Annotated in this window: 56 protein-coding genes, 1 tRNA gene and 1 pseudogene (1 of these 58 cut by a window edge); 31 read left to right on the top strand and 27 right to left on the bottom strand. The window is 64.0% G+C overall.

Annotated elements, in window-relative coordinates:
• The 3 genes and pseudogenes from NCS58_RS34325 to NCS58_RS05090 form a co-directional block, all read right to left on the bottom strand.
• Window positions 1–158: the 5' portion of a hypothetical protein gene (locus NCS58_RS34325; protein WP_250476483.1), read on the bottom strand. Its footprint begins 64 nt before the window's first position; the window shows 158 of its 222 coding nt (coding positions 1–158); its start codon is at window positions 156–158; the stop codon falls past the left edge of the window.
• 2 nt (window positions 159–160) lie between these two features.
• A pseudogene (locus NCS58_RS05095) lies at window positions 161–376 on the bottom strand (antimicrobial peptide resistance and lipid A acylation PagP); the annotation flags it as partial.
• Window positions 377–568: 192 nt separating this feature from the next.
• Window positions 569–1822 (bottom strand): lactonase family protein, encoded by a 1254-nt coding sequence (locus NCS58_RS05090; RefSeq protein WP_250538021.1) that lies wholly within the window; start codon window positions 1820–1822, stop codon window positions 569–571.
• A gap of 266 nt (window positions 1823–2088) precedes the next feature.
• Between NCS58_RS05090 and NCS58_RS05085 the strand changes: the two genes are divergently transcribed.
• Window positions 2089–2241 (top strand): DUF3096 domain-containing protein, encoded by a 153-nt coding sequence (locus tag NCS58_RS05085; RefSeq protein ID WP_074168899.1) that lies wholly within the window; start codon window positions 2089–2091, stop codon window positions 2239–2241.
• Window positions 2242–2384: 143 nt separating this feature from the next.
• On the opposite strand, the gene NCS58_RS05080 is transcribed toward NCS58_RS05085, so the two are convergent.
• Window positions 2385–2633 (bottom strand): hypothetical protein, encoded by a 249-nt coding sequence (locus NCS58_RS05080; protein WP_250538020.1) that lies wholly within the window; start codon window positions 2631–2633, stop codon window positions 2385–2387.
• A 478-nt stretch (window positions 2634–3111) separates the two neighbouring features.
• Here NCS58_RS05080 and NCS58_RS05075 point away from each other — a divergent pair, with 478 nt between their 5' ends.
• On the top strand, window positions 3112–4986 hold the full coding sequence (locus tag NCS58_RS05075; protein ID WP_250538019.1) for a glycoside hydrolase family 15 protein: 1875 nt from the start codon (window positions 3112–3114) through the stop codon (window positions 4984–4986).
• A gap of 383 nt (window positions 4987–5369) precedes the next feature.
• A complete protein-coding gene (locus tag NCS58_RS05070) occupies window positions 5370–6641 on the top strand; it encodes a polyhydroxyalkanoate depolymerase (protein WP_061121768.1) in 1272 nt (423 codons plus the stop codon).
• A gap of 89 nt (window positions 6642–6730) precedes the next feature.
• On the opposite strand, the gene NCS58_RS05065 is transcribed toward NCS58_RS05070, so the two are convergent.
• Window positions 6731–7363, bottom strand: coding sequence for a TetR/AcrR family transcriptional regulator (locus NCS58_RS05065; protein WP_061121769.1), 633 nt, complete (start codon window positions 7361–7363; stop codon window positions 6731–6733).
• Window positions 7364–7747: 384 nt separating this feature from the next.
• On the opposite strand from NCS58_RS05065, the gene rsxB reads away from it, so the two are divergent.
• The 3 genes from rsxB (at window position 7748) to NCS58_RS05050 (ending at window position 9784) form a co-directional block, all read left to right on the top strand.
• Window positions 7748–8617 carry an electron transport complex subunit RsxB gene (gene rsxB / locus NCS58_RS05060; protein ID WP_250538018.1) on the top strand — a complete coding sequence of 290 codons (870 nt, stop codon included), beginning with the start codon at window positions 7748–7750 and terminating at the stop codon, window positions 8615–8617.
• Between the two features lie 16 nt (window positions 8618–8633).
• Window positions 8634–9278 (top strand): endonuclease III, encoded by a 645-nt coding sequence (nth, locus tag NCS58_RS05055; protein WP_250538017.1) that lies wholly within the window; start codon window positions 8634–8636, stop codon window positions 9276–9278.
• 74 nt (window positions 9279–9352) lie between these two features.
• The gene (locus NCS58_RS05050; protein WP_250538016.1) at window positions 9353–9784 is read left to right on the top strand and encodes a DUF1841 family protein; all 432 of its coding nucleotides are present in this window, start codon (window positions 9353–9355) and stop codon (window positions 9782–9784) included.
• Between the two features lie 85 nt (window positions 9785–9869).
• Here NCS58_RS05050 and NCS58_RS05045 read toward each other — a convergent pair whose 3' ends face one another.
• Together NCS58_RS05045 and NCS58_RS05040 are read right to left on the bottom strand one after the other, a co-directional pair.
• Window positions 9870–10247 carry a c-type cytochrome gene (locus NCS58_RS05045; RefSeq protein WP_061121773.1) on the bottom strand — a complete coding sequence of 126 codons (378 nt, stop codon included), beginning with the start codon at window positions 10245–10247 and terminating at the stop codon, window positions 9870–9872.
• A 42-nt stretch (window positions 10248–10289) separates the two neighbouring features.
• Complete coding sequence (locus tag NCS58_RS05040) at window positions 10290–10655, bottom strand: c-type cytochrome (protein WP_061121774.1); 366 nt, start codon at window positions 10653–10655, stop codon at window positions 10290–10292.
• A 396-nt stretch (window positions 10656–11051) separates the two neighbouring features.
• Between NCS58_RS05040 and NCS58_RS05035 the strand changes: the two genes are divergently transcribed.
• The 7 genes from NCS58_RS05035 (at window position 11052) to NCS58_RS05005 (ending at window position 16981) form a co-directional block, all read left to right on the top strand.
• On the top strand, window positions 11052–11894 hold the full coding sequence (locus tag NCS58_RS05035) for a MoxR family ATPase (RefSeq protein ID WP_061121775.1): 843 nt from the start codon (window positions 11052–11054) through the stop codon (window positions 11892–11894).
• Between the two features lie 4 nt (window positions 11895–11898).
• Entirely contained in the window at window positions 11899–12489 is a 591-nt protein-coding gene (locus NCS58_RS05030; RefSeq protein ID WP_250538015.1) for a GNAT family N-acetyltransferase, read from the top strand.
• Between the two features lie 25 nt (window positions 12490–12514).
• Entirely contained in the window at window positions 12515–13690 is a 1176-nt protein-coding gene (locus tag NCS58_RS05025) for a VWA domain-containing protein (RefSeq protein WP_250476475.1), read from the top strand.
• Window positions 13691–13706: 16 nt separating this feature from the next.
• Window positions 13707–14903, top strand: coding sequence for a benzoate/H(+) symporter BenE family transporter (locus NCS58_RS05020; protein ID WP_250538014.1), 1197 nt, complete (start codon window positions 13707–13709; stop codon window positions 14901–14903).
• Between the two features lie 69 nt (window positions 14904–14972).
• Window positions 14973–15221 (top strand): hypothetical protein, encoded by a 249-nt coding sequence (locus NCS58_RS05015; RefSeq protein ID WP_061120568.1) that lies wholly within the window; start codon window positions 14973–14975, stop codon window positions 15219–15221.
• 203 nt (window positions 15222–15424) lie between these two features.
• Window positions 15425–16378, top strand: a complete 954-nt coding sequence (tal, locus tag NCS58_RS05010) for a transaldolase (protein ID WP_250538013.1) — start codon at window positions 15425–15427, stop codon at window positions 16376–16378.
• A gap of 174 nt (window positions 16379–16552) precedes the next feature.
• Window positions 16553–16981 (top strand): VOC family protein, encoded by a 429-nt coding sequence (locus NCS58_RS05005; RefSeq protein WP_061120570.1) that lies wholly within the window; start codon window positions 16553–16555, stop codon window positions 16979–16981.
• Window positions 16982–17009: 28 nt separating this feature from the next.
• Here the strand turns inward: NCS58_RS05005 and NCS58_RS05000 are convergent, their stop codons facing one another.
• The 6 genes from NCS58_RS05000 to NCS58_RS04975 all read right to left on the bottom strand — a co-directional run bounded on the left by NCS58_RS05000 (window position 17010) and on the right by NCS58_RS04975 (window position 22304).
• Complete coding sequence (locus tag NCS58_RS05000; RefSeq protein ID WP_250538012.1) at window positions 17010–18113, bottom strand: FUSC family protein; 1104 nt, start codon at window positions 18111–18113, stop codon at window positions 17010–17012.
• A gap of 148 nt (window positions 18114–18261) precedes the next feature.
• Complete coding sequence (gene mctP / locus NCS58_RS04995) at window positions 18262–19812, bottom strand: monocarboxylate uptake permease MctP (RefSeq protein WP_061120638.1); 1551 nt, start codon at window positions 19810–19812, stop codon at window positions 18262–18264.
• Window positions 19812–20060, bottom strand: a complete 249-nt coding sequence (locus NCS58_RS04990) for a DUF3311 domain-containing protein (protein WP_008350708.1) — start codon at window positions 20058–20060, stop codon at window positions 19812–19814. Before NCS58_RS04990 ends, mctP begins: the two co-directional genes overlap by 1 nt.
• A 224-nt stretch (window positions 20061–20284) precedes the next feature.
• Complete coding sequence (locus NCS58_RS04985; RefSeq protein ID WP_250538011.1) at window positions 20285–21187, bottom strand: spermidine synthase; 903 nt, start codon at window positions 21185–21187, stop codon at window positions 20285–20287.
• Window positions 21184–21666, bottom strand: coding sequence for a DNA-deoxyinosine glycosylase (locus NCS58_RS04980; protein ID WP_250538010.1), 483 nt, complete (start codon window positions 21664–21666; stop codon window positions 21184–21186). Before NCS58_RS04980 ends, NCS58_RS04985 begins: the two co-directional genes overlap by 4 nt.
• Window positions 21663–22304: a chorismate lyase gene (locus tag NCS58_RS04975; protein WP_250538009.1), complete on the bottom strand. Its 642-nt coding sequence runs from the start codon at window positions 22302–22304 to the stop codon at window positions 21663–21665. The genes NCS58_RS04980 and NCS58_RS04975 overlap by 4 nt, the downstream gene beginning before the upstream one ends.
• Here NCS58_RS04975 and NCS58_RS04970 point away from each other — a divergent pair.
• Complete coding sequence (locus NCS58_RS04970; protein WP_250538008.1) at window positions 22297–22710, top strand: hypothetical protein; 414 nt, start codon at window positions 22297–22299, stop codon at window positions 22708–22710. The genes NCS58_RS04975 and NCS58_RS04970 overlap by 8 nt on opposite strands.
• Before the next feature lie 54 nt (window positions 22711–22764).
• Here the strand turns inward: NCS58_RS04970 and htpG are convergent, their stop codons facing one another.
• Window positions 22765–24669 carry a molecular chaperone HtpG gene (gene htpG / locus NCS58_RS04965; RefSeq protein WP_250538007.1) on the bottom strand — a complete coding sequence of 635 codons (1905 nt, stop codon included), beginning with the start codon at window positions 24667–24669 and terminating at the stop codon, window positions 22765–22767.
• A gap of 220 nt (window positions 24670–24889) precedes the next feature.
• Between htpG and NCS58_RS04960 the strand changes: the two genes are divergently transcribed.
• Window positions 24890–25384, top strand: a complete 495-nt coding sequence (locus NCS58_RS04960; RefSeq protein ID WP_250476471.1) for a Rhs element Vgr protein — start codon at window positions 24890–24892, stop codon at window positions 25382–25384.
• Here the strand turns inward: NCS58_RS04960 and NCS58_RS04955 are convergent.
• Window positions 25381–26844 (bottom strand): PLP-dependent aminotransferase family protein, encoded by a 1464-nt coding sequence (locus tag NCS58_RS04955; protein WP_061120577.1) that lies wholly within the window; start codon window positions 26842–26844, stop codon window positions 25381–25383. The two genes, NCS58_RS04960 and NCS58_RS04955, sit on opposite strands and share 4 nt — an antisense overlap.
• 178 nt (window positions 26845–27022) lie before the next feature.
• Here NCS58_RS04955 and NCS58_RS04950 point away from each other — a divergent pair, with 178 nt between their 5' ends.
• The 6 genes from NCS58_RS04950 to NCS58_RS04925 all read left to right on the top strand — a co-directional run bounded on the left by NCS58_RS04950 (window position 27023) and on the right by NCS58_RS04925 (window position 34479).
• Window positions 27023–27826 (top strand): VOC family protein, encoded by an 804-nt coding sequence (locus NCS58_RS04950; protein ID WP_250538006.1) that lies wholly within the window; start codon window positions 27023–27025, stop codon window positions 27824–27826.
• Between the two features lie 33 nt (window positions 27827–27859).
• Entirely contained in the window at window positions 27860–28801 is a 942-nt protein-coding gene (locus NCS58_RS04945; RefSeq protein ID WP_061120579.1) for a DMT family transporter, read from the top strand.
• A gap of 103 nt (window positions 28802–28904) precedes the next feature.
• On the top strand, window positions 28905–30101 hold the full coding sequence (locus NCS58_RS04940; protein ID WP_250538005.1) for a PLP-dependent aminotransferase family protein: 1197 nt from the start codon (window positions 28905–28907) through the stop codon (window positions 30099–30101).
• 56 nt (window positions 30102–30157) lie between these two features.
• Window positions 30158–30619 (top strand): RidA family protein, encoded by a 462-nt coding sequence (locus NCS58_RS04935; protein WP_250476466.1) that lies wholly within the window; start codon window positions 30158–30160, stop codon window positions 30617–30619.
• Between the two features lie 84 nt (window positions 30620–30703).
• A complete protein-coding gene (locus NCS58_RS04930; RefSeq protein WP_250538004.1) occupies window positions 30704–31594 on the top strand; it encodes a PhzF family phenazine biosynthesis protein in 891 nt (296 codons plus the stop codon).
• Window positions 31595–32049: 455 nt separating this feature from the next.
• Entirely contained in the window at window positions 32050–34479 is a 2430-nt protein-coding gene (locus NCS58_RS04925) for an EAL domain-containing protein (protein ID WP_061120583.1), read from the top strand.
• A gap of 1 nt (window position 34480) precedes the next feature.
• On the opposite strand, the gene NCS58_RS04920 is transcribed toward NCS58_RS04925, so the two are convergent.
• The 5 genes from NCS58_RS04920 to NCS58_RS04900 form a co-directional block, all read right to left on the bottom strand.
• A complete protein-coding gene (locus tag NCS58_RS04920) occupies window positions 34481–34939 on the bottom strand; it encodes a CopD family protein (RefSeq protein ID WP_250538068.1) in 459 nt (152 codons plus the stop codon).
• A gap of 401 nt (window positions 34940–35340) precedes the next feature.
• Window positions 35341–37659, bottom strand: coding sequence for a DNA topoisomerase IV subunit A (gene parC, locus NCS58_RS04915; protein WP_250538003.1), 2319 nt, complete (start codon window positions 37657–37659; stop codon window positions 35341–35343).
• A 38-nt stretch (window positions 37660–37697) separates the two neighbouring features.
• Window positions 37698–39677, bottom strand: coding sequence for a DNA topoisomerase IV subunit B (locus NCS58_RS04910; protein ID WP_061120639.1), 1980 nt, complete (start codon window positions 39675–39677; stop codon window positions 37698–37700).
• A 280-nt stretch (window positions 39678–39957) separates the two neighbouring features.
• Window positions 39958–41892: a ribosomal protection-like ABC-F family protein gene (gene abc-f / locus NCS58_RS04905; protein ID WP_250538002.1), complete on the bottom strand. Its 1935-nt coding sequence runs from the start codon at window positions 41890–41892 to the stop codon at window positions 39958–39960.
• Window positions 41893–42093: 201 nt separating this feature from the next.
• Window positions 42094–42501, bottom strand: a complete 408-nt coding sequence (locus tag NCS58_RS04900; RefSeq protein WP_061120640.1) for a DUF4399 domain-containing protein — start codon at window positions 42499–42501, stop codon at window positions 42094–42096.
• A gap of 249 nt (window positions 42502–42750) precedes the next feature.
• Between NCS58_RS04900 and NCS58_RS04895 the strand changes: the two genes are divergently transcribed.
• Window positions 42751–42933 carry a rubredoxin gene (locus NCS58_RS04895; RefSeq protein WP_061120587.1) on the top strand — a complete coding sequence of 61 codons (183 nt, stop codon included), beginning with the start codon at window positions 42751–42753 and terminating at the stop codon, window positions 42931–42933.
• Between the two features lie 41 nt (window positions 42934–42974).
• Here the strand turns inward: NCS58_RS04895 and NCS58_RS04890 are convergent, their stop codons facing one another.
• The 3 genes from NCS58_RS04890 to NCS58_RS04880 all read right to left on the bottom strand — a co-directional run bounded on the left by NCS58_RS04890 (window position 42975) and on the right by NCS58_RS04880 (window position 44752).
• Window positions 42975–43712 carry a bifunctional 2-polyprenyl-6-hydroxyphenol methylase/3-demethylubiquinol 3-O-methyltransferase UbiG gene (locus tag NCS58_RS04890; RefSeq protein WP_250476461.1) on the bottom strand — a complete coding sequence of 246 codons (738 nt, stop codon included), beginning with the start codon at window positions 43710–43712 and terminating at the stop codon, window positions 42975–42977.
• Window positions 43712–44509, bottom strand: coding sequence for a hypothetical protein (locus tag NCS58_RS04885; protein ID WP_250538001.1), 798 nt, complete (start codon window positions 44507–44509; stop codon window positions 43712–43714). Before NCS58_RS04885 ends, NCS58_RS04890 begins: the two co-directional genes overlap by 1 nt.
• Before the next feature lie 168 nt (window positions 44510–44677).
• A tRNA-Arg gene (locus NCS58_RS04880) sits at window positions 44678–44752 on the bottom strand.
• Window positions 44753–44927: 175 nt separating this feature from the next.
• On the opposite strand from NCS58_RS04880, the gene NCS58_RS04875 reads away from it, so the two are divergent.
• Entirely contained in the window at window positions 44928–45257 is a 330-nt protein-coding gene (locus tag NCS58_RS04875; protein WP_061120603.1) for a hypothetical protein, read from the top strand.
• Between the two features lie 7 nt (window positions 45258–45264).
• Here the strand turns inward: NCS58_RS04875 and NCS58_RS04870 are convergent, their stop codons facing one another.
• Window positions 45265–45429 carry a hypothetical protein gene (locus tag NCS58_RS04870; protein WP_250476460.1) on the bottom strand — a complete coding sequence of 55 codons (165 nt, stop codon included), beginning with the start codon at window positions 45427–45429 and terminating at the stop codon, window positions 45265–45267.
• A 60-nt stretch (window positions 45430–45489) separates the two neighbouring features.
• Window positions 45490–47385, bottom strand: a complete 1896-nt coding sequence (locus NCS58_RS04865; protein ID WP_061120642.1) for a sugar phosphate isomerase/epimerase and 4-hydroxyphenylpyruvate domain-containing protein — start codon at window positions 47383–47385, stop codon at window positions 45490–45492.
• Window positions 47386–47636: 251 nt separating this feature from the next.
• Here NCS58_RS04865 and NCS58_RS04860 point away from each other — a divergent pair, with 251 nt between their 5' ends.
• A complete protein-coding gene (locus tag NCS58_RS04860; RefSeq protein WP_061120604.1) occupies window positions 47637–48494 on the top strand; it encodes a shikimate dehydrogenase in 858 nt (285 codons plus the stop codon).
• A 72-nt stretch (window positions 48495–48566) separates the two neighbouring features.
• Here NCS58_RS04860 and NCS58_RS04855 read toward each other — a convergent pair whose 3' ends face one another.
• Window positions 48567–49247 (bottom strand): TetR family transcriptional regulator, encoded by a 681-nt coding sequence (locus tag NCS58_RS04855; protein WP_250538000.1) that lies wholly within the window; start codon window positions 49245–49247, stop codon window positions 48567–48569.
• Window positions 49248–49378: 131 nt separating this feature from the next.
• Between NCS58_RS04855 and NCS58_RS04850 the strand changes: the two genes are divergently transcribed.
• Window positions 49379–49774 (top strand): hypothetical protein, encoded by a 396-nt coding sequence (locus NCS58_RS04850; protein ID WP_250537999.1) that lies wholly within the window; start codon window positions 49379–49381, stop codon window positions 49772–49774.
• Here NCS58_RS04850 and NCS58_RS04845 read toward each other — a convergent pair whose 3' ends face one another.
• Complete coding sequence (locus tag NCS58_RS04845; protein WP_250537998.1) at window positions 49775–51253, bottom strand: sensor domain-containing diguanylate cyclase; 1479 nt, start codon at window positions 51251–51253, stop codon at window positions 49775–49777.
• A gap of 317 nt (window positions 51254–51570) precedes the next feature.
• Between NCS58_RS04845 and NCS58_RS04840 the strand changes: the two genes are divergently transcribed.
• The 6 genes from NCS58_RS04840 to NCS58_RS04815 all read left to right on the top strand — a co-directional run bounded on the left by NCS58_RS04840 (window position 51571) and on the right by NCS58_RS04815 (window position 55787).
• Window positions 51571–52074 carry a YbhB/YbcL family Raf kinase inhibitor-like protein gene (locus tag NCS58_RS04840; protein WP_061120607.1) on the top strand — a complete coding sequence of 168 codons (504 nt, stop codon included), beginning with the start codon at window positions 51571–51573 and terminating at the stop codon, window positions 52072–52074.
• 96 nt (window positions 52075–52170) lie between these two features.
• Entirely contained in the window at window positions 52171–53538 is a 1368-nt protein-coding gene (locus NCS58_RS04835; RefSeq protein WP_061120608.1) for an MFS transporter, read from the top strand.
• 116 nt (window positions 53539–53654) lie between these two features.
• Entirely contained in the window at window positions 53655–54206 is a 552-nt protein-coding gene (locus NCS58_RS04830) for a type 1 glutamine amidotransferase domain-containing protein (RefSeq protein WP_061120609.1), read from the top strand.
• A 23-nt stretch (window positions 54207–54229) separates the two neighbouring features.
• Complete coding sequence (locus NCS58_RS04825; protein ID WP_250537997.1) at window positions 54230–54787, top strand: DUF4142 domain-containing protein; 558 nt, start codon at window positions 54230–54232, stop codon at window positions 54785–54787.
• A 71-nt stretch (window positions 54788–54858) separates the two neighbouring features.
• Window positions 54859–55146, top strand: a complete 288-nt coding sequence (locus NCS58_RS04820; protein WP_250476455.1) for a DUF1488 domain-containing protein — start codon at window positions 54859–54861, stop codon at window positions 55144–55146.
• Window positions 55147–55211: 65 nt separating this feature from the next.
• Entirely contained in the window at window positions 55212–55787 is a 576-nt protein-coding gene (locus NCS58_RS04815) for a glycine zipper domain-containing protein (protein ID WP_250476454.1), read from the top strand.
• Window positions 55788–55906 lie beyond the last annotated feature (119 nt).

Below are 55906 nucleotides of genomic sequence, written 5' to 3'. Positions count from 1 at the left end.
ATGATCGTCGCCATGACGGACGCGCGCCGGTAGCGTATCGAGCCGATCGGCAGCGCGAGCGGCAGCGGCAGGTAATGAGCGATGTCGCTGCGCGCCGTGCGCCGACGAAGAACCCGCCGCCCGCCTGCAATCCGCCGAGCACCGGTTTCGTGTACCACTGTCGTGCGTAGCCGCCGATCGGTTCGAAGTTGTGATGCGAATCCGAAAAAGCGAACGCGAAGAGGATGTCCTCGTTGCCGTTCGCATCGGTCCAGTGCTTGCCCGCGCCGCCGCCGTATGACCACGGGTTGAGTTCGCTGCGATTGTCGAAGCCATCGATATGCCAGCCGTAACCGGCTATGTAGAGATCCCATGTGCCGTCGTGCGCGACGCGCATCACGCGCTGACACGCCGACGACATCCAGTCCCGCTTGAAATCGCACTCCTTGTTGTCGTCCGCCCGCACCGCGAGCGGCGCGCACAACATCGAAACCATGACCGCCTTGAGCAGTTTCTTTTTCATCGTCGTCGGACAGCATGCCGCGGTGTGGGTCGCGGCTCGTTGGCCGCTCTCGTCGCTCCGACATCGTCACGACGGCGATACGAACTTGAAATCGACCGGCGAGCCAATCGACAGTTGCTTCGGGTCCGACGCGAGCTCACCCGTCTGCGGATCGCGGCGGAAGAAGTACGCGCTGTCGGTTTCCTGATTGCCGACGACGAGCCAGCGCCCGGTCGGATCGATCGCGAATTCGCGCGGCGTCTTGCCGAGCGTCGGATAGCGTTTGACGAACTTCAGACGGCCGTTCTTCGGGTCGACCGAGAACTGGACGAGCTCGTTGGCGTCGCCGCGATTGGTCGCGTACAGGAAGCGCCCGTCCGGCGACAGATGAATCGCCCCGCCGCCGATCTTCCCTCTGAAGCCGGGCGCGATCATCGACGCGATCTGGGCCTGCGTGAGATTGCCGTCGCGGTAATCGAACACGAGCACCGACGCGTTCAGCTCGGTCGTCAGATAGGCGTGCTTGCCGCTCGCGTCGAAGATCAGATGGCGGGGCCCCGAGCCCGCCTTGATCGGCGTGTAGCGCGCTTCGGTCGGACCGAAGAGGCCGCGGCTCGATGCGGACGGATCGGCCGTGTAACGGTAGGCAAACACCTTGTCGACGCCGAGATCCTGCGCAAAGAGATATTTGCCGTCGGGCGAGAACACGGTCGAGTGGACGTGCGAATTGTCCTGCCGTCCCTTCACCGGTCCGCGGCCTTCGTGATGCACGGTCAGCACCGAGCTGCCCACGTGGCCGTCCGAGCCAAGCGGAAAGACCGCAAAGCTGCCGCCCGGATTCGAAGCGACGGAGTAGTTGGCGGTCAGCAGATATTTGCCGTCGGGCGAGAGCGCGAGGTAGCACGGATCATTGCCGTCCGACGAAACGCGGTTGAGAAAGCTCAACTGCCCTGTCGCACGATCGAAGCGAAAGGCGCTCACGCCGCCGCGCTGCGTCGCCGGTCCGTTGTCGCCGGGCAATTCGTTCACTGCATACACGTAATTCCGGTCGCGGCTCACGACGAGATACGACGGATTGACCGTCTGCGCCGACGCGATGCGGGACAGCTCACCGCTGCTCGTGTCGAAACGATACACATAGATGCCTTCGCTCTTGCCGCCGCCCGTATAGGTGCCGATGAGCAGATCGTAGACCTCGCCCGGCGACCCGTTTATCGTGGCCGTGCCGCTCGCCGCACGAGGTGCGGGGGGCGTCGCAGCCGTTTGCGCGAAGGCTTGCGCGGCCGCGAGCGAGAGCATCAGCGCGACGCCTTTCGCCCACGCGATGGGCCTTCCGCGCATCGGGCGCGCGTCTTGCAATACGGACCTGGGCGAATTCGCGCCGCTGGGATGGCTCGGGTGCATGAAACCTCCTCATCGTCTCTTTGCTGCGTGTTATAGGGGCGACGCGCGAGTTCGCCGGCATCGCAAGGCCCAAGGACGTGCGAGAGCAAATTCCGCTCCAAACGGCGTACATCGCCATGGCGAGCGATGGAGTTCGCCGCCGAAGTACGCCACGCACGACAGGCCAGCCGACACGATTCGAACCAACAACAGGAGTTGCCGCGATGACTATCCACCTAAGCCTTGGCCCGCTCGTCTCGCTGATCGCCGGGATCCTGATTCTCATCATGCCGCGGTTGCTGAACTTCATCGTCGCGATCTATCTGATCGTGATCGGGCTGATCGGCCTGTTCGGCATGGGATCGGCCCATTTCTGACGGGCGCGCGACTGTCGTTGTGACGCCGATTCACGTCGGCGGTTCCGCGTGCGGCCCTAAACGCGCACGCGCGCGCACGGCCCGACACACGCGCGTGCGCACAGTGTCACGAAAGAAGGACAGGCGTAACGAACGTAGCTTCGTCAGCCGTTAGCAAGTTGATCGAGACGCAGGCGTCCTTGCAGCGACAACGCCCCGACCGAAACGCCGCCGACGCCGAAGCTGTATCGGCTGAAACAGCCGCGTTCCGTGAGGAATGCGGCGGCGGTTTCCATCGCGTTGCGTGACAGACCGAGATGCTTGTGATCGAGCGCGAGAAGTGCCTCCGCATCCGAGACGTGGCTTGCGGCGGAAAGAATGGCGATGCAGTCGGCTTTCGACGGATGGAGCATGGGTTCTGTTCCTCGAAAACGCTACGTTAGGGAGCGGCCGGACAGTGCGCAGAGCAGCTTGCATGGCCCGCGTGCGCATCGCGCCCGGATCATGCGTGAAAGACGCGCGAAAGGCGCAAGCGTTTCAGTGCCTGAAAGTAACAAAGGAAACGGCACCGTGGCCTTTCACGAAACTTCATTCTAAACATCAGGCGAATGCTTTTTCAACGGCGCGCTCGGCGGTTCGCTAGTGCTTTTCCGCCAACGCTGCGCTCGTTGCTGTAGCGCAGGCCGTTGCGCGAGGTCGTCACGCGCGGCCCGGTTTTCTGCTTGCCGCGAACGATTGGGGCAGAATGCGGCCAGAAAGCTGCGTGGCGTGCGTCGCGTCATTCGTCCACGACGCCGCGCTTTGCTCGGGGCACGCGCGTCCCGAACATTTTGCTCAACCCGCGGCGCGTTTCGATTCGACATGCGCCGCCAGCAGGAAGATGTTTCGCTTATGCCAGCACTGATCGAAGACTATGCGATGGTCGGCGACGGCCATACCGCCGCCCTCATTTCCCGCGACGGCTCCGTCGATTGGCTCTGTTGGCCACGGTTCGACTCCGGCGCGTGCTTCGCGGCGCTGCTCGGCACGCCCGAGCATGGCCGATGGCTCCTCGCGCCCGAGATGCCCGACGGCGAAATGCCCGTCACCAGGCGCCGCTATCGCGACGACACGCTGATCCTCGAAACGGATTTCGAAACACCGCAAGGCGCGGTGACGCTCGTCGACTTCATGCCCTTGCGCAACGGGCATTCGGAGCTGGTGCGCATCGTGATCGGCCGACGCGGCACGGTGCGCATGAAAATGGAGCTCGTGTTGCGCTTCGATTACGGCTCGGTGGTGCCTTGGGTCTGCCGCCTGCCCGACGACAGCGGCATTCGCGCGATCGCCGGGCCGGATCTCGCGCTGCTGCGCACGCCGGTCGATCTCGTGGGCGAAAACATGCGCACTACCGCCTCTTTCGACGTGACCGCCGGCGAGCGCGTGCCCTTCTCGTTGTGCTATTCGCAGTCGCATCTGCGCCTGCCGCACGCGTCCGATCCGCATACCCAACTCGCGCGCACCGAGAATCACTGGCGCGAATGGTCGGGGCAAAGCGAGCTCGAGGGCCGCTGGGCGAGCGCGATCCGCCGCTCGCTCATCACGCTCAAGGCGCTCGCCTACGAGCCGACCGGCGGTATCGTCGCTGCGCCCACGACGTCGCTGCCGGAGCAGCTCGGCGGCACGCGCAACTGGGACTATCGCTACTGCTGGCTGCGCGATGCGACCATTACCCTGCTCGCGATGATGCGCGGCGGCTACTACGACGAAGCCCGCGCGTGGCGGGCGTGGCTGGGGCGCGTGATGGCGGGTTCGCCGTCGCAGATCCAGATCATGTACGGCATCGCGGGCGAGCGGCGCCTGCCCGAGTGGGAGATCGCGTGGCTTCCCGGCTACGAGGGCGCGTCGCCGGTGCGCATCGGCAATGGTGCGGTCGATCAGTTGCAACTCGACGTCTACGGCGAAGTGATGAACGCGCTGCACCTTGCGCGCGTCGGCGGCCTTCAAAGCGACGAAACCGCCTGGTCGATCCAGTGCGCGATGCTGCAGCACCTCGACACCATCTGGGAGGAGCCCGACGAAGGCATCTGGGAAGTGCGCGGCGGCCGCCAGCACTTCACGTTTTCGAAGGTCATGGCCTGGGTCGCCTACGACCGCGCGATCAAGTCGGCGGAAAAGTTCGAGCTGCCTGGCCCGATCGACCACTGGCGCGCGATGCGCGCGCGCGTCCGCGCCGAGGTGCTGAAAAAGAGCTGGAATCCGGCGCTGAACTCGTTCACGCAGGCCTACGGCAGCGATGCGCTCGATGCGAGCCTGCTGCTCATCCCGTTGCTCGGCTTTTTGCCGCCAAACGATCCGCGAGTGACCGGAACCGTACATGCGATCGAGACCAATCTGACGCACGATGGCCTCGTCAAGCGTTATCACACCGCCGAAGTCGCGGACGGGTTGCCGCCCGGAGAAGGCACGTTTCTGGCTTGTAGCTTCTGGCTGGTCGACAATCTGGCGCTGCAGGGCCGGATCGATGAAGCGCACGCCATGTTCGAGCGCCTCGTCGGTCTCGCGAACGACGTCGGGCTGCTGGCCGAGGAGTACGACACGGTGGCGAAGCGCATGGTCGGGAATTTTCCGCAGGCCTTCACCCACGTGGCGCTGGTGCACACCGGGATGAACCTGATGCGTCACGAGCAGGAGATGGCAAAGGCAACGGGCCAGCCATCCGGCTCAGGCAATCACGACGAGCCGGAAGCGCAAGCCGAGATCGATGCTGCGACAGGAAAGTCTTAAATAACTGTTTTGTTTGGTGAAATTGGTGTTTGCCGGTTATATTGTTGCAATGCACAAATAATAAGTTACAGCGATCTGTTGTTTCCAGGCCGGCAAATTCGACCGATCGGTTGAAATCAATGCTTAATGCGCGGAAAATCTTGCCCGCGCCGGGTCAAGGTTGTCCGAGCGTCGGTATTGCGCGGTTGGTAGTGCGGGAAACGCAGGCGGGAAACGCAGGCAGGAAACGCAGGCAGGAAGCATCGCAGTAAAGACAGTGCCCCGGCAGCATGGCAACAACTCGCCACGCTGCGGGGGGTCATCGAATGCCGTTGATGTTCATCGCCGGATGTATTGCCGGGATCAACGGGCGTACCGGTTCCACCGGAGTTACTGGGGCAACCATGCTCTATCAAATTCACGAATTCCAGCGAGCAATGCTGTCTCCCCTCACAGCATGGGCAGAGGCCGCATCGAAATCTTTCGTCAATCCGGCCAGTCCGCTCGCCTATATTCCCGGCTCGAGTCGTCTGGCCGCGGGTTACGAGTTGCTCTACCGGCTCGGCAAGGACTACGAGAAGCCAGAGTTCAGCATTCATCAGATCGTCAAGGACGGGCATAACATCCCGATCGTCGAGCAGACCGTGATCGAGAAGCCGTTCTGCCGTCTCTTGCGCTTCAAGCGCTTCGCCGACGACAGCGCCACCGTCACCAAGCTGAAGAACGAGCCGATCGTGCTCGTGTGCGCGCCGCTCTCGGGTCACCACTCGACACTGCTGCGCGACACGGTGAAAACGCTGCTGCAAGACCACAAGGTCTATATCACCGACTGGATCGACGCGCGCATGGTGCCGATCGAGAACGGCCCGTTCCATCTGGACGATTACGTCGAGTACATTCAGGAGTTCATCCGCCACATCGGCGCGAAGGATCTGCACGTGATATCCGTGTGTCAGCCGACCGTGCCGGTGCTCGCCGCCATCTCGCTGATGGCGAGCCGTGGCGAAGACACGCCGCGCACGATGACGATGATGGGCGGCCCGATCGACGCGCGCCGCAGCCCGACGTCGGTCAACTCGCTCGCGAACGAGCACTCTTACGGATGGTTCGAGAACAACGTCATTTACACGGTGCCGGCGAATTATCCGGGCGTCGGACGCAAGGTTTATCCGGGCTTTCTGCAGCATGCGGGCTTCGTCGCGATGAATCCGGAACGCCACCTCACGGCCCATTGGGACTTCTATCAAAACCTGCTGCGCGGCGACGATGACGACGCCGAGCAACATCGCCGTTTCTACGACGAATACAACGCCGTGCTCGACATGGCCGCCGAGTATTACCTCGAGACGATCCGCATCGTGTTCCAGGAGTTCCGGCTCGCAGAAGGCACCTGGGAAGTCAACGACGAACTCGTGCGTCCCCAGGACATCAAGCACACTGCACTCTTCACGATCGAAGGCGAGCTCGACGACATCTCCGGCAGCGGCCAGACGCGCGCCGCGCACGATCTGTGCACCGGCATTCCGGCGAAGCACAGGCGGCATTTCACGGCGGAGAAGGCCGGCCACTACGGCATCTTCTCGGGCCGTCGCTGGCGCACGATGGTGTATCCGCAGCTGCGCGAGTTCATTCTCGAGCACGACAAGACGCCGAAAACGGAAGCGGTGCCCGCGTAAGTGCGCGCGCGGCGGGACCGATTCCATCGCTCGAATAAAGACGTCGCGCCTTGCAGAAGGCGCGACGTCTTTTCTTTGACAGCGTCCGATCAGCGGCGTGTCAGATAAGCCAGCAGCAATTCGGTGTTCATGCGGACGATCTGCTCGCGCTGGCCCGGCTCGTTGAAATCGAGCCCGAAACTCGCTTCGAGCGTGAATCGGTTCGAGACAATGTAATAGCCGAGTCCCGACAGTACGATGTAGAGCTTGAGCGGATCGACGTCGGTGCGAAACAATCCTGCCTTTTGGCCACGATCGAGAATGGCCGTGAGCGTCGTGACCATCGGCGAAATGAGTTCGCGGATTCGATTCGAACCTTTGATATATCTCGCCTCATGCAAATTTTCGTTATTGATGAGGCGCAGCAATTCCGGGTGATCCCGATAGTAATCCCAGACGAAATGCGCAAGACGCGTCATTGCTTCGATGGGCGCGACGCCGTCGAGTTCGAGCGTACGCTCGGCATCGACGAGCGCGGCAAGGGCATGTTCGAGCACGGCGGTGAATAACTGCTCCTTGCTACCGAAGTAGTAATAGAGCATGCGTTCATTGGTCTCCGCCCGGCGTGCGATCTGATCGACGCGGGCGCCGAACAGACCTCCGGCAGCGAACTCTTCTGCGGCGGCAAGTAAAATACGGCGCCGGGTGCCTTCAGGATCTCTTTTGATTTTCGGCTGATTCATGGTGGCATGACTCGGGAGCCGCGTTGCCGGATTAGCGTCACGCGGCCCGCATTGGGGTACATGACGTGAACGGGCGCTGCCCATGGTTATTGGGAAACACCGTCCTGCGGTCAAACGGAAAAGCGCTTCGATTATGCGCACATCGAAGGACATTGGCAATTGGGATTGAAAGCCATTCGCCACGACGGTTGACGACTTCGGCGATAATGTCGGTCAAAGCCGAGCGCGTGCCGGAAAGCGGGACACGCGCCGAACAGGCAGCGTGCCGTCGTCGTGTACGCCGAAGCGTTTTCTCGCATCGAAGCGCGGCGTGATCACAGCGACGCCCTTCGCCCGCGTCGCGCACATGCTGCGCCAGTCCCCAAGGCATCATCGCAATTCCTCGTGACCGCAACCGTTCCCAAGACGCTCGCCGAGCGCATCGAAGATCTGCTGCCGCAGACGCAATGCACCAAGTGCGGCTATCCGGCCTGCCGACCGTATGCCGACGCCATCGCCGCGGGCGAGGCGAACTACAACCAGTGCCCGCCGGGCGGCGCCGAAGGCGTCGCGCGACTGGCCGCCTTGCTCGGCAAGCCCAATATTCCGCTCGACACGACGCACGGCCTCGAACGCGCGCGGCCCGTCGCCGTGATCGACGAGAACGCGTGCATCGGCTGCACGCTGTGCATGCAGGCGTGTCCGGTCGATGCGATCGTCGGCGCGGCGAAGCAGATGCACACGGTCATCGCGCAGCTGTGCACGGGCTGCGATCTGTGCGTGCCGCCCTGCCCCGTCGATTGCATCGCGATGGTGCCCGTCACCGGCGAGCGCACCGGCTGGGATGCCTGGAGCCAGGACGAAGCCGATGCGGCGCGCGCACGGCACGACCGCCGCGTCGCGCGTCTCGAACGCGAGCGCGCGGCTGCGGAAGCGCGGGCAAGCGCGCGTCAGGCAGCGCGCGCCGCACAAGCGGACCAGCCAGCGCCCGAAGCGCCGCCAGCGCAAGCGGCCGCGCCCGCTGCCGCGCCAGCCGCGAGCGACGATCCGGAAGCGAAGAAACGCGCGATCATCCAGGCCGCGCTGGAACGCGCGCGTAAAAAGAAAGAAGAGATGGCGAAGCTCGGCGCGGGTCCCAAAAACACGGACCACGTCAGCGCCGCGGTGCAGGCGCAGATCGACGCCGCCGAGCAACGCCGACGCCGTCTCGGTCTGACGGACGACGAAAACGCGTCCCATCCCGGCGAGCACGATCGCAGCGACAAACCCGCGTGAGAACGGACATCGAATCATGAACGCCACGAAGCGCCGCGCCATCTACGAGACGCTGCAAAGCCTGAATCCGCATCCGACGACGGAGCTCGAATACACGACGCCGTTCGAACTGCTGATCGCCGTGATGCTGTCCGCGCAAGCGACCGACGTCTCCGTCAACAAGGCGATGCGCAAGATGTTTCCTGTGGCCAATACGCCGGCGGCGGTGCTCGCGCTCGGCGAAGAAGGCGTATCGGAATACATTCGCACGATCGGGCTTTACCGCACGAAGGCGAAGAACGTGATCGCGACGTGCCGCATTCTCATCGATCAATACGGTGGTGAGGTGCCCGACAATCGCGAGGCGCTCGAAGCGCTGCCGGGCGTCGGACGCAAGACGGCGAACGTTATCCTGAACACGGCGTTCGGGCAGCCGACGATCGCCGTCGATACGCACATCTTCCGCGTCGCGAATCGCACGGGGCTCGCGCCGGGCAAGGACGTGCGCGCGGTCGAGACCGCGCTCGAGAAGTTCACGCCGAAAGAGTTTCTGCACGACGCGCATCACTGGCTGATCCTGCACGGCCGTTACGTGTGCAAGGCGCGCGTTCCCGAGTGCTGGCATTGCGCGATCGAGCCGCTCTGCGAATATCGGCCGAAGACGCCTGCGCCGGTCGAATGAGCCGGTTTTGGCGGACCGGGTGCGCCGCGGTCTACAATAGCGGGTTCGGAAACCCGCAATCGAATCAATACGTTATGTTCAACCCCAGCCGCGACGAAGTTCGCCATTTCTTCACCGAAACCTGGCGCAAAGAACGCGCCGGCGAGATTTTGACGCCGCTCGAAAGCATGGCCGCCGACTGGATCGGCGAGCATCCCGAATATCACGACGCGCTCGTGAATCCCGATTCTCGCGAGGCCGATTACTCGCCCGATCGCGGCCAGACCAATCCGTTTCTGCATCTGTCGATGCATCTTGCGATCAGCGAGCAATTGTCGATCGATCAGCCGCCGGGCATCCGCCGCGCGCACGACAAGCTGGTCGCGCGCCTGGGCTCGCCGCATGACGCGCAGCACGCGATCATGGATTGCCTCGGACAGGTGATCTGGGAAGCGCAGCGCTCGGGCACGCCGCCGGATACGGACGCCTACCTGGGGCTGATCGAGCGTCGTGCTTCGCGCGACTGAGCACGCGAAAACACCGCCGCCAAATGAAAACACCCCGCTTGCAAAGCGGGGTGCTGTCTGCTGACGAGACCTCGAAGCCGCGCGCTTACTTCTTCAGCACGAGACTGCCGTCGAGCGATTCGATATACGCCGCGAGATCCTTCAGATCGCTCTGCGACAGGCTCTGCACCTGCGCCGCCATGATGGCGTTGTTGCGGCCGAAGTTCGGGTTGTTGCCGCCGATCTGATACTGGCGCAGCGCCCAGTAGATATAGCTCGCATGCTGGCCTGCGAGCCGCGGATACTCGCCGCTCACCGGCTTGTTGAGCCCGGGGCCGTGGCAGGCCGCGCAGTTGTGGCTGTCGGACAGCGCCTTGCCGTTGCTCACATCGGCCGCGTGCGCCGCGCCGACCGTCATGCCGATGAGCGCCGCTGCCGCGCATGCTGCCTTGAAGCTGGTGTGAAGTGCCTTGGAGGGCTTCATGGATTCTCCTTCCCGTTATCGCTTTGCCGTGTCACGCGCGGATCACTTGTCGGGATTGTTCTTCGATTGGGGAGTCTGCGCGGCATAGTACGCGGCGATATCGGCGATGTCCTGATCCGACAGCGTCGTCGCGATGGCGCGCATCGTGTCGAAATGACGGTCGCCCTTCTTGTAGGCGTGCAGTGCATTGGCGATGTACTGCGCGTTCTGGCCGCCCAGCATCGGCACTTCGTAGACTTCGGGGTACGCGGTGCGATAGCCGGGGATGCCGTGGCAGCCGATGCACATCGCGACCTTGCCCTCTGCGGCCTTCGCGTTGCCGACGACGTCGGCCGACGCCTGGGTCGCGAAGCCGGCGAGACCGGACAGCGCTGCAATCACGGCACATTTGCCGACGAAATTGTTCATAGCTCTTCTAACCTGGCTTGAGGGGAAATCCGGCGCTCCAAAGGCCGCGGCCCGCGCCGAGCGCTTACAACCTTCTCGGGACTGTTTGCTGCTACAGGGTCTGTCGCCACGCAGGCCAAAAAAATCGCGCTAATTGTACCGCGCGACCTACCCCCCGTCCACACGCGAACCGCGCCGAAGCCCTGCTGGCAAGGGGAATCGGCTGAAAAGCAGTCACGTGGCCTGCGACAATTCGTCCCTGTACACGCGATGAACCCGCTTGCGCGCACGCTGCACACGCGTTCGGCACGCTGCGGCAACCCGCCGATGGAGCGGCTCAAACGATACCCGGCGCGCCTCAATGCCGAAAGGTCTTCTGACTTATACTGGGATTTTTTTCCTGACCGGATCTTCGTCATGCGTTTCGAAGGCTCATCGCAATACGTCGCAACCGACGATCTCAAGCTCGCGGTGAACGCCGCGATGACGTTGCAACGGCCGCTGCTCATCAAGGGCGAACCCGGCACCGGCAAGACCATGCTCGCGGAAGAAGTCGCGGGCGCGCTCGGCATGCCGCTCCTGCAATGGCACATCAAGTCGACGACCAAGGCGCAGCAAGGCCTCTACGAATACGACGCGGTCTCGCGCCTGCGCGATTCGCAACTCGGCGACGAGCGCGTGAAGGACATCCGCAACTACATCGTCAAGGGCGTGCTGTGGCAGGCGTTCGACTCGGACCAGCAGAGCGTGCTGCTCATCGACGAAATCGACAAGGCGGACATCGAATTTCCGAACGATTTGTTGCGCGAACTCGACCGCATGGAGTTCTACGTGTACGAGACCCGCGAGCTCGTGAAAGCGAAGCACCGGCCGCTCGTCATCATCACGTCGAACAACGAGAAGGAACTGCCGGACGCGTTCCTGCGCCGCTGCTTCTTCCATTACATCCGGTTCCCGGATGCCGAGACGATGAAGGCGATCGTCGAGGTGCACTTCCCGAACATCAAGCAGGATCTGCTCGCCGCCGCGATGCAGAGCTTTTTCGAGCTGCGCGGCGTGTCGGGACTCAAGAAAAAGCCGTCGACGTCCGAACTGCTCGACTGGCTCAAGCTGCTTCTCGCCGAAGACATTCCGCCCGAAGCCCTGCGCTCGTCCGATCAGAAGCAGATCGTCCCGCCGCTGCACGGCGCGCTTCTGAAGAACGAACAGGACGTCGCGCTGTTCGAGCGTCTGCTCTTCATGAACCGCAACCATCGCTAAAGAAATGAGCCGCTGGATCGAACCCGTCACACTGGAAGGCGAGCATGTCAGGCTCGTGCCGCTCACGGCCGGTCATGAACAGGCGCTCACGGCCGCCGCGAGCGACGGCGAATTGTGGAAGCTCTGGTACACGTTCGTGCCCTCTCCCGACAAGACGCGCGGTTACATCGACACCGCGCTCGACATGCGCGAGCGCCTCGGCGCGCTTGCGTTCGCGGTGATCGATGCGAAGACGGGCGATGTCGTCGGTTCGACGCGGTACTTCAATGTCGACGAAGCGAATCGGCGGCTGGAGATCGGCCATACGTGGTACGCACGACGCGTGCAGAAGACGGCGCTCAACACCGAAGCCAAGTTGCTGCTGCTGACGCACGCGTTCGAGAAGCTCGATGCCATCGCGGTGGAGTTCCGCACGCATTTCATGAACCACGCGTCGCGCGCCGCGATCGCGCGGCTCGGCGCAAAGCAGGACGGCATCCTGCGCAATCATCAGATCGGCCGCGATGGCGTGCTGCGCGATACCGTCGTGTTCTCGATCATCCAGTCGGAGTGGCCGGCGGTGCGCGCCAATCTGACCTACCGGCTCGACCGCTGAAACCCGTCACGATGGAGAGCGCGCCATGCTGATCGACTTTTTCTACTCGCTGCGCGACGCGAAGCTGCCCGTCTCGGTGAAGGAATATCTGACTTTGCTCGAAGCGCTGAAGGCGCAGGTGATTTCGCCGTCGCTCGACGAGTTCTACTTCCTCTCACGCATGACGCTCGTGAAGGACGAGAAGTACTTCGACAAGTTCGATCGCGCGTTCGGCACGTACTTCCACGGCGTGACGCAGCTTCCCGACGAAGCCTTCGACATTCCGCTCGACTGGCTCAAGAAGCGCCTCGACCGCGAATTCACCGCGGAGGAAAAGAAGCGCATCGAGGCGCTCGGCGGCCTCGACAAGCTCATGGAGCGTCTGAAAGAGCTGATGGACGAGCAGAAGGAGCGCCACGAAGGCGGCAACAAGTGGATCGGCACGGGCGGCACGTCGCCCTTCGGGCACGGCGGTTATAACCCGGAAGGCATTCGTATCGGCGGGGAATCGTCGGGGAATCGAACCGCCGTGAAGGTGTGGGACGAGCGCGCGTACAAGGACTACGACGATCAGGTCGAAATCGGCACGCGCAATATCAAGGTCGCGCTGCGTCGCTTGCGGCGCTTCGCACGCGAAGGCGCGGCCGAAGAGCTCGATCTGCCCGACACCATCCGCAGCACCGCCGCCAACGCGGGCTGGCTCGACCTCAAGATGGTTCCAGAGCGTCACAACAACGTGAAAGTGCTGATGCTGCTCGATGTCGGCGGCTCGATGGACGATCACATCAAGCGCGTCGAAGAACTCTTTTCGGCGGCGAAGGCGGAGTTCAAGCATCTCGAGTTCTACTACTTCCACAACTGCGTGTACGACTATCTGTGGAAGCACAATCGGCGACGTCACACCGAACGCACGCCGACCTTCGACGTGCTGCACAAGTTCACGCCCGACTACAAGCTGATCTTCGTCGGCGACGCGACCATGAGTCCCTACGAAGTGCTGCAGCCTGGCGGCTCCGTCGAATACAACAATGCCGAAGCGGGCGCGGTGTGGTTGCGCCGGCTCGCCGATCAGTTTCCGCATCACGCGTGGCTCAATCCCGAGCCCGAGCGGCTATGGGAATACCGCCAGTCGATTTCGGCGATCCGCAATGTCCTCGGCAATCGCATGTACCCGCTCACCATGGCGGGCCTCGAAACCGCCATGCGCGCGTTGTCGAAATAAAACCAATAGAACCAGCATGAAAGCCTCTCCCACGGCGCCCGTCGCGCTGCGTCCCTTCTTTGACTCGTCCCTCTCGACCATCGTCGCCGGCTTCGTCGCAATGATGACCGGCTACACCAGTTCGCTCGTGCTGATGTTCCAGGCGGGCCAGGCCGCGCATCTCAGCAACGCGCAGATTTCGTCGTGGATCTGGGCGCTCTCGATGGGCATGGCGGTCTGCACCATCGGGCTGTCGCTGCGCTATCGCGCGCCGATCGTCGTCGCGTGGTCCACGCCGGGCGCGGCGCTCCTCGTGTCGTCGCTGCCGAACGTCGCGTATGCCGATGCGATCGGCGCGTTCATCGTCTGCGCGGTGCTTCTGAGCGCAGTCGGTCTCACCGGCTGGTTCGACACGCTGATGAAGCGCATTCCGTCGGGCATTGCCGCCGCCTTGCTCGCGGGCATTCTCTTCGAGATCGGCATCGAGATCTTTCGCGCCGCCGGGCACCGGACCGCGCTCGTCATCGCGATGTTCTTCACGTATCTCACGGCCAAGCGCTTCGTGCCGCGTTACGCGATTCCCGCCACGCTCATCGCAGGCATCGCGATCGCAGGCGGGCTCGGGCTGCTCGACTTCACGCACTTTCACGTCGCGCTCGCGCATCCGGTTTTCACGATGCCCGCGTTCTCGCTCGCCGCGGCGATCAGCATCGGCATTCCGCTTTTCGTCGTCGCGATGGCGTCGCAGAACGTACCGGGCATCGCCGTCCTGCGCGCCGACGGCTACACGACGCCCTCCGCCCCGCTCATCTCGACGACCGGCATCGCGTCGCTCGTTCTCGCGCCGTTCGGCTCGCACGGCGTCAATCTCGCGGCCATCACCGCCGCGATCTGCACCGGCCGCGAGGCGCACGAGGAGCGCGACAAACGCTACACGGCGGCGGTCTGGTGCGGCATCTTCTATCTGATCGCGGGCACGTTCGGCGCGACGATCGCCGCCCTGTTCGCGGCATTTCCGAAGGAACTGGTCGTGTCCGTGGCCGCGCTCGCGCTCTTCGGCTCGATCATGAGCGGTCTCACCAACGCGATGCAGGACGCGCGTCAGCGCGAGCCCGCGCTCGTCACGTTCATGGTGACGGCATCGGGCCTCTCGCTATTGTCGATCGGCTCCGCATTCTGGGGATTGATCGCGGGCGTTTTGACACATTTCGTGCTCAATGCCAGACGATCCTGACGCGGCCTACAATGACGGAATCGGCCCCGATTTCAGGCCGGTTCTCCGCAATACATTCGTATTTCCGTCATGGCCTTGATCGACAAACTGCTGGCGCGCTCCACGCCGCCCGGCGCCACCCAGAAACGCAAGACAATCGTGCGCGTGCTGCTCGACGACGCCGGGCACGTCCAGGACGTCGTCCTAAAACTGAGTTGCGGCGATCCGGCGAAGGACGCCCACGCGCTCGACGAAGTCCGCAAGATGCGCTTCGCACGGGGTCAGCTCGGCTCGGGCACGGTGCGGCGGTGGCACGAGCTCGCCTACGCGGCCGACTGAAAGGCGTTTGAACGCGCAGTCTCGCGCCCGGTCGAAAACCGGCGCACACGGTATCAGCGCGCTCGCCACGCTCGGGACTAGAATGGGAGAATGACATTCAGGGGCGCGCCGCGCGAAGAGGTCGCCGCACGGCGTCGCAATCATGGGCAATCCGCGGGTTGGTTACCGCAATTTGACAAGGCGCAACGCGTCTGAGACTCCACATGACATCCGCTCTCGACCAGCTCAAGCAGTACACGACCGTCGTCGCCGACACGGGCGACTTTCAGCAATTCATTCAGTTCAAGCCGCAGGACGCGACCACGAATCCGTCGCTGATCCTGAAGGCCGTCCAGAAGGACGATTACAAGCCGCTGCTCGAAAAGACCGTCAAGGAGCACGCGAAGAAGCCGATGCCGCAGATCATCGACAATCTGCTCGTGGCGTTCGGCACCGAGATTCTCAAGATCATTCCGGGCCGCGTGTCCACCGAAGTCGACGCACGCCTCTCGTTCGATACGAAAGCGTCGATCGACAAGGCGCACGACATCATCAAGCTGTACGAGAACGCGGGCATCAGCCGCGATCGCGTGCTCATCAAGCTCGCGTCGACGTGGGAAGGCATCCGTGCGGCCGAGGTGCTGCAGAAGGAAGGCATCCACTGCAACATGACGCTGCTCTTCTCGCTCGCGCAGGCGGTCGCGTGCGCCGAAGCGGGCGCGCAACTGATTTCGCCGTTCGTCGGCCGTATCTACGACTGGTACAAGAAGTCCGCCGGCGCGGAATGGGACGAAGTGAAGAACGGCGGCGCGAACGATCCGGGCGTGCAGTCGGTGCGGCGCATCTACTCGTACTACAAGAAGTTCGGCTACAAGACCGAGGTCATGGGCGCGAGCTTCCGCACGGTGAACCAGATCACCGAGCTCGCCGGCTGCGACCTGCTGACGATCAGCCCGGACCTCCTGAAGAAACTCGCCGACAGCAACGACCGCGTCGAGCGCAAGCTCTCGCCGGAAGCGGTGAAGAACGAGAACGTGGAGAAGATTGCCGTCGACGAGCCGACCTTCCGCTTCCTCGTCAACGACGACGCAATGGCAACCGAAAAGCTCGCGGAAGGCATCCGCGCATTCGCCGCCGATGCGATCAAGCTCGAGAAGCTGATCACCGCGCTTCAATGACGCATGCATGAAGTAACCGCACGTCGCGCCGGAAGATTGGTGCGACGTGCGGTTTTTTCTATTTCGCTGCCTATTGACGTAATTTGACGGTTTCCGAGTCAACGTGGGACCCCGTTGCAATAGACTTTCGAGCTTTGGCGGCATGTCCGCTTCATATGCACGGAGTTACCGGTCATGCAACTGGACACCTATCTCTTCTATAACGGCGATTGCGCTGCGGCGCTCGAACTCTATCAGGCAGCATTCGGCGCGCAGATCGCCACGCTGGTCCGCTTCCGTGACGCACCGGACGGCGGCAACGCACCGCCCGACTGGCAGGACAAGATCATGCACGCGGTGTTTTGCGTGGGCCCGAACGCGATCATGGTCTCGGACGGCCGCTACGGTCAGCCGCGCAAGGACTACTCGGGCTTCACGCTGTCGATCGCCGCGGAGGACGCGCAATCCGGCGAGCGCATTTTCAACATGCTCGCCGAGGGCGGCAACATCCTGACGCCGTGGCAATCCACGTTCTGGACGCAAGGCTTCGGCATGCTGACGGATCGTTTCGGCGTGCCGTGGCTCATCAATGTGGTGCACGAAGGCGAAGCACGGACGGCCTGAGTGGTCATCGCTTCATCGCGTCATCAATTCATGGATTGAGCGCTCGCGCGCCTTCGATATTCCACTGCCGCTCGATTTCCGACAGACGCAGCCGCAGGCGATCCACCTGCTCCACGAAACGCATCGCGAGCCAGTGCATGCCCTGCGTCGTCGCGTTTCCGTCGTCGTCCGGGCATGGCGGCACGCCCGGCGCATCCACTGCGCGGTACAACAATCCCACGCGCCCGAAGCGCAACGCGCGAGCCATCTGCAGAAGCTGCTGGCGCACCGCGTACTCGCCCGGCGAGCACGCGATCGCGAAGCGGCTAGGCGTGGCGCTCGCGACTTCGGGCATCGACATGACCAGCATTTCCAGCGCCGCGAGAATCGAGCGGTGCAGCCGCTGGATCTCTTCGAGCCGGGTCATCGGCACATCGGTTTCCTTCGCGACCGACTCCATCAGCCCGCGCGATTGCACAAGCCGCTGGCTCATCGCGTAGAAGCGCCGCGCGGTTTCCTCCGCGAGAAGCGGCGTACCGTCGAGCAAGGCGCCGTAGAGCCTTGCGCACTCGCGCAGATTGTCCGCGAGCCGGTATCGCCAGGAATACGTCGCGTATTGCGGCAGGACGAAGGAAAAGCCGAGCGCGATGACGACGCCGATCATCACGTTGGCCGTGCGCCACAATCCGGTGGAAAGCGGCAGGTCGCCGTGGCCGGACACGATGACCATGGTGATTGCCGTGAGCAGCGCGACGTAGCCCGCCTTGCCGATCGCATAGTAGGCGCAGCCGCCCGCGATCACGCACATCAGCACGAAGAACACCATCACGGAGCCGGTGAGCATCTGCGCGAGGATGAGCACGAGTCCGAAGAACGCGCCGAGCGCCGTGCCCACCGCGCGCTCGCCCGCCTTCTTGCGGATGTTGCCGTAGTGCTGCAATCCGCCGATCACGACGAGCACCGATACCGACGCCCATACGCCGTGCGGCATGTCGATGCCCGTCGTGACCGCGATCGACACCGCCATCGCGAGCGCGACGCGTACCGCATGAATCACGTTCGCGTGCCGGTAGCGGAAGTACGGCGACGTAATCGAATGAAGCAGGCGCGCGAGACGGCTGCGCCTGAGTGACGTCGATGTCGGAGAAAGCATGGTTCGCTCACCTCGATGAACACGCACGCCCGTCGAACAAAGGCTGCCGGAAAACGAAACGCCCGTAACGGCCGGATGGCTGTTACGGGCGTTTTACCAGCTTTTCGCGCGCCGCGCCGGGCACGTGCGCGTGCGCGATCGGTCGGAATCAGCCTTCCACGATATCCAGATAGTCTTCCGGACGCGTGCGGTCGTCCGAGCGCTTGAGGCCCAGCACGCGCACGAGCAGGCTCACGACGATCGAGACGATCAGATTCGCGATCAGCGCCCACACCGCCGCGTAGCCCGGCACGACATAGCCGAACAGATGCAGCGGGTAGATCGAGCCCTTCAGTTGCAGCGACACGGCCATCCACGTGCCGACGCCGATGCCCACCGCCCAGCCGAGCAGCAAGCCGCGATGATCGAGCACACGCGTATAGAGGCCGAGCACGAGCGCGGGCAGCGTCTGGATGATCCAGATGCCGCCGAGCAGTTGCAACTGGATCGCGTAGGTCAGCGGCAGCGCGAGAATGAAGACCACCGCGCCGATCTTCACGATCAGCGACACGAGCTTCGCGACGTTCGTTTCCTGCTCCGGCGTCATCGACGTATTGACGAACTCGCGATGCACATTGCGCGTGTAGAGGTTCGCCGCCGCGATCGACATGATCGCCGCCGGAACCAGCGCGCCAATGCCGATCGCCGCGAACGCAACGCCCACGAACCACGACGGGAAGTAGTGCAGGAAAAGCGCCGGCACCGCGAAGTTCGCGCCATATGCCTTGAAGTACGACGCGTACTCGGGCATGTCCTTCACGCCCGATGCCAGCGCCATGTAGCCGAGCAGCGCGAGCAGGCCGAGCACGAGCGAGTATGCCGGCAGCAGCGACATGTTGCGGCGGATCGTGTTGCCGGAGTTCGACGAGAGAATCGCCGTCACCGAGTGCGGGTACAGGAAGAGCGCGAGCGCGGAGCCGACCGCGAGCGTCGCGTACGCGCTGTAGCCGTTCAGGCTCGCGGCATCGGGCGCTTTCAGGAGCAGCTTCTCGGGCGGCACGACGCTGAATATATGGCCGAAGCCGCCGAGCTGCGCCGGAATCACGATCATCGCGGCGATGATCGTGATGTAGATCAGCACGTCCTTCACCACCGCGATCATCGCGGGCGCGCGCAGGCCCGACGTGTACGTGTACGCAGCGAGAATGGCGAACGCGATGATGAGCGGCAGATCGCCGACGAAGCCTTGCGTCGAGAACCCGAGCGCGCCGATCACCACTTCGATGCCGACGAGCTGCAGCGCGATGTACGGCATCGTCGCGACGATGCCCGTCACCGCGACGGCGAGCGCGAGCATGCGGCTGTTGTAGCGCGCGTGCACGAAGTCGGCGGCGGTCACATAGCCGTGACGCTTCGCGATGCTCCAGAGCTTCGGAAACACGACGAACGCGAACGGATAGATGAGGATGGTGTACGGCAACGCGAAGAAGCCCGTCGCGCCCGCGCCGAACACGAGCGCCGGCACCGCGACGAACGTATAGGCGGTGTACAGATCGCCGCCGAGCAGGAACCACGTGACGATGGTGCCGAAGCGGCGCCCGCCGAGGCCCCATTCGTCGAGCTGGGCGAGATCGCCCTTACGCCAGTGCGCGGCGATGAAGCCGAGAATCGTGACGCCGACGAAGAAGAGAACGAAGACGAAGGTTGCGGTGGCGTTCATCATCGCGCACCTCCGTTCTTTCGTCCCGAGGGCAGCGCCTTCGTCTTCTTATAGACGACGGCGGTGATGACCGCGCTGATCAGCACCCACAAGAGCTGATACCAGTAGAAGTACGGAAAGCCCCAAAGAACGGGCTCGATCTTGTTGTAAAACGGCACCCATACCACACCGATCCACGGAAGGATCAGAAGCCAAAGCCAATGCTTGTTGCGCGGTTGTCCAGTGCCGGTCGTAGCTTCGTGAGCCATGAACGGTCTCCTCTTGTTTTGTTTCGCGTCGTTATTGCGAGCCCGGCGGGATGCCGGTTGTCGGGTAGACACGCCGCTGAAAGCGCCCCGAAATAACAGAGGGAGTATATGGACCCTTAAAACACGGTCAAGCAGGGGGATTCCCGACTATTCCGCTGATTTGAAAGCTTCTTGTAAATAGGCCGAAACCCTCGTTCCGGCCCCCGCTGCTTGCGCTGCGTCAATCAGATCGAGAATGAGCCGCTCGTGGCGACGCCTGCGCTTTGCGCGAGACCCTTCACCCACTTGCGCGCAGGCAAGCCGAGCTGCGCCTCGATGAGCTTCGCGCGCGCGTCGAGCGCGTCGAACGAAACGTCGAGTGCGGGACCGGCGAACGCGATCGCGACGCGATTGCCGTCATGCACTTCGGGCAGCACGATCACGCGATGATCGAACGCCTCGTTCAGATGACGCATGTTGCGCACGAAGCTCGGATGATCGCCGAACAGATTGATCGTGACGACGCCCGCTTCCGGCGTGAGACACGCGCGGCAAGCGCGATAGAACGAGACGCTGTCGAGCACGGGGCCGCGCGCGGTGGCGTCGTACAGATCGATCTGCAACGCGCCGATCGTGCCGTGATTCCCGCGATCGTTGACGAACTCCCAGGCGTCGCGTTCGGTGACGGTGAGGCGCGCGTCGTCGTAGGGCAGCTCGAACATCGCGCGCGCGGCGATGACGACCGCGGGATTCAGTTCGACGGCTTCCACGTTCGCCGGCTTCAGAAAGCGATAGCAGAACTTCGTGAGCGCCGCGGCGCCGAGCCCGAGTTGCACGATGCGCTCGGGCGTCCCGACGAAGAGCAGCCACGCCATCATCTGCTGCGCGTATTCGAGTTCGATGTGATCCGGCTTCTTCAGGCGCATCGCGCCTTGCACCCATTCGGTGCCGAAGTGCAGGTAGCGCACGCCGCCCTCTTCCGAGAACGTCACGGGGGCGAAGCGCGGCTTGCGGGGCGCCTCGATGCGCGGCGCGTTCGCGAGATCGTCGCGATCGTCGTCGGCGCGCCTGCGCTTCGATTTGTTGTCGTCTTTTTTACGGCCGAACGCGCGCGCTTCTGCCGACGCACGTTTGATGAGATTCGTCATTGTGTGGAGAGAATGTCGCGCCAGATGCGCAATTTTTGATCGAACGAGAGGATAGCATTGGCCGCGCTCGACGACGGCAGCACGAGCGTCGCGTAGCCGGCGGCGCTCAGCACGGGCGCGAACTTGCCCGAGGTCTTGCCGTTGAAGCACACCTTGCGCAACGCCGGAAAACGCGTGTGAAACACCGCGAAATCATTGGGCGATGCGTTGCGGATCGCCGCGTCGAGGCTGCCTTCGCGCTCGCATGCGGCGAGCACGTCCCATAAACCGATGCCGTGCGCGACGAGACGCGCGAGACGATCGTCATAGGCGAGTGCGTGCAAGTCCTCGCCGATCGCCGCGCCGACCAGCCGCCAGAACTGATTGCGCGGATGCGCGTAGTACTGCGTCGCCGCGAGCGATGCGACGCCCGGAAAACTGCCGAGGATGAGCGTGTGCGTGCCTTCATCGCCGATGGGCGCAAAGCCTGCAAGCTTCATTTTGCCTCGCCGTGCGCGACGCGCTTTGCATGCGAGCTCAGGTGATCATAAGAGCGGGCATGTTCGCGCCTATGCGGGCCGTGCATGGTGGCGAGCTTGCTCCAGAGCGCATCGAGCATGCATTCGGTGACCATTAGCGGCGCGTCGTGACGTTTGAACACCGAACGGCGCGCGACGAGCGAATGCGCCCGTTCATTCGATTGCGCCGATGCGAGTCGATGAAGCGGATGCCGCGCGGTGATTCTTCGGCTCGCCAGCGCGGAACGCGACACGCTGCTATCGCTATACAGCAGTTCGGCGAGTGGCCGCGTGCGCAGGCGGCGCATCGATTGCCATACGCCCGTGCTGTGCGATAGAGGCGCCACGCTGTGCGCGACGACGAACGGCGCGCCATCGACTTTCAGCGCGACTTCGCGCACCCACACCGGCGTGCGCGGCGTTAGCCCGAGCGCGCGCACTTCATCCTGCCAGGGCATGTCGACGGCTTCGCGCGTGACTTCGACCGTCACCGCGCCAAGCGTGCGCAGATGCGCGGTGAGCGAACCGCCGCGTGTGAGCCAGTCCTTTTGTGCATCGGTAAGCGATGAAAGCGGGATGATGCGCCAGTGCGCATCGATGGGATCGTTGGGCGTGAGCATGCCGGCAATTATAGGATCGTCCACCGCTTCGGACGATTCGTATGGAGCCGACGTGCCGACAGAACGAAACTCAGTGTCCGCTCATGCGCGCGTGACGGCCGGCCGCGCGCCCCGAGCGAACATTGACAAATCATTGAGAGGACAGCGAATGTCGGAAAACAAGAAACAGACATCGAAGAAAGTTGCGCATCTCGCGGCGGAGACGCTGCATGACCCGAAGGCATCGACCGTCAAGAAAAGCCTCGCCGCGTCAGCCTTGTCGCAGTCACACTCCAAAAGGCAAACGGGCGCCGCGATGGAGCACAAGGCGAGCGAAGTGCTTCACAGCAACAAGTACTCGGCAGAAACCAAGACGCTGGCGGCCTCCGTTCTTGCGCAATCCGGCAAGGAACGCAAGCCCAAATAAGAAACGCGCCGCCGGTTTCCCGGCGGCGCGGTCATCGACAGCGTTCGAGCAAGCTTATCGCGCGAGCAGCAGCGCATTCGTGCGCTTGACGAAGCTCGCCGGATCCTCGAGCGCGCCGCCTTCTGCAAGCAACGCCTGATCGAAGAGCAGATGGCACCAGTCGACGAAATTGGCGCTGTCCGCATTCAACGCCTTCACCAGCGGATGCTCGGGATTCACTTCGAGAATGGGCTCCGCTTGCGGCGCTTTCTGCCCCGCTGCCTTGAGCATGCGCTGCAGATAGCCGCTCATGTCGCCTTCATCGGCGACGAGACAACTCGGCGAATCGGTGAGGCGGAACGTGAGACGCACGTCCTTCGCCTTGCCTTCGAGCGCTTCCTTCATCTTCTCGACGAGCGGCTTCATTTCCTCGCCGACCTTCTCCTGCTGCTGCTTTTCCTCGTCGTCGAGCGCGCCGAGATCGAGGTCGCCGCGCGCCACGCTCGCGAGCGGCTTGCCATCGAACTCATTGAGGAACGACAGCATCCACTCGTCGACGCGATCCGTCAGCAGCAGGACCTCGACGCCCTTCTTGCGGAACACTTCGAGATGCGGGCTGTTCTTCGCGGCTTGCCAGCTATCGGCGGTGACGTAGTAGATCTTCGTCTGCTCGGGCTTCATGCGCGCGACGTAATCGGCGAGCGACACGTTCTGCGCGTCGCTATCGTTATGCGTCGATGCGAATCGCACCAGCTTCGCGATGCGCTCGCGATTGCTGAAATCCTCGCCGATGCCTTCCTTCAGCACCTGCCCGAACTCGTTCCAGAAGGTCGCGTACTTCTGCTTGTCCGCTTCTTCGGTCGCTTCGGCGGAGGACGATGCGATCTCCTCGAGCATCGACAGCACGCGCTTGGTCACGCCTTCGCGAATCGCCTTCACGTCCCGGCTTTCCTGCAGGATTTCGCGCGACACGTTGAGCGGCAGATCGGCCGAATCGACCACACCCTTCACAAAGCGCAGATACGCGGGCAGCAGTTGCTGGGCATCGTCCATGATGAACACGCGCTTCACGTAGAGCTTCAGCCCGCCGCGATGCTCGCGGTTCCACAGATCGAACGGCGCGTGCTTGGGCACGTAAAGCAGTTGCGTGTACTCGCTGCGGCCTTCGACGCGGTTGTGCGTCCACGCGAGCGGATCGTCGTGATCGTGCGAGATGTGCTGATAGAACTGCTTGTACTGATCGTCGCTGATGTCGTTCTTCGGACGCGTCCAGAGCGCGCTCGCCTGGTTGACCGTCTCGTCCTCGTCCTTCGTGACCATCTCGCCTTTCTCGGCATCCCACTCTTCCTTCTTCATCAGAATGGGCAGCGCGACGTGATCCGAGTACTTCTGGATGATCGACTTGAGCCGGTGCGACGACAGCAACTCGTCCTCGTCGGCGCGCAGATGCAGCGTGATGGTCGTGCCGCGTTGCGCGCGCTCGATGTCCTCGACTTCGAAATCGCCTTCGCCCGCGCTCGTCCAGCGCACGCCCTCGTTCGCCGGCAAGCCGGCGCGGCGCGTCTCGACGGTGATATTGTCCGCGACGATGAAGCCCGAATAGAAGCCGACGCCGAACTGGCCGATGAGCGCCGCGTCCTTCTGCTGGTCGCCGGAGAGCTTCGAAAAGAACTCCTTGGTGCCCGAGCGCGCGATCGTGCCGAGATGGGAAATCGCTTCCTCGCGGCTCATGCCGATGCCGTTGTCATCGATGGTGATGGTGCGCGCGGCCTTGTCGAACGACACGCGGATGCGCAGGTCCGGATCGTTTTCGTAGAGCGCGCTGTTCTCGATGGCTTCGAAGCGCAGCTTGTCGGCAGCATCGGATGCGTTGGAAATCAGCTCGCGCAGGAAAATTTCCTTGTTGCTGTAGAGCGAATGGATCATCAGGTGCAGAAGCTGCTTTACTTCTGCCTGAAAGCTCATGGTTTCTTGCGCCATGGTCGGGTCCTCTGTGTTGATTTCGTTAGTGCGATGAAGTCGGCCGCGCGCACTCGCCGCGCGGTCAATTCGCCGGATATAAGGGCGGCCCGGCATTTTTCAAGAGCGGCGAGTCCGGATAAGATGCGTTTCCCGAACGACCGATCACTCCGTCACCGCGATGCCCTTCCTGCGCCGTCACGACCGCCGCCCCCGGCCTCTTTCACGCCACGAGGCGCAGATGGCGCGGGTGGTGTTCGGCGATGCGATCGACTACGCGACGGTCAAGGTCTACGCATGCGGCTATCTTCCGTTCGGCCTGCAACCGCACCGCACGGCGATGGCGCCCAACGGCAACCTCTATTTCCCGCGCGGCTGTTTTCAGGACGACTTCTCCGCCTGCGACCTCGCGGATCGCATGTGGTTCATTCACGAGATGACGCACGTCTGGCAGTTTCAGCTCGGTTATCCGGTGCGGCTGCGCGGCGCGATCCGCATCGGCTTGACGTATGCGTACACGCTCGCCGACGGCAAGCGACTCTGCGATTACAACATGGAAGCGCAAGGCAACCTGCTCGCGGATTATTTCGCGCTGAAGTTCTGCGACGGGCAAAACCGGTTATACGAGCATCGCTACCGGCATATACCCGGCGCGCTCGCGCTCTATGAAACCGTGCTCGCGGACTTCATCCGCGCGCCCGCAGAGCGCCGCAATCTGCCCGGACGCGGCCGCTAGGCGCTGCGTCGCGCGGCCTTCTCCAGACAGCTCGACAAGAGACCGGGCAGCGCCGGGTCGCCGCAATTGGCGATGTTGAAGCGCATCCACGTCGTCGGCGACTGGTGGGGCGAGAACAGGCTGCCGGGCGTCAGCAGAAAGCCCGCTTCGTGACCCGCCGCCGCCAGGCCATCGGAATCGACACCCGCGTCCGCCCACAGGAACATGCCCGCCGCGGGCGTCGCAAAGAGCTTCAAACCGGTCTTTTCCAGCATGCGCGCGGTCTTGTCGCGCACGCCGTCGAGCCGCGCGCGCAGCCGTTCGACGTGGCGCCGGTAGTGCCCTTCGGTCAGCACCTTGTAGACCACGCGTTCGTTGATTTCCGGGCTCGTCATGCCGACGAGCATCTTCTGATCGGCGAGCGCCTTCGCCACCTCGGGCGCCGCCGCGATATAGCCGACGCGCAGATTGGCCGCGAGCGTCTTCGAGAAACTGCCGAGGAAGATCACGCGTTTCAGCTGATCGAGGGATGCGAGGCGCGTCGCGGGAAAGCCCGCCGGGCACAGATCGCCGTATACATCGTCCTCGACGACGATGAAATCGTATTCCTGCGCGAGCTGAAGAATCCGGAACGCCTGCGCCGCCGTGAGCGACGTGCCGGTCGGATTCTGCAAAACGGAATTGATGATCAGCATCTTCGGCCGCCAGGTCGCGACGAGCGTTTCCAGCGCGTCGAGATCGGGGCCCTCGGGCGTGTACGGCATGCCGACGAGCCGCGCGCCCTGCGACGCGAAGCGCCCGAACATCTGGAACCACGCCGGATCGCCGACGATCACCGCGTCGCCGGGCTTCACATACAGACGCGAGATGAGGTCGATCGCCTGCGTGATCCCCGACACGAGCACGATCTGCCGCGCCGCCGATGCGCCGATCTCCAGCTCTTCGAGCCGCGTCTGCAACTGCTGGCGCAGCGGCAGAAAACCTTGCGGCGTGCCGAAGCCGAGCATCTGCGCGCCGCTCTGGCGCGAGAGCGAGCGAAGCGCGTTGGTGATCAGTTCGCCATCGAGCCAGCGTCCCGGCAAATAGCCGAGGCCCGGCCCTTTCTCCGGGCTCGACGTGTGCAGCATGTTGCGCAGCAGCCAGACCACGTCGATGGTGTTTTGCACCGGCTCGCGCTCCGCCGCGGCGGCCGGCGCCTCGCCTTTCGCGACGAGCGTGGGCGCGACGCGCTCTCGCACGTAGAAGCCCGACCCCCGCCGCGAGTCGAGATAGCCGTGGGCGACGAGCCGCTCGTAGGCCTCGACGACCGTGAAACGCGACACGCCCTTGTCGAGCGCGAGCTTGCGGATCGACGGCATGCGCATGCCGGGCCGGAACACGCGCTCGTCGATGCGGCGGCGGCCCCATTGCACCAGCTGGTCGACGAGCGTGAGTTGCGCGGCGTCGTGCGGGGCGGGAATCTGGTCGAGCGGTACGGACATGCGAGCCTCCGTTGAACGGCAAGCGCGGCTGTGAGCCGGGAAAGAACTGTACCGAATAGTCTTGGGCCGATTGTACCGTTACTGTTACGGTGATAGCGGCTACATTTTGCTTTCGGCGGTCCGGCGCGCGAGAAGTAAAGCGTTATGCTGTCGGCCCCTGTTCATCGCACTGCCCGTCATGACCGATCATCGACTCAAACTCGATCACCTGGTGATCGCCGCACGCACGCTGGAAGAAGGCGCGCAGTTCGTCACCGCCACATTCGGCGTCGAGACGGCGGCCGGCGGCGCGCACCCGCTGATGCGCACGCACAACCGGCTGCTGAATCTGTGGGGCGGCGCGTATCTCGAAGTGATCGCGATCGATCCATCGGCGGCGGCGAGCGTCGAATCGCCAAGGCCACGCCTTTTCGCGCTTGACGACCCCGCGATGCAGCGTCGTCTCGCGGACCACGGCCCGCAACTCGTGCACTGGGTCGCGCGCGTCGATCGTCCGAAGTCGCTGGTGCGCTGGCGTGAGCAGTATCCCGGGCGCATCCCGCCCGTCGCGGCCATGTCGCGCGCCGGCAATACGTGGGGCCTGACGGTGCCCGACGACGGCGCGTTTCCGGCGTGGCACGGCGCGGGGGACGGCGTGCTGCCGTCGCTGATCCAGTGGGACACGCCGCGCCATCCGAGCGACGCACTTCCTGAAACGGGCATCGCGCTGCGAACGCTGACGGGCTTCCATCCACAGGCGCAAGCGGTGTCGGAGCAGCTCGCGTGGCTCGGCGCGGCGCATTTGATGTACGTCGAGCCGACGACAGGCGCGCCGGCGCTCGTTGCGCAGTTCGATCTGCCGGACGGATCGACGCTCACGCTGGGTGAATCGGCGGAACAGGCGCAGGCGCGCGAGGAAGCCGCGCGGCAGGCGTCGAAGCGCCGGCGCGCAAGGAAGACAGATACACCGGACGAACCGGAAGCACCACCGCAACTCGACTGAACGCGCATCGGACAAACGAGGAGACACCGCACGATGAAAACCCGCGAAACCGAAGGCATGCTGCTCGGCCTGATCGGCGTCGTCATTTTCAGCCTGACGCTGCCGATGACACGCATCGTCGTCGCGGAGGTGCATCCGCTGCTGAACGGGCTTGGGCGCGCGCTCGTCGCGGCGATTCCGGCCGCCGCGCTGCTCGTGTGGCGGCGGGAAAAGCTGCCGTCCTGGCCGCAGGTCAAGAGCCTCGCCGTGGTCGCGCTCGGCGTGATCATCGCGTTTCCGGTTTTTTCGGCATGGGCCATGAAGACCGTGCCCGCCTCGCACGGCGCGGTCGTGAACGGCCTGCAACCGCTGTGCGTCGCCATCTATGCCGCGTGGCTCTCGCACGAGCGGCCGTCGAAGGCGTTCTGGGTGAGCGCGGTGGCGGGCAGCGCGATCGTCGTCGCGTTCGCGTTGCAGGCGGGCGGGGGCGGCCTGCAGGTCGGCGATCTGCTGATGCTCGTCGCGGTCGGCATCGGCGCGCTCGGGTACGCGGAAGGTGCGCGGCTCGCGCGTCAGATGGGCGGCTGGCAGGTGATCTGCTGGGCGCTCGTGCTCTGCGCACCGTTCCTGTTGCTGCCGGTCGGCTGGCTCGCGTGGGCGCAGTTGTTTGGAAGCCATGCGGCGCATCCCGAACCGCTCGCGCTCAAGACGTGGCTCGCGTTCGGCTATGTCACGCTGTTCTCGCAATTCATCGGCTTCTTCGCGTGGTACGCAGGACTCGCGATGGGCGGCATCGCGCGCGTCGGGCAAGTGCAACTGCTGCAGATCTTCTTCACGATGGCGTTTTCCGCGCTCTTCTTCGGCGAGCACGTGAGCACGTCGACCTGGCTGTATGCGGCCGCCGTCATCGTGACCGTCGTGCTCGGCCGCAGGACAGCCGTGCGTCCCGCGCCGCAAGCGGCGGTCGTCGCGGCGGGCACGACGCACGCAAGATGACGCACTCGCGCGATAATTGCGGATTGCCGTTCTTAAGCCCAGATTCAACGATTCGCGGCCCACGCCGCGAGAGACATTATTCCCGAGACAGTCGAGGCCCTTCATGAACCAAGCCGATCTCCGCGCCACGCCGTGGCAACTCTCCGAACGCGCACGCAAGCTCACCAGTTCGGCGATTCGCGAAATCCTGAAGGTCACGGAGCGGCCGGAAGTCATTTCATTCGCGGGCGGCCTGCCCTCGCCCGCGACGTTTCCCGTCGAGGAAATGCGCCACGCCTCGGAACGCATCCTGCGCGATCAGCCCGCCGCCGCGCTCCAGTACAGCGCGACCGAAGGCTACATGCCGTTGCGCGAATGGGTCGCGACGCGCTATTCGGTGAACGGCGCGCATGTCCGCCCGACGCAGGTGCTCATCACGACCGGCTCGCAGCAAGCGCTCGATCTGCTCGGCAAGACGCTCGTCGATCCGGGCAGCCGCGTGCTCGTCGAAACGCCGACGTATCTCGGCGCGCTGCAGTCGTTTTCGCTCTTCGAGCCGCATTACGTGCAGGTGCCGACCGACGAATCCGGCCTGATCCCCGAAGCACTCGACGCCGCGCTCACCGCCAACGCGCGCCTGCTCTACGCGCAGCCGAACTTCCAGAACCCGACGGGCCGCCGCCTGCCGCTCGAGCGCCGCCGCGCGCTCGCCGCGTTCGCGCAGCGTGCGTCGTTCCCGGTGATCGAGGATGATCCCTACGGCGCGCTCGACTACGCCGGCGCCCCGCTGCCGACGCTCCTCTCGATGGCGCCCGAGCATGTCGTGCATCTCGGCTCGTTCTCGAAAGTGCTGGCGCCGGGCCTGCGCGTGGGCTACATCATCGCGCCCGAGGAATTGCACTTCAAACTGGTGCAGGCGAAGCAGGCGACCGATCTGCACACGCCGAGCCTCACGCAGCGCATCGTCTACGAAGTGGTCAAGGACGGCTTCCTCGATCAGCACGTGCCGACCATCCGCGCGCTCTATCGCGACCAGTGCGAGGCGATGCTCCGCGCGCTGGAACGCCACATGCCCGCCGGCGTCGAATGGAACCGGCCGGAAGGCGGCATGTTCGTGTGGGTGAAGCTGCCGCAGCATATCGACTCGATGAAGCTGCTCGAGCAGGCGATCGCGCAGAATGTGGCCTTCGTGCCGGGCGGCCCGTTCTTCGCGAACGAGGCCCAGCACAATACGCTGCGTCTCTCGTTCGTGACGGTTCCCCCCGCGACGATCGACGAAGGCGTGGCAAGGCTCGGCGCGCTGATTCGCGCGAGCGTCTGACTCTCCGGGCGCGACCGCGCCCTTTTCATCCAGTTTCCAGTTACAAGGAGCAACCGATGGCATCCAACGTGTACGACAAGCTGAAGGAACTCGGCATCGAACTGCCCGCGGCGGGCGCACCCGCCGCTGCCTATGTGATGAGCGCGCAGAGCGGCAACACCGTGTATCTCTCCGGGCACATCGCGAAGAAGGACGGCAAGGTGCATGCCGGCAAGCTCGGCGACAACATCACGACAGAAGAAGGCAAGGCCGCGGCGCGCAGCGTCGCCATCGACCTGATCGCGACCCTGCACGCGCACGTCGGCGATCTGAACAAGGTGAAGCGCATCGTCAAGGTGATGAGCCTCGTGAATTCGACGTTCGACTTCACCGAGCAGCACATCGTCACGAACGGCGCGTCCGAGCTTATTGCAGAAGTCTTCGGCGATGCGGGCAAGCATGCGCGCTCGGCGTTCGGCGTGGCGCAGATTCCGCTCGGCGCGTGCGTCGAGATCGAGTTGATCGCGGAAGTCGCATAAAGGCGTCTCCCGTCGCCCGTTAGCGAAACCCGACGCGCTCAGGCCGTCGGGTTTTTTTGTGAACCGACCGAACCGACAACATTCATGTCCTCACGCACCGTCCAGTTCAAGCAGGTCGACGTCTTCTCGCCGGTTCCCTTCAAGGGCAATCCGCTCGCCGTGATCTTCGACGCCGAAGGCCTTTCTGCGCAACGCATGCAGGAAATCGCGCGCTGGACCAATCTGTCCGAGACGGCGTTTTTGATGCCGCCGACCGATCCGCGCGCCGACTATCGCGTGCGCATTTTCACGACGGCGGTCGAACTGCCCTTCGCCGGGCATCCGACGCTCGGCAGCGCGCACGCGCTCATCGACAGCGGCTACACGCCGAAGACGCCCGGCAGGCTCGTGCAGGAATGCGGCGTCGGGCTCGTCATGCTCGCCGAGCGCGACAACGGCGAGTGGGCGTTCGCTGCACCCCCCGCGACCATCGCGCCGCTCAGCGCCGCTCAGAACGAGCGCCTCGCCGATGCGCTCTCGCCCGCGGTAATCGATTTCAGCGCGCCACCCGCCGCGGTCGACAACGGCGCGCCGTGGCTCGTCGTGCGCGTGAAGGACGCGGCGCAATGTCTCGCGCTGTCGCTGGACGGCCGCGCGCGTGAATCGTTGCAGCCGCTCGTCGCGGAAGTGGGCACGCACGGCATCGCCGTGTACGGGCCGCACGACGCCGATGGACCCGCGACCTTCGAACTGCGCGTGATTCTGCTGGGCGCGGAAAACATCGAAGATCCGGTGACGGGCAGCGCGAACGCGGCGCTCGCGACGCTTCTGACCCAACAAGAAAAGCGGCCCGGCGTGTCATACACCGTGCGACAGGGCACCGCGCTCGGGCGGGATGGCCGCGTGAGCATCGCATACAGCGACCAGGAGGACGGCGCACCGATCTGGATCGGCGGCTGCTCGGTAACTGTGATCGACGGCACATTCTGCATCTGAAACAATGACCTACGCGCTGCCGGGAGGCGCGCGTATACCCCCAAGCGGCGCCCCTTTCTTAATCTTCGAGGCTTCGCTAATATCTGAACAATCGGGGATCAGAACGCAATCGCTGTTTCCACATCGGCGAAAGACGGGCGTCGCGAGTGTGAACCGCTTGCGCCGCAGCGCAAACGTATGCTCTTGACGACACCGAAGGCTCGCCGTCTCGCTCATGTCGGGCTTCGGGCGCCGCTGCGAACAACCGCTCGCCGAACGGCCGTTGCGCTACCTCCTTGCGTGAATACGGACGTGGATCGGGTCTCGGAGAAACAAGCCGCCGATCATCCGCCGCGCGCCGCGCACGGTATAGTCACTCGTTTCGGCCGAACGCCTCAAAACATGCATCGCTTCATCCATCTCGCGCAGTTCGCAGCACGCCACGCGCTACGAAATAAAGCGCCGACGGACGCCCCATGAAGCGCACGCGCTCTCACGCTTTTTCCGACACCCTCTTCGGCGCGCCGTCGGCGCGGCGTCGGCGCGCGCTCCTCGCGATTCCCGTGCTCGGCACCTTCGTGCTGGTGCTGCTGTGGGCGGTGATATTCGCCCGGCTCTCCGTCGAGCGCGAAGCGACGACACACGAATCGATGGCCTCCGCCGCCATCCTCTCGTCGGCACTCGAGCAGCACACCATCAAGGCGATCCATCAGGTCGACCAGATCACCCGCTTCGTCAAATACGAGTACGAGAAGTCGCCCGACAACTTCGATCTGATCGCCACGGTCGAGAAAGGCGTCGTGCAGAGCGACACGCTCGTGCAGGTCTCGCTGATCGACGAATACGGCACGCTCATCGCCAATACGTCCGATCCTCATCCGAAGCCGATCGACCTGTCCGATCGCGAGCACTACAAGGTCCACGCCCATTCGAACGACGACCTGCTGTACATCAGCCGCCCAGTGCGCGGCCGCGTGTCGGGCCTGTGGACGTTGCAGATCACGCGGCGGCTCAATCATCCGGACGGCTCGTTCGCGGGCGTCGTGGTCGTATCTGAGGATCCGGCCTATTTCACGAGCGATTTCTACAATGTCGCGTCGATCGGTCGCGAAGGCGTGATCGCCGTCGTATCGGATAACGGCTCGGTGCTCGCGCGCAGCACGGGCGGCAGTCTCGCCGAGAGCGCGGCGGCCAGCTCCGCCACGAAAAGCAACGCGCACAACGGCCCGGCCGACCGCACGCACGCCGCCTTCAGCGCGAGCGGCGTCTATCCGACGACGGACCACGCATCCGGCATCTACGTCGATCCGATCGATCAGGTGAAGCGCATCGTGTCGTACCGGCATATCGACGGCTATCCGCTCGGCGTGCTCGTCGGTCTCTCCGAGCGCGAGGAGATGATCGACTACAACCACACGCGCAATGTCTATCTGCTGATGGCGAGCTTCATTTCGCTCGCGATGCTCGGCTTCTTCGCGGTGGCGACGGGCCTCATCGGCAAGCTGCTCGGACGCGAGCGCGAGATGACGCATCTCGTCGAATTCGATCTGCTGACGGGCCTGCGCAACCGCTACTCGACGCTGCGCGCGCTCAGGCGGGAAGTGGCGCAACCGGAGAACATCGGCCGGCTCGCGCTGCTCTTTATCGACCTCGACAACTTCAAGACTGTCAACGACACGCTCGGCCACAATGCAGGCGATATCGTTCTGCAGATGACCGCGTCGCGGCTTGCGGAGACGGTCGGCCAAAGCGGCGCGCTCTCGCGCATCGGCGGCGACGAGTTCGTGGTCGTCGTGAAGGGCGATGACGTCGAACAGCGCGCCGTCACGCTCGCGAACGATATCTCGACGATGTTCGCCACGCCGTTCGACGTGCGCGGCAGCGCGTTCGTGCTGCATGCGAGCATCGGCATTGCGCTCTTTTCGGTGCCGAACGAAAGCGAGATCGATCTGCTGAAGAAGGCGGATCTCGCGATGTACAGCGCGAAGGACGCGGGCCGGAACTGCTATCAATTCTATTCGCCGCAACTGTCGCATCGCGCGGATCATCTGATGAAGTGGGAGCAGCAACTGCGCGTCGCCCTGACCGAGCAGCAACTCTTCCTCGTCTATCAGCCGAAGATCGATCTCACGCGCCGGTGCATTACCGGCTTCGAGGCGCTCGTGCGCTGGAATCATCCGCAGCACGGACTCATTCCTGCGAACGAGTTCATTCCGGTGGCTGAATCGACCGGGCTGATCGTCGCAGTCGGCGATTTCGTGATCTACACCGCGTGCATGCAGCTCGCGCAGTGGCAGCGCGATGGTTATAACGGACTGTCGCTCGCCGTGAACATCTCGGCCGTGCAGTTCTGGCGCGGCGACTTGCTGGAGACGGTCGCGCGCGCGATCGAGTCGAGCGGTATTCCGCCCGACAAGCTCGAACTCGAAATCACCGAAACGGTGATGGTCGAGTACCCGGAGCTCGTGCAGGAGAAGATTGTCGCGTTGAAGCGGCTGGGCGTGCGCATCGCGCTCGATGACTTCGGCACCGGCTATTCGTCGTTGTCGTATCTGAATCGCTTTTCGGTCGATACGCTCAAGGTGGATCGGTCATTCGTCCAGGCGATTCCCGAAGACCGCAGCGTGTGCGTCATGGTGTCGGCGATCATCAACCTGGCGCGCTCGCTGGGGCTCACGGTGGTCGTCGAAGGAACCGAACGGGAAGAGCAGATCACGTGGCTTGCGGCGCTCGGGCCGGTGGAAGCGCAAGGCTTCCTGTTCTCACGCCCGGTGCCGGCGGATGGCGTGCAGGCGCTGCTCGATCGCTTCGGCGTGTGCGGATGGCCGCGTGGACAGTCGCCGCGCTCGCGCATGGATGCGGGCCAGGAGTCGAGCACCGCGCTGACGGATGCGCGCGGCGGCTGACTCAGAACCCGCGCGAGAGAACCGCCGTTCCAATCGTCACCACACCCAGCACCAGATTGATCACGACGAGCCGCCGCACCGTGGCGACGGCGCGGGCGCCATCGGGCCAGTTCTGCGCCTGCACCGCCCGCCGGATGCGCGGGAACACCCCGAAGCGGATATGACCGAAGATCAGCATCATCACGATGCCGAGGCCGGCCATCGCATGCAATGGCCACAGCGCGTGACCGCCGCCGAATTCCATGAGCAGGAAGCCGCCGGTGAGCAGGATCACGAGCACCGAGGCGCCGACCCAGTTGAAAAAACGTGCGAAGACCGACTCCCAAAGCGGCAGACGCATTTGCGGCGTGAGATCACCGAGCGCGGGGCGCAGGCAGAAGTGGGCGAAGACCATGCCGCCTATCCAAACGGCTACGCCGAGTAAATGCAGAAAGAGCGCCGCTTCGATGGCTTTGTTCATTGGGGATTCCGGATGCAGTTCAAAACGTGATGGACGGGTTGCGGTGTAAAAGCCGAGGCGCACACCAGCCGACTCTCGCTGAAGATTGAATATTGCTGCTACATGGCGAGACTGGCCGGTCAAACCCAGAACACTAAGAATGCGAGCCGCGCAGCGAGTTCCCGCGTTCGGATATTAATGATGCGACGCGCGATCATTCCGATGATGCTCGCTCCCGTCATCGGAACGTTGCAAACCTGAATTCGCGAAATCAAAGATGGTCATGCGGCGAAAACAACCTCCACTCGTCCCGCGTTCGTCGAGCGCCGCGGCGGACCGATCGGCGGATGCGAGAAAGCCCGCACGAAGCGGGCTTTCAAGGTACGCAGCAAACAAACTGGAGGGACGCCCGACCGGGACTTTTATCCCTCGAACACCGGCCTCAACTCCGTCACCTTCAACGACGAATCCGGCGCGCGCCCCTTCCTCGCGCGCTTGCCGAGATGCAGTTGCAATTGCGACCCGCTGAGCTTCTCGTCCTTCGGCTTGCCGCCGCGCCCGGTGCCGATCATCATCACGCCGCGCGCATCGAACGCGAGCGCCTGGCGCAGCGTTTCCTTCGCGTCGAGGCCCATCAGGATGACGCCGCGACCGCCGCCCGACAGCGTCTTCATCTCGTCCATGCCGAAGACGAGCAGCTTGCCCGCACTCGACAGACACCCGACAAGCGTCGCCCCGGGGATGACAGGCATCGGCGCGAGCGGAGCCGCACCGTCGTCGATCGTCATGAACGCCTTGCCAGCTTTCTGACGGCTCACCATGTCGCCGAGCTTTGCAACGAAGCCGAAGCCATTGCTCGACGCCAGCAACAACTGCTGCTCCGCATTCGCCGCGAAATAGTGCAGCAGATGCGTGCCCGACTCGAGCTCGATCAGCGACGTCACGGGCACGCCGTCACCGCGCCCGCCCGGCAACGCCGAGACCGGCACCGAATACACGCGCCCCTTGCTGCCCCACGCGACCAGCGAATCCGGCGTGCGCGCCTGGAATGCCGCATAGAGTCCGTCGCCCTGCTTGAACGTGAAGCCCGTCGGATCGAGTCCGTGGCCCTTCAGCGCGCGCACCCAGCCCTTCTGCGAGACGACGACCGTCACCGGCTCGTCGACGACGCGCGCCTCGAACGTCGCACGCTTTTCCTGCTGGATGAGCGTGCGGCGATCGTCGCCGAATTGCTTCGCGTCGGCTTCGATTTCCTTGATGAGCACGCGCTTCATCGCGGCATCGCTGTTGAGCAGTTCTTCGAGCTTGGTCTTTTCGTCGCGCAAGTCGGACAGCTCCTGTTCGATCTTGATCGCTTCCAGCCGCGCCAACTGACGCAGACGAATCTCGAGGATGTCTTCGGCCTGGCGGTCCGAGAGATTGAAGCGCGCGATAAGCGCCTGCTTCGGCTCCTCCGATTCCCGGATGATGCGAATGACTTCATCGATATTCAGGAAGACGATCATCCGCCCTTCGAGAATATGGATGCGGTCGTTGACCTTGCCGAGGCGATGCTGCGTGCGCCGCGTCACCGTCACGAAGCGAAATCCGATCCACTCGTGCAGGATCTCGACGATGCCCTTCTGCCGCGGTCTGCCGTCCGCGCCGATCATCACGAGGTTGATCGTCGCGTTCGATTCGAGGCTCGTATGCGCGAGCAGCGAGTTGACGAACTCCGTCTGGTCGATGCGGCTCGACTTGGGCTCGAACACGAGACGAACCGGCGCGTCCTTGCCGGACTCGTCGCGCACGGCGTCGAGCAGGGCTAGCATCGACTGCTTGGTCTGGACCTGCTCGGGCGTGAGCGTCTTCTTGCCGAGCTTGATCTTCGGGTTGGTGAGTTCCTCGATTTCCTCGAGCACCTTCTGGCTCGACACGCCCGGCGGCAATTCCGTGATGACGACCTGCCACTGGCCGCGCGCCATGTCTTCGATCTTCCAGCGCGCGCGCACCTTCAGGCTGCCGCGACCGGTCTCGTACGCCGTCGAGATTTCCGCGGGCGACGAGATGATCTGCCCGCCGCCGGGGAAATCGGGTCCGGGCAATTTCTCCATCAGACCCGCGTGGCCGATCTTCGGGTCACGGATCATCGCGACGGCGGCCTGCGCCACTTCGCGCAGATTGTGCGACGGGATTTCCGTCGCGAGCCCCACCGCGATGCCCGATGCGCCGTTCAGCAACAGGAACGGCAAGCGCGCAGGCAAGAGCTTCGGCTCTTCGAACGAGCCGTCGTAGTTCGGCATGAAATCGACCGTGCCCTGATCGATTTCATCGAGGAGCAGGCGCGCGATCGGCGTCAGGCGCGCTTCCGTGTAGCGCATGGCCGCCGCGCCGTCGCCGTCGCGCGAGCCGAAGTTGCCCTGCCCGTCGATGAGCGGATAGCGCATCGAGAAGTCCTGCGCGAGGCGCACGAGCGCGTCGTACGCGGATTGGTCGCCGTGCGGGTGATACTTGCCCAGCACGTCGCCCACCACGCGCGCCGACTTCACCGGCTTCGCGTTGGACGCGAGGCCCATCTCGCTCATCGCGTAAAGAATGCGGCGCTGCACGGGCTTTTGTCCGTCGCAGACATCGGGCAGCGCGCGGCCCTTCACCACGCTCACCGCGTAGTCGAGATAGGCGCGCTCGGCGTAATCGCCGAGCGTCAGTTGTTCGCCGTCCGGTGCGGTCTGTTCGGCGAAGAGATCGTCTGTGATTCCCATCGAATATCGATATCCGTTATGCGTTGCTCAAGTCGCGCTCAAATGTCCGCTTCGACTTCGTTGCCCTTCTCTTCGAGCCAGCTTCGGCGCGAGGCCGCTTCGCCCTTGCCCATCAGCATCGTCATGCGCGAGACGGTGAGGTCGAAGCCGAGATCGCCGAGGCCGACCGGCAGCAGGCGGCGCGTGTCCGGGTTCATCGTCGTGTCCCAGAGCTGCTCTGCGCTCATTTCGCCGAGGCCCTTGAAGCGGCTGATGGTCCACGCCGTGTCCCGCACGCCGTCCTTGCGCAGTTTGTCGAGGATGGCTTCGAGCTCGCCCTCGTCGAGCGCATAGAGTTTCTGCGCAGGCTTCTTGCCGCGCGCGGGCGCATCGACGCGAAAGAGCGGCGGACGCGCGACACACACATGGCCGCGTTCGATGAGTTGCGGGAAGTGCTTGAAGAAGAGCGTGAGCAGCAGCACCTGAATGTGCGCGCCGTCGACGTCCGCGTCCGAGAGGATGCAGATCTTGCCGTAGCGCAGATTCGACAGATCGATCTGGTCGTCGGGGCCATGCGGATCGACACCGATCGCGACGGCGATGTCATGCACTTCGTTGTTCGCGAAAAGACGGTCGCGTTCCGTTTCCCACGTGTTCAGCACCTTGCCGCGCAGCGGGAGAATCGCCTGAAACTCCTTGTCGCGGCCCATTTTCGCGGACCCGCCCGCCGAATCGCCCTCGACGAGAAAAAGCTCGTTGCGCGCGATATCCGTCGATTCGCAATCCGTGAGCTTGCCCGGCAACACGGCGACGCCCGAGCTCTTCTTCTTCTCGATCTTCTGGCCGGCGCGCGTGCGGGCCTGCGCCTGACGGATCACGAGCTCCGCCAGCTTCTTGCCGTACTCGACGTGCTGGTTCAGCCATAGCTCGAGCGCAGGCCGCGAGAACGACGACACGAGCTTCACCGCATCGCGGCTATTGAGACGCTCCTTGATCTGCCCTTGGAATTGCGGATCGAGCACCTTCGCCGACAGCACGAACGACACGCGCGCGAACACGTCTTCCGCGAGCAGCTTCACGCCTTTGGGCTGCAGGTTATGAATCTCGACGAAATTCTTCACCGCCTGAAAAAGGCCATCGCGCAGGCCGGATTCATGCGTGCCGCCCGCCGGCGTCGGAATCAGGTTCACATACGATTCGCGCAAGAGCGGCCCTTCCTCGCTCCACGCGACGACCCACGACGCGCCCTCGCCTTCAGCGAAGGTTTCCTCGGTGTTGCGCGAGCTTTCCGCATAGCGCTCGCCTTCGAACAACGGAATCAGCAGTTCGCTGCCGCCCATGCCTTCGAGCAGATAGCCGCGCAGACCATCTTCATATTTCCACGTCTGACGCTCGCCCGTCTTCTCGACGACCAGCACCACTTCGACGCCCGGCAGCAGCACGGCCTTCGAGCGCAAGAGACGCTGCAATTCGCCGAGCGGCAGATTGGCGGAATCGAAGTACTTCGGGTTCGGCCAGGCACGCACGCGTGTGCCGCTTTTCTTGGCGCCGCGCTCCGCTGGGCGCGTCGTGAGTTCTTCGATGACGTCGCCGTTGGAAAACGCGAGTTGCGCGACCTTGTTGTCGCGCCAGACCGTCACTTCGAGGCGCGTCGCGAGCGCGTTCGTCACCGAAACGCCGACGCCGTGCAGACCGCCCGAGAAGGTGTAGGCGCCGCCCGCGGCCTTGTCGAATTTGCCGCCCGCATGCAGCCGCGTGAACACGATCTCGACGACCGGCACGCCTTCTTCCGGATGCAGGCCGAAGGGAATGCCGCGGCCATCGTCCTCGACGGAGACGGAATTATCGTTGTGCAGCGTGACGATGATCTGCTTGCCGTAACCGCCGAGCGCTTCGTCGGAGGCGTTGTCGATCACTTCCTGAATGATGTGCAGCGGATTCTCGGTGCGCGTGTACATGCCGGGCCGCTGCTTGACCGGCTCCAGCCCCTTGAGCACCTTGATCGATGCTTCGCTGTAGCCGGCTGCCTTGGCGTTCATGACGAGGCGCTTGCCGCGTTCAGTACCTGTCGCCATTGCGCTGGATTTTTTCGTGGACATAGTTGAACGTTGATCCGGCTCTCGAGCGTTCTCGCGGGAAATGCCACAACGTGACGCCCGATGTGCCGGCGAATGCTAGATGAAAATGCCTGGCCGGATGCCGGTGCGGGAGGCGGAAAACCGCCCGCCGATCCGAGCCGCGCTAGGAGAATAGCGGTTTTCGCCCGCCGCGCCCACCTCGGACCGATAAAACGCGTGTCGTGCGCGGCCGCCGAAGCGCCTACTTGCGCTTTGCTTCCAGCTCTTCCCAGCGCTCGAGCGCGACGAGCAATTCCTCTTCGATCGCCGCGTGGCGCTCCGACAGCCGCGCGCCTTCCTTCGCATCCCTGGCGAAGATCGAGCCGTCTTCGAGCTGCGCACCGATCGCCTTCTGCTCATCCTCCAGCTCGGCGATACGCGCCGGCAGTGCTTCGAGCTCGCGCTGTTCCTTGAACGACAGCTTGACCGTGCGCTGCGCGTTGCGGCCTGCCGCGCTTTCCTTCGGCGTGTCGTCCTTCGGCGCTTCCTTGGCCGTCTGACGCGCCGCTTCTTCCGCGATACGCGCCGAACGTTCGCGCTGAATCTGCCAGTCGGAGAAGCCGCCGACATACTCGCGCCACAGGCCGCCGCCCTCCGCGGCGAACACCGAGGTCACGACGTTGTCGAGAAACGCGCGGTCGTGGCTCACGAGCAACACGGTGCCGTCGTAATCCGCGAGCAGTTCTTCGAGCAGTTCGAGCGTGGGAATGTCGAGGTCGTTGGTCGGTTCGTCGAGCACGAGCACGTTCGCGGGCCGCGCGAACAGTCGCGCGAGCAACAGGCGATTGCGCTCGCCGCCCGAAAGCGAGCGCACCGGCGAACGCGCGCGCTCCGGCGCGAACAGGAAGTCGCCGAGATAACTCATCACGTGCTTCTTCACGCCGTTCACTTCCACCCATTCGCTGCCGGGGCTGATGGTGTCGGCGAGCGATTTGTCGAGCTCGAGTTGCGCGCGCATCTGATCGAAGTACGCGACCTGAATGTTGGTGCCGATGCGCACGCGGCCTTCGTCGGGCTGCAACTCGCCGAGCATGAGCTTCAGCAGTGTCGTCTTGCCGGCGCCGTTCGGGCCGACGAGACCGATCTTGTCGCCGCGCATCACGGTGGCCGTGAAGCGGTCGACGATCGTGCGCTCGCCGTAGCGTTTCGTCACGTCAGTCAGTTCCGCGACGATCTTGCCGGACTTCTCGCCCTGGCCGACATCGAGCTTCACGTTGCCCTGCACATTGCGGCGCTCGGCGCGCTCATTGCGCATTTCCACGAGCCGCGCGATGCGCCCGACGCTGCGCGTGCGCCGCGCCTCGACGCCCTTGCGAATCCACACTTCTTCTTGCGCGAGCAACTTGTCGAATTTTTCCTGCTCGACTTTTTCGACCTCGAGTTGCTGCGCCTTCCTCGTCTGATACGCGCTGAAATTGCCCGGATAAGACAGCAGACGCCCGCGATCCAGCTCGACGATGCGCGTCGCCACGCGATCGAGAAACGCGCGATCGTGCGTGATGAAAAGCAACCCGGTGCGCAACGTGACGAGCAACTCTTCCAGCCAGCGAATGCCGTCGAAGTCGAGATGGTTGGTCGGCTCGTCGAGCAGCAGCACATCAGGCTGCACGACGAGCGCACGCGCCAGCGCCACACGCTTTTTCATGCCGCCGGACAGGTCGCCCGCGCGCGCGTCGCCGTCGAGGCCGATTTGCGCGAGCGTGGTTGCGACACGCGTGCGCCAGTTCCACGCATCGCGCATATCGAGCGCCGATTGCAGCGCGTTCATGCGCGCGAGCAACGCGTCGTGCTCGGCGCCTTCGGGCGTGTCGGCGAGCGCGTGCGCGACGGCGTCGTACTCGTCGAGCAGTGCGCGCGCATCGGTCAGGCCGGAGGCGACGACATCGAACACGGAGGCGTCGAGATCGAACTCGGGCTCCTGCGGCACGTAGACGGTCGTGAGCTCGCTCTGACGCGTGACGAGGCCGTCGTCGGGCGCGGCGAGCCCCGCGACGATCTTGAGGAGCGACGACTTGCCCGCGCCGTTGCGGCCGATCAGCCCGACACGCTCGCCCGCTTCGAGCGAGAAGTCGGCGTGGTCGAGCAATGCGACGTGGCCGAACGCGAGCTGCGCGTCCGAAATGGAATAAAGCGACATGGGAAAACCGGATGAATGGCGAAGAATCGGTGACGAAGCCGACAACCGATGGAAGCGGCCATTGTACCGGGCGCCGCGCCCGACAACGCGCGACGCACGCGGCTTAGGCCGAACGGATGACGGTTCGCGGCCCAAAAACAGGAAGGCCGCCCGGATTCCCGATCCGCGGCGGCCTTCCCTCGTCTCGAGCCGAAAAACGCGTTACTTCACATGCACCTTGATCGACTGGCTCATTTCCGGCCCATAGGAACGGTGCGCGCCGTCGCCGAACTGCATCGTCAGCGTGTGATCGCCGGGCGGCAGCTTCACATCGGCTTCGGTCTGGCCCTTGCCGAAATGCAGCGACGTATCGTTCGCCGGAATCACGGTGCCCTTCGGCAGCGGCTTGCTATCGATCAGCAGATGGTGATGGCCGGTGCCGTCGGTCATCGTGCCCGCCGGCGCGATCGACATGCCATCGACGCCAAACCTCACGTGCACGGGGCTCGTGACGGTCGCGCCATCCTTCGGCTCGATGAAATAGACGCGCGCCTGCGCATGCGCCGCGCCGGCGTATTGCGCGAGCACGATCGCGCCCGTCAGCATCGCACCCAAGACCTTTTTGTTCATCGTTTTCTCCATGTTGTGAAACCGGTCGCTGGCGCGAAAGCGGCGCCGCAGACTCAAAAAGCATACACCGGGCTTTCGGATCGCCGTAATCGGGACCATCCTGTGGACGGTGCGATGCGGCGGGGCGTCGCGTTTCACGGCCCGGGCCGGGGACGATCGCGCCGATTCCTGTAAGATGCCGGGTCGCCGCGCCGCGCATCGTCTTCGAGCGCACGCGTCCGTTTATTTCTTTCGAATCAAGAGTCTGTCGTGAGCGAAGTCATCGAATTCAAGAGCTGGGTCTGCCTGATTTGCGGCTGGATCTACAACGAGGAAGAAGGTCTGCCGGACGAAGGCATTCCCGCCGGCACCCGTTTCGACGACATTCCTGCCGACTGGCGCTGCCCGTTGTGCGACGTGGGCAAGGCCGACTTCGTCGTCGTCGAGTTCTGATGCGGATTGCCGCTTTTCAGGCGGCAGTTTCGTTTCGTTTTTCACCGCGCCACCGCAATCAATTCGCGGCTCGTTTCGTCCACCGGCGCGCGATTCCAGTCCCCATACCAGTCGATGCGCGCAAAACCCGCATCGCGCAAAAGGCGCGCGAGTTCGTCGAGCGTGCGAAAGCGCAGTTCGCTCGCGGCGCTCAGCGTGTCTTCGGGCGTCGACGCGTAGCGGCAGTATGTCGTGAACGCGGCGCGGCCTGTCGTCGACGGATCGGGTTGCGCATGCCGCTCCTGCCACACTTCCACGGTCGTTCCGTCCGGCGCTTCGACGCACCGCGATGAGCGCTCGCGCGTCCAGTCTTCCCACGCGCGCGCCGCCGGATTGCGGCTTTCGAACGCGATCGCGCCGCCTGGCCGGATTGCGCGGCGCGCGGCCCTGAGCGTGGCGAGGAACGCGGCATCGTCGAGAAACACTTGTGCGACGTGGCCCGTCATCACGAGCAGATCCGCCGCGCCGACGAACGGCAGCGCCGTCGCATCGCCTTCGATCCACGTCACCTCGTCGCCTTGCGGACGCGCTCGCGCGACACGCAGCATGTGCGCCGACGGATCGATGCCCGTCACGCGATGCCCGCGCTTCGCCAGTTCGCAGGCGAGCAAGCCCGTGCCGCAGCCGAGATCGACGATATGTCCAGCCGGCTGCGCCAGCGCGAGATAGAACGCCGTGTCGGGCGCGCATGGATTGAGGGCGTCGTAGAGCGCGACGAAGCGCGGATCGTCGTAGCGCATCAGCGGCTCTGGTACCCGATCGCGTCGCGCATCGGCTGGCTGCCGATCATGATCGGGCCGGTGAATGGCGTATCGAGATCGAGGATCACGAGCACCGCCGATGCGATCGACAGCGCGCCGAGCATGATCGTCACGAGCGAGAGCGCGTTGCGCGGCGCGATCAGCCCGAAGCACAGGAAGATGATGAGCAGCCAGCCGACGAGTATCCGGTCGAACGGATAGGAAATCGATCCTTGCGCTTCCTCCACCAGCTTCCAGCGCAGCGCGATGAGTTGCTCGAAGCGCGCGGCGGCTTCGGCGGCAAGCTCGCGATGATACTCATCGTGCGGATGGAGCATGCGCACCTCGTGCTGGGCATTCCCCAATATCGCGCCGAATGTTTTGCTCGCGAGGCTGTCGGTCTTGGTCGACGGCTCGACGTTCGGATAATCGCCGGGCGGTCGCGGCTCGTTCGGCCACGTGCTCGCGACCCCCGCCGCCGTGTACGAGCGCAGGAGTTCGCGCGCGTGATCGAGATCGGCGCCGTAATCGCGCATGGCGCGATCGAGTTCGATGATCGAGGTCGCGTAGCTGCGCATGTCGCTGTTCGTGCTGTCGAAGACCGTTTTCGCCGATGCGGTCAGAAGGCCGAGCACGAGCGCCGCGAACGTGACCAGCATGCCGACGAGCAACTGGACGAGTTGCACCGTCTCCTGCGCCTTGTGTTCTTCGGGCAGAAGCGGCCGCACGATCGCGCCGAGGCCCGTGCTGGCCAATAAGAGAATGAAGACGAGCACCGCGGATTGGATTTCCGTCATGAGCGCGCGAGCCGTGATGGCGTGACCGGAGTGGTCGCATTATCGGCGGGAAAGCGCTCGCGGTCCAATGCGCACCGGATCAGGAAGAGCGCGGCAGCGAGGCGGCGACGAAATCAGGCGAGCGAGCGAGCGAGAAGAAGAAGACCGCGAGGGCGGCGTGTGGGATCGTGGTCCCCCCGGCAGGAATCGAACCTGCATCTAGCGCTTAGGAGGCACTCGTTCTATCCATTGAACTACGGGGAGCGGACCGCGCATGGCCGACAGCGTCGGCAAGCGAGCGCAGAGTATAGCAAACGCTACAGGCGGGATCGGCGTCGGCGCGAAGAAATTCGAACGCAATGGCGCGCGCCGCGAAAAATCGGCGAAACCCAGGGTTTGCACCTATCAAGTTTCGCGCCGCCATGCCGCCATCGGAATAATGGACCCATATCCCGATATCAAGCCGCAGGGCGCGTTTTCGGCGTTGCTGGCAGACCAGGACCTGACGCACCTCGAACTGGTGCTGCGTCGTTCGTTGTCGTGCGATCTCGGCGGGCCGTTGCTGCCGCCCTCGTACTGGCGCGAGCGGCTCGCATCCATCACGCGTCAGTCACATCTCTCTCACACGCAGATTCAGACCGTGCATCGGCTGTATCTGCATATCGACGCGTTCGAGGCGGCCGGGCGCCAGCGCGAAGAAGAACTCAGACGCGAACGCGAGCAGGCGCGCGCCGTCGCGGCCGGCGGCGGAAACGCTCAAAGCGCCTGAGCGCGTTTCAATGGCGATGCCTCAGCCACCACTCGCGCAATGGATGCCGGTGCGCGTGGTCTCGCGCCGCCACGCGCCTGCGATGTTCATCGCGCCAGTCCTGCGCGAGCAGCACGATGACGATCGTCGCCAGGCACGCAAGCCCGACGAAAATGCTCGACAAATCCCACATGACGTCCTCCCGCTTTCCACTGGCGCCATGTATCGATTTTAGGTCACGCGCCGCCCCGGTTCACGCCGCCTGACGCGCGCGCTGTTGCTGTTGCGCGTGCGCCGCGAGCCGCACCGCCGCGTTGGCCGCGCCGTAGCCGTCGTAGCCGCCGCGCCGCTCGATCACTTCGAGGAAGAAGCGCTGATCGAGCTGCTCCGTATACGCGTGGAAGAACTCGCCGCCGCGCTCGTCGCGGTCGTAAAGGATGTTGTGCTCGCGCATCTGGTCGATCTGCTCGTCGGGCAGGCCGAACCGTGCCACGAGATCGTCGTAATAGTTGCCCGGGATACGCAGAAATTTGACGCCGTCGGTTTCGAGGCGCGGAATCGCATCGAAGATATCGGGCGTGCTGAACGCGACATGGTTCAGGCCCGAGCCACGATAGGTCGATAGCGACTCCGACACCGCGGTATAGCGATCGACCGACGCATTCAGCGCAATGCGCACCGAGCCGTCGCGGCTTCTCACCGCGCGGCTGCGCACGAGGCCGTACGGATCGGGAACGAGCACGGCGGGTTCGGTCTCGAAGCCGAACGCGCTTCTGAAGAACAGCACCCACGTATCGAGCGCATCGGCGGGAAGCGACAGGCACACGTGATCGATGCGCGCGAGCGGCCCCACTTCGTACGGCCCGTCGATGTCCGTCAGAATGAAGTCGGACTCCCACAACGTCGGGGCGCCGGGCGCTTCGTCGACGAAATAGTCGAGACTGCCGTCGGGCGACTGTACGCCGGGCACCACGCGCTCGTTCGGGCCGACTTGGCCGGAGAACGGCGTCGAGCCATACGCGGCGGCGCGCTCGAACGCCTGCTTCGCGTCATCGACATGAAACGCCGACGCGCACAGCGACAAGCCGTGCTTCTGAAAAAAGGCGCTCGCGAACGAATCGGCTTCGGCGTTGAGCACGATCGATCCCGCGCCGTGCCGATACAACGCGACATCCTTCGAGCGATGCTTGCCCGCGAGCCTGAAACCGAGCCGGCCGAGCCATTGCGCGAGATGCTCGCGCGTGCGGTCGTCGACGGCGAATTCGAGGAACTGGAAGCCGATGTGCTCGGGCGGCGCGGGCGGGTTGAACAGCTCCGGCGGCGCGTTGTCGCCCATCAGCTCACGCGTCTGCTCCTCGAGGAAACGCAGCGAGCGATAGCCGTCCGCCGCCGTGATCGCGGTCGGCGCGGCGCGAAAGCCATCATTGAAAATCTCGAGCGACAGCGGACCCTTGTAGCCCGCTTCGAGCACGCGCGCGGTGAAGCCCGCGACATCGAACGCGCCCTGTCCCGGAAAGCAGCGATAGTGACGGCTCCATTCGAGCACGTCCATCGCGAGCACGGGTGCATCGGCGATCTGCACGAACGCGATGCGTTCGCCCGGAATCGACGCGATCTCCTCCACCGAATCGCGGATCGACAGCGTGTGGAACGTGTCGAGCGCAAGCCCGAGGTTCGGATGATTCACCGCGTCGACGAGCTTCCACGCGTGCTTGTACGAGTTCACGTAGCGGCCCCACGCGAGCGCCTCGTACGCGACGATCACGCCCGCCTCCTTCGCGATGTTCGCGAGCACCCCGAGCTGATCGGTGAGCAATGCGTCGTCGCGGATCGTGTCGGGCGACACGTTGCTGCACACGAGAATGCGGTCCGTGCCGAGCTCGTGCATCAGTTCGAACTTGCGCTTCGCACGCTCGACGTTTCTCGCGAGCCGCTCGGGGCTCACGCCGTCGAAATCGCGGAAGGGCTGGAAAAGGTAGATTTCGAGGCCGAGATCCGCGCACATGCGGCGCACGTCGCCGGGCGTGCCGTCGAAATACAGCAGATCGTTCTCGAAGATCTCGACGCCGTCGAAACCGGCCGCCTTGATGGCCCGCAACTTCTCGGGGAGCGTGCCGCTGATGGAAACCGTGGCGATGGAAGTGCGGATTGAACGCAGCATCGCTGCCTCCTCGTTGCAATTCGGTGAATGCGGGATGGATCTGAGCGGCGCTTTCCAGTGTAGGACGTCCGCATGAGAGACGCGCGCAATCCATGTCATTCTGCGAGATAATAACAAACTAACTAGACCGTACAAAGTAGTGAAAACACGAACCGACAAGGCTCCTGCGTGCGTTCACACTGCGCCATAGTCTATTTCGCACTGCAGCATGCAGTGCTCATCCATGCCGGAGCGCTCGCGTGACCAACAAGACTTCGTATCTCATCGGCCTGATCGGATCCGGCATCGCCGGCTCGCTCACGCCCGCCATGCACGAAAAGGAAGGCGGCAACCTCGGCCTCAACTACGTGTATCGCCGCATCGACCTTCAGGCGCTGGCGCTGGAGCCCTCCGCCCTGCCCGATCTGCTCGACGCCGCCGAACGCATGGGCTACGACGGCCTGAACATCACGTACCCGTGCAAGCAAAGCGTGATCCCGTTACTCGACGAGCTCGACCCCGACGCCCGCGCGCTCGGCGCCGTGAATACGGTCGTGCTGAAGGACGGCAAGCGCATCGGCTACAACACGGACGGGTCGGGATTTGCGCGCGCGTTCCAGCGCGGGCTGCCCGGCGTGCCGATGGAACGCGTGGTGCAGCTCGGCGCGGGTGGCGCGGGCGCGGCCGTCGCCCATGCCGCCCTGACGATGGGCGCGCGCGAGCTCAGGCTGTTCGATTCCGACGCGGCACGCGCCGCCTCGCTTGCCGCTGAACTCGCGGCGCGCTTTCCGGATCGCATCGTAAAAAGCGGCGGCGACCTGCGCGAAACGCTCGCCGGCGCAAGCGGCCTCATCCACGCGACACCGACCGGCATGGCGAAGCTGCCCGGCCTGCCGCTTCCGGCGCAATACCTGCACAAGGCATTGTGGGTTGCGGAAATCGTCTACTTCCCGCTCGAAACCGAGTTGCTGAAAGCCGCAAAGGCGCTCGGCTGCCGCACGGTGAGCGGCGGCGGCATGGCGGTATGCCAGGCGGTCGATGCGCTGCGCATCTTCACCGGCCGCGAGCCGGATGCCGAGCGCATGTTCGCGCATTTCCAGAGCTTGCTGGAACGTTGATTACCCGATAGCCACGAAAAAACGGCGACCTCGTGAGAGTGTCGCCGTTTTTCGATGCGCGCGAAGAAAGGATCAGCCGCCGCGCCGCATGTAGCGCGACACCGCATCGACGATCATCTCTCGATGACGCGCACGCGAACGCGCGCCCGACGGATCGCGCCCGAACGCCGCGCCCCACGTATGACGGTTCGCCACACGGTGAAAGCAGAACGAGCTGATCATCAGATGCAGGTCGATCGGATCGACGTCGTCGCGAAAGGTGCCCGCCGCGACGCCGCGCGCGATGAGATCCTCGATGGTCTTCACGACCGTCGAATTGCGCGTCTTGAAGGTCTTCGATCGTTCGATGTACTTCGCGCCATGAATGTTTTCGATGGTCACGAGGCGCACGAAATCGCGATGCTTGTCGTGATAGTCGAACGTGAAACCGATGAATTCGCGCAGCGCTTCCTCCGGCTCCATTTCCGCGAGTTGCAACTCCTGTTCGAGCGCGCGGATATCGCCGTAGACCTGTTCCAATACCGCTTCGTACAAGCCTTCCTTGCTGCCGAAGTAGTAGTACAACATGCGCTTCGTGGTGTTGGTGCGCTCCGCGATGGCGTCGACGCGCGCGCCCGCGAGGCCCATCGCCGAAAACTCCTGCGTGGCAATGTCGAGAATGTTCCGCTTGGTCTCCTCAGGATCGTACTTGCGCCGCCCTTGCTCCGTGGTCGACGAGGGCGCAGCAGTAGCGGCCTTGCTTCCTTTCTTCATTTTTCTGTCTGAGAACGGCGTTGAAAATCGATTCTAGCACGCGCTATTGACGCATCCTCGCCATAACAGGCGTTCATTACGGAGGGCTTCACCTATAATTTTTTTACCCCGCGGACAAATCGAAAATCCACATGCGCAAGAAGTATTCGCTCTTTCTGGCTCCCTCCATTCTGGCCACATGGTGTCTCTGCGCGACGGCGCAGACCGCGTTGCCGCCCGGCCATCCGTCGTCGCGACAACTGATGGCCGCCGAAGGCGTGATGACGAGCGCGAACATCGCGCGCGGCGCGGCGGATGTCTGTCATATCGATGCCGCGAAGGTCGCGCGCTTTCGGGATGTCGTGCGCACGAGCTATCCCGACGCACCCGATTTCGATGGCGAATGGAAGCTCGGCCTCGCGCAGGCACAACCGACCGTCGATCGCTTCGAGAAGCTGAAGACGAGCAATCCGGCGGAGTATCAAAAGGAAATCGGCGAGGCGTGCCCGGCGCTCGATCGCGGCATCGACGACGTCACGCAGCAGTAATCACGCGCTCTTGCCGTCGTAGTGCGCGCGCTTTTCCGCGTACATGGCGGCGTCCGCGCGTTGCAGCATCGGTTCGAGCCGCTCGCCGTCGTGCGCGGTGGCCGCGCCCATCGCGAAACAAAGCGGATTGCCCGAATAGAACTGGTTGTTCACTTCGAGCAACTGGCGAATGCTCTCGATCACCGCCTCGCCGTCGCGCTCGTCGGCGCCGGGCAGAAGCACCATGAACTCGTCGCCGCCGATGCGCGCCGCCTGGAACGGCTTCTCCACCGCCTTGCCGAGCACTTCGCCCGCGCGGCGCAACAGCGCGTCGCCGGCGGCGTGGCCGAGTTGATCGTTGACGGCCTTGAGCCCGTTCACATCGACCGCGATCGCCGTCACCGGGAACGGGCCCTTGCGTTCGAGGCGATTGATTTCGTCGATATAGAACGAGCGATTCTTGAGCTTCGTGAGCACGTCGTGCTTGCCGAGGAATTCCAGATACGCCTCGGCCTTCTTGCGCGCGGTGATGTCCGTGAGCGCGACGAGCACGAGATCCCAGCGCGCCTCGTGCCCCGGGAATACCGAGAACTGCAGATGCACATGCACCTCGTTGCCTTCGAGCGAATAGTTGAGCACCTCGCGCTGATGGAAGAGCTTCCCATCCCACAGATCGATCAACTGTTCCTGGAAGTGCTGCTGCATGTCGTCGCGGAAGACTTCGGACAGGCGCGCGAGCAGCGTGGCCTTGGTCGGCGCGGCGAACATCCGCAGCGTATGCTGATTCACGTCGAGCACGTGAATCTCCTGCATGCAGCGTTCGACGAACTCCGGATGAACGTTGGTGAACGTGCGAAAGTCGACGATGCCGCGCTCGCGCACATCGTCCAGTAGCGACTTCACGGAACTGAAGTCTTCCACCCACAGCGACACCGGTGAATGCTCGAACAGTCCGCGCGCATACAGTTCGCTCGCGGCGGCGGTGCGGCGCATCGCTTCGAGCTCGGTGATGTCCTCGATCGTGACGAGCACGCGGGTCCATGTGTCTTCGTGGCCCGGCAGGACGACCGCCTTGAGCAGCACGTCGAGGCGCTTGCCGTCGAGCGTGTAGTTGACCGTCTGACTCACGAAGCGCGGCTTGCCGCACCACAACTGCTCCAGTTCGTCGATGTGTGTGGTGAGCATGTCATCGCGGAACACACGATCGAGGTTCTGCACGAGATGATCGACGTCTCTTGCCTGAAACAGCGACAGCGTGCGCTGATTGACCTTCACGACGCGAATGCGTGACGAACACTCGGCCACGCATTCCGGATTCTCGGCGAGAAACGCGCGCAGATCCGTGACGCCCGCCGCGCGCCAGCGCTCGATCTGCTCGCGCACGGCGCTGAAGTCCTCGAGCCAGAGCGAGACGGGCGCGAGGTCGAACATGTCGGCATCGTCCTCCGGCACGCTCGCCGGCATGAATTGACCGGCAGTGCGGCGCGGGTCGTTTGGCATGGTCATCCTTTCGGCTCGCGCCGGCTAAAAAATGGGTCCCTGGTCGATACTCCATTCATCTCATTATTGTAGCCTGCGTCATATTTCCGGAAGCCGCGTCGCCCGCGCGCGTACACGCGCAGCGGCGTTTGCGCTCATGCCCGATATCGGGGGCGGATGCTACACTCGATTGGCCACGCCCTTGCCGCATCCACGTTCTACGTTGCGCAACCCTTAGGCACGTTTGCTGCACTGCCGGGAGGATTGCGCGACGCCACGCAGTCCGATGCGCTGTGCGGCATCCATCCACATCGCAAGAAGAAGGAGGCACGACTCTCATGGCTGATTTCCGCATCTGGTCCGACGAATTTCCGGCGAACGGCTTCATGACGCACGCACAGGAATTCGACCAGCAAGCCTTCGGCGGCTCGGGCGAGAACATTTCCCCGGCGCTGCAATGGGAAGATCCGCCCGCCGACACGCGCAGTCTCGCGCTCACCGTCTACGACCCCGACGCGCCCACGGGCAGCGGTTTCTGGCACTGGATCGTCGTCAACATTCCAGCCGATGTGCGCTCGCTGCCGCGCAATGCCGGCAAGCCCGACGGCAGTCTGCTGCCGCAAGGCGCGCTGCAACTTCGCAACGATTACGGCACGGTCGGTTTCGGCGGCGCGGCGCCGCCGCGTGGCGACAAGCCGCATCGGTATATCTTCCGCATCCATGCGCTTTCCGCGGAGAGCCTGCCGCTCGACGGGAACGTGACCAACGCGGTGGCGCGCTTCATGATCCATCTCAACGAAATCGATTCGGCGACCTACACCGGCCTCTACGAGTTGAAGTAAAGCCGGGAATGCGGCGCGGCGTGACCGCGCCGCGCTCACACAGCCATTTGAAAACGGCGCGTCGTACAACGCGCCGCTCCCACTTCCCGCCCATCGATGGACTCCGACCAAGGTCTGCCGCTGCCCCAGCGATACTGGGCGATTGCCGTCGTCGCGCTCGGCATTACGCTCGCGGTGCTCGACGGCGCCATCGCGAACGTCGCGCTGCCGACCATTGCCCGCAATCTGAATGCTTCTCCCGCCGACTCCGTCTGGGTCGTCAACGCGTATCAGCTCGCGATCACCATCTCGCTTCTGCCGCTCGCCTCGCTCGGCGATCGCATCGGCTACCGGCGCGTGTACATGGCGGGGCTTGCGCTCTTCACGGTGTCGTCGTTCGCGTGCGCGCTGTCCGATTCGCTTCTCACGCTCACCATCGCGCGCGTGGTGCAGGGCTTCGGCGCGGCGGGGATCATGAGCGTGAACACGGCGCTCGTGCGCATCATCTATCCGCACGATCAGCTCGGGCGCGGCGTATCCATCAACGCGACGGTCGTCGCCATTTCGTCGGTGATCGGACCGACGGTGGCCTCGGGCGTGCTTTCCGTCGCGACCTGGCCGTGGCTGTTCGCGATCAACGTGCCGATCGGCATCGCGGCGTTCGCGTTCGGCTGGAAGTCGCTGCCGCGCACGCCGGGGCATCGGCAGCCGTATGACTACATCAGCGCGATCATGAACGCGCTCTTCTTCGGCATTGCGATCGTTGCGGTCGATGGCTTCGGGCATGGCGAGCATCGTCCGTATCTCATCGGTGAGATCATCGCGACGGCCGTCATCGGCTACTTCTTCGTGAAGCGGCAATTGACGCAAAGCGCGCCGCTGCTGCCCGTCGATCTGATGCGCATTCCGGTGTTCGCGCTCTCGGTCGGCGCGTCGGTGTGTTCGTTCTGCGCGCAGATGCTCGCGTTCGTGTCGCTGCCGTTCCTGCTGCAGAACAATTTCGGCATGAGCCAGGTCGAGACAGGGTTTCTGATGACGCCGTGGCCGCTCGTGATCGTGTTCGTCGCGCCGCTCGCTGGCGTGCTCGCGGATCGCTATCCGGCGGGACTGCTCGGCGGCATCGGGCTCGCGATTCTGACCGTCGGGCTCGTGCTGCTCGCAAGCGTCGGCGCGCATCCGGGCGCGCTCGACATTGCGTGGCGCATGGCCGTATGCGGGCTCGGCTTCGGCCTCTTCCAGTCGCCCAACAATCGTCAGATGCTCTCGTCCGCGCCGCGTCATCGCAGCGGCGGCGCGAGCGGCATGCTCGGCACCGCGCGCCTCACCGGGCAGACGCTGGGCGCGGCGCTCGTCGCACTGATCTTCGGCGTCGCGCCGAAGCAGGGCCCCGTGATTGCGATTGCGCTCGCGGCGGCGTTCGCGGCGGCTGCCGCCGTGGTGAGCCTGCTGCGCCTCACCGGCAAGCGCAGCATCGAGCCGGCCTGACCGCCCTCTTCTCTCGTGGCCGCGCGGGCGCTCGCTGGGCACAGCCTTTGCTGAAAACTCGGGCATGGATTCCGCTCCCCGCGGAACGTTCGAAACAGCAACAAAGGAGTGTGTTCATGGCCATTTCCCTCAACGGTTGCAAGGTTGCGATTCTCGCCGTCGACGGCTTCGAGCAGGCAGAGCTCGTCGAGCCGCAACGCGCGCTCAAGGAAGCCGGTGCGCAGGTGGATGTCGTGTCCCAAAAGCCGGGGCAGATCCAAGGTTTCAAGCACGTCGACAAGGGCGACAAGGTGAACGTCGATGTCACGCTCGACGCCGTCAACGCCGCCGACTACGACGCGGTCGTGTTGCCGGGCGGCGTCGTGAATGGCGACGCGATCCGGCTCGACGCGAAGGCGCAGAGTTTCGTGAAGGACGCCGATCAGGCGAAGAAGCCGATCGCGGTGATCTGCCACGGCGGCTGGCTGCCGATTTCGGCGGGCATCGTCGCGGGCCGCACGATGACGAGCTGGCCGAGTCTGCAAGACGACATTCGCAACGCGGGCGGCACGTGGGTCGATCAGGAAGTGCAGATCGACGGCAATCTCATCACGAGCCGCAAGCCCGACGATCTGCCCGCGTTCAACAAGGCGCTGATCGAAGCGCTCGAAAAGACGCGCACCGCGTGATGCATCGCACCGGAGCCAAGCCGATGTCGAGATCGCTCATTTCACTCACGCGCGCAATCGCGTTGTCGCTCGCCGCCGTGGCTGCGGCGGCGCCTGCCGCGCAGGCACAGACCGAAGGCGCGGCGAGCGCCGCGCGCAACGAAAAGCTCTCACTCATCGATCAGCAGTTCCTTCAGGACGCCGGTCAGGCAGGCGCGACCGAGCTCGCGGCGAGCAAGCTCGCGCTCACGCGCGCGAGCGACCGGCAGGTGCGGGAATTCGCACAGCGAATGATCGTCGATCACACGAAGCTCGCCCGCAATCTCGATGTGCTCGCCAAGCGCCACGGCATCACGGCGCCGCCGGCCGCCGATTCTTCCGTGATCGGCAGCCTGCAAAATCTCCAGGGCGCCGAGTTCGACAAGGCCTATATTGAAAAGGTAGCCTTGGACGGCCATCAGAAGGCCGTCGCGCTATTCAGGAAGGAGAGCGAAAGCGGCAACGATACTGCCCTGAAGGCGGCGGCGACCAAGGCGTTGCCGGTCATCAGCCATCACTACGAGATGGCGCAGCAGCTCGCCAAAGCGAAGGCGGCGTCATGAGCGTCGCGAACGTCGCCGGGCCCGCGGCTGCTCCCCGTTCACCTTGCCGCCCCGCTTATGAGGACTCGACCATGCACATCACGTTTGCAGACGAAGCCCCCGTTTATGACGGCGACGACCTCGCCATTCACTTTGCCGCCCTCATCGACGGCGAGCCGGTCGTGTGTTCGATCACCGCCGAAGCGCTCGAAGATCATTTCGGCGCGAAGTCGCCACGCGAGGACGATCTGCTCGAGGCCTACGCGCGCGGCACGGCGCGCATTCGCGCGGTGTGCGCCGAAGTCCTCGACGACAACGGCGGCCAGCCCGCCGTGCTGAGGAGCGGATTGTTCCGCGTCGCCGGCATGGAGCCCGACTGAGCGGCGCTGGAGCTTCGCCCGCGCGCGACGCATCTCACATCACGCAAGCCAAACAAGGAGGGAACATGTCACTGATCATTGCCGGCCGATTCCAGACCTTTCCCGCGGCCGAATCAGCAGCCCAGAAGCTCTTCGCGCAAGGTTTCGTCGAAGAAGACGTGACGCTCTTCTTCGTCAATCCGAGCGGCCAGCACGCGCGCTTTCCGGTCGGGGGCGATGTCGGCACCGACGCGGGCGCGAGCGCCGCGCCCAAAGGCGCCGGCAAGGGCGTGACGATCGGAGCGGTCGCGGGTGCGGTCGTGGGCGCTGCGATTTTCGCGGTCTTTCATGCGCCGCTGCTCGTCTCGGTGATCGCGGCCGGCGTCGGCGCGTATGTGGGCTCGCTCGTCGGCGCAATGTCGCATACGAAAAAGAAGCCGCAAGACGCCGCGCACGCCGAGGAACCCACGCGCCACGCAGGCGTCCTCGTTGCCGTTCATGTGTCGCCGGAAACGCAGGAGCGGGCCACGACGACGCTGCGCGAGGCGGGCGGCATGGATATCGAGCGTGCGTCGGGACGCTGGAAACAGGGCCGCTGGAGCGACTTCGACCCGTTGCAGCCGCCGCATCCGGTAAAGGAGTTCGCGCAGACGCGTGCGTGATCGTTTTCACCCCGCGAATGAAAAAACGCCCGCTTCCCGCGGTAATGCCGTTCAGTTAAGGTCTTTTCTTAGATAACGAACGGTGTACCGTTTAGGGCGGGATTTGACGACCCGGTCGC

Source organism: Caballeronia sp. INML3B, from assembly GCF_023631305.1.
GTDB classification, from domain to species: Bacteria; Pseudomonadota; Gammaproteobacteria; order Burkholderiales; family Burkholderiaceae; genus Caballeronia; species Caballeronia turbans.
Note: the sequence above shows the minus strand (reverse complement) of the source record. Positions and strands in the feature narration are given on the sequence as shown.

Bases quoted from the DNA above. Each gene is read 5' to 3' on its own strand.
- NCS58_RS05090 (WP_250538021.1), bottom strand. From the start codon at position 1,822: ATGCGCGGAAGGCCCATCGCGTGGGCGAAAGGCGTCGCGCTGATGCTC.
- NCS58_RS05085 (WP_074168899.1), top strand. From the start codon at position 2,089: ATGACTATCCACCTAAGCCTTGGCCCGCTCGTCTCGCTGATCGCCGGG.
- NCS58_RS05080 (WP_250538020.1), bottom strand. From the start codon at position 2,633: ATGCTCCATCCGTCGAAAGCCGACTGCATCGCCATTCTTTCCGCCGCA.
- NCS58_RS05075 (WP_250538019.1), top strand. From the start codon at position 3,112: ATGCCAGCACTGATCGAAGACTATGCGATGGTCGGCGACGGCCATACC.
- NCS58_RS05070 (WP_061121768.1), top strand. From the start codon at position 5,370: ATGCTCTATCAAATTCACGAATTCCAGCGAGCAATGCTGTCTCCCCTC.
- NCS58_RS05065 (WP_061121769.1), bottom strand. From the start codon at position 7,363: ATGAATCAGCCGAAAATCAAAAGAGATCCTGAAGGCACCCGGCGCCGT.
- nth (WP_250538017.1), top strand. From the start codon at position 8,634: ATGAACGCCACGAAGCGCCGCGCCATCTACGAGACGCTGCAAAGCCTG.
- NCS58_RS05050 (WP_250538016.1), top strand. From the start codon at position 9,353: ATGTTCAACCCCAGCCGCGACGAAGTTCGCCATTTCTTCACCGAAACC.
- NCS58_RS05045 (WP_061121773.1), bottom strand. From the start codon at position 10,247: ATGAAGCCCTCCAAGGCACTTCACACCAGCTTCAAGGCAGCATGCGCG.
- NCS58_RS05040 (WP_061121774.1), bottom strand. From the start codon at position 10,655: ATGAACAATTTCGTCGGCAAATGTGCCGTGATTGCAGCGCTGTCCGGT.
- NCS58_RS05035 (WP_061121775.1), top strand. From the start codon at position 11,052: ATGCGTTTCGAAGGCTCATCGCAATACGTCGCAACCGACGATCTCAAG.
- NCS58_RS05030 (WP_250538015.1), top strand. From the start codon at position 11,899: ATGAGCCGCTGGATCGAACCCGTCACACTGGAAGGCGAGCATGTCAGG.
- NCS58_RS05025 (WP_250476475.1), top strand. From the start codon at position 12,515: ATGCTGATCGACTTTTTCTACTCGCTGCGCGACGCGAAGCTGCCCGTC.
- NCS58_RS05020 (WP_250538014.1), top strand. From the start codon at position 13,707: ATGAAAGCCTCTCCCACGGCGCCCGTCGCGCTGCGTCCCTTCTTTGAC.
- NCS58_RS05015 (WP_061120568.1), top strand. From the start codon at position 14,973: ATGGCCTTGATCGACAAACTGCTGGCGCGCTCCACGCCGCCCGGCGCC.
- tal (WP_250538013.1), top strand. From the start codon at position 15,425: ATGACATCCGCTCTCGACCAGCTCAAGCAGTACACGACCGTCGTCGCC.
- NCS58_RS05005 (WP_061120570.1), top strand. From the start codon at position 16,553: ATGCAACTGGACACCTATCTCTTCTATAACGGCGATTGCGCTGCGGCG.
- NCS58_RS05000 (WP_250538012.1), bottom strand. From the start codon at position 18,113: ATGCTTTCTCCGACATCGACGTCACTCAGGCGCAGCCGTCTCGCGCGC.
- mctP (WP_061120638.1), bottom strand. From the start codon at position 19,812: ATGAACGCCACCGCAACCTTCGTCTTCGTTCTCTTCTTCGTCGGCGTC.
- NCS58_RS04990 (WP_008350708.1), bottom strand. From the start codon at position 20,060: ATGGCTCACGAAGCTACGACCGGCACTGGACAACCGCGCAACAAGCAT.
- NCS58_RS04985 (WP_250538011.1), bottom strand. From the start codon at position 21,187: ATGACGAATCTCATCAAACGTGCGTCGGCAGAAGCGCGCGCGTTCGGC.
- NCS58_RS04980 (WP_250538010.1), bottom strand. From the start codon at position 21,666: ATGAAGCTTGCAGGCTTTGCGCCCATCGGCGATGAAGGCACGCACACG.
- NCS58_RS04975 (WP_250538009.1), bottom strand. From the start codon at position 22,304: ATGCTCACGCCCAACGATCCCATCGATGCGCACTGGCGCATCATCCCG.
- htpG (WP_250538007.1), bottom strand. From the start codon at position 24,669: ATGGCGCAAGAAACCATGAGCTTTCAGGCAGAAGTAAAGCAGCTTCTG.
- NCS58_RS04960 (WP_250476471.1), top strand. From the start codon at position 24,890: ATGGCGCGGGTGGTGTTCGGCGATGCGATCGACTACGCGACGGTCAAG.
- NCS58_RS04955 (WP_061120577.1), bottom strand. From the start codon at position 26,844: ATGTCCGTACCGCTCGACCAGATTCCCGCCCCGCACGACGCCGCGCAA.
- NCS58_RS04950 (WP_250538006.1), top strand. From the start codon at position 27,023: ATGACCGATCATCGACTCAAACTCGATCACCTGGTGATCGCCGCACGC.
- NCS58_RS04945 (WP_061120579.1), top strand. From the start codon at position 27,860: ATGAAAACCCGCGAAACCGAAGGCATGCTGCTCGGCCTGATCGGCGTC.
- NCS58_RS04940 (WP_250538005.1), top strand. From the start codon at position 28,905: ATGAACCAAGCCGATCTCCGCGCCACGCCGTGGCAACTCTCCGAACGC.
- NCS58_RS04935 (WP_250476466.1), top strand. From the start codon at position 30,158: ATGGCATCCAACGTGTACGACAAGCTGAAGGAACTCGGCATCGAACTG.
- NCS58_RS04930 (WP_250538004.1), top strand. From the start codon at position 30,704: ATGTCCTCACGCACCGTCCAGTTCAAGCAGGTCGACGTCTTCTCGCCG.
- NCS58_RS04925 (WP_061120583.1), top strand. From the start codon at position 32,050: ATGAAGCGCACGCGCTCTCACGCTTTTTCCGACACCCTCTTCGGCGCG.
- NCS58_RS04920 (WP_250538068.1), bottom strand. From the start codon at position 34,939: ATGAACAAAGCCATCGAAGCGGCGCTCTTTCTGCATTTACTCGGCGTA.
- parC (WP_250538003.1), bottom strand. From the start codon at position 37,659: ATGGGAATCACAGACGATCTCTTCGCCGAACAGACCGCACCGGACGGC.
- NCS58_RS04910 (WP_061120639.1), bottom strand. From the start codon at position 39,677: ATGAACGCCAAGGCAGCCGGCTACAGCGAAGCATCGATCAAGGTGCTC.
- abc-f (WP_250538002.1), bottom strand. From the start codon at position 41,892: ATGTCGCTTTATTCCATTTCGGACGCGCAGCTCGCGTTCGGCCACGTC.
- NCS58_RS04900 (WP_061120640.1), bottom strand. From the start codon at position 42,501: ATGAACAAAAAGGTCTTGGGTGCGATGCTGACGGGCGCGATCGTGCTC.
- NCS58_RS04890 (WP_250476461.1), bottom strand. From the start codon at position 43,712: ATGCGCTACGACGATCCGCGCTTCGTCGCGCTCTACGACGCCCTCAAT.
- NCS58_RS04885 (WP_250538001.1), bottom strand. From the start codon at position 44,509: ATGACGGAAATCCAATCCGCGGTGCTCGTCTTCATTCTCTTATTGGCC.
- NCS58_RS04875 (WP_061120603.1), top strand. From the start codon at position 44,928: ATGGACCCATATCCCGATATCAAGCCGCAGGGCGCGTTTTCGGCGTTG.
- NCS58_RS04870 (WP_250476460.1), bottom strand. From the start codon at position 45,429: ATGTGGGATTTGTCGAGCATTTTCGTCGGGCTTGCGTGCCTGGCGACG.
- NCS58_RS04855 (WP_250538000.1), bottom strand. From the start codon at position 49,247: ATGAAGAAAGGAAGCAAGGCCGCTACTGCTGCGCCCTCGTCGACCACG.
- NCS58_RS04850 (WP_250537999.1), top strand. From the start codon at position 49,379: ATGCGCAAGAAGTATTCGCTCTTTCTGGCTCCCTCCATTCTGGCCACA.
- NCS58_RS04845 (WP_250537998.1), bottom strand. From the start codon at position 51,253: ATGCCAAACGACCCGCGCCGCACTGCCGGTCAATTCATGCCGGCGAGC.
- NCS58_RS04840 (WP_061120607.1), top strand. From the start codon at position 51,571: ATGGCTGATTTCCGCATCTGGTCCGACGAATTTCCGGCGAACGGCTTC.
- NCS58_RS04835 (WP_061120608.1), top strand. From the start codon at position 52,171: ATGGACTCCGACCAAGGTCTGCCGCTGCCCCAGCGATACTGGGCGATT.
- NCS58_RS04830 (WP_061120609.1), top strand. From the start codon at position 53,655: ATGGCCATTTCCCTCAACGGTTGCAAGGTTGCGATTCTCGCCGTCGAC.
- NCS58_RS04825 (WP_250537997.1), top strand. From the start codon at position 54,230: ATGTCGAGATCGCTCATTTCACTCACGCGCGCAATCGCGTTGTCGCTC.
- NCS58_RS04820 (WP_250476455.1), top strand. From the start codon at position 54,859: ATGCACATCACGTTTGCAGACGAAGCCCCCGTTTATGACGGCGACGAC.
- NCS58_RS04815 (WP_250476454.1), top strand. From the start codon at position 55,212: ATGTCACTGATCATTGCCGGCCGATTCCAGACCTTTCCCGCGGCCGAA.